We start from the raw sequence: 46860 nt of genomic DNA on the forward strand, positions 1-46860 counted from the left end.
TCGGGGCCTGTGGGGCGCTCGTTGCGCTATCCCTTGGGGATGAGCAGGAAGCGAGATGTGGTCGTGCAGCTGTTGGACAACGCGTTGAGGATCGAGGTCGAGCACGGCACGAAGGCGGCGTTCCCGGAAGGGTTCGCCGCTTTCGTGCGCGCTCACGGCCTGTCTCGGGCCACGGCCTACCGGCACCGAGAACGCGTCAAGCGCGAGGGTCGCTGGCAGGCCAGGTCCCGAGCGCCCAGGACCAGACCGAACGCCACCGCCCAGCCGGTCCACGATCGGGTGATCGCGTTGCGCAAGGAGCTGAGCCCGGACAACGGCGCCGACCCGATCCGGGCCGCGCTGCTGACCGAAGCGACCGAGCAGGACTGGGCTTCGCGGGGCCTGGTGGTGCCGGCCCGGTCGACGATCAACGCGATCTTGGACCGGGCCGGGCTGGTCACCAAGGAGCCCCGCAAACGGCCCAGGTCCTCCTACCGGCGGTTCGTGTACGCCCGGCCGCGGGACTGCTACCAGATCGACGGGACCACCATCACCGGGCTCCCGCTGGGGCGGGTGTGCGTGATCGAGGTCCTGGACGACTGCACCCGCACCCTGGTCGCCACCCGCGCCTGCTGGGCCGAGACCACCGCCGACGCGATCGCCGCGGTCAACACCGCGATAGCCGACTACGGCGCGCCGGCGATCGTGCTCTCGGACAACGGGACCGCGTTCGCCACCATCGGCCGACGCGGCGGCACCCAACGGTCCCGGTTCGCTCAGAACCTCGACCGGCACGGCGTGCGGCTGATCCACTCCAGCCCCTACCACCCCCAGACCTGCGGGAAGGTCGAACGCCACCACCAGACCTTCACCAAGTGGCTCACCGCCAGCGGACACCAACCCGAGACGATGGAACAGATGCAAGCCGTCTGCGACGAGTACCAGGCCCGGTACAACACGCGACGCTGGCACTCCGCGATCCGCGCCACCCCCGCCGCCGCCTGGGCCGCCGCCCCGTCCCTCGGCGGCCCGGCCAGCCTGCCCGCCCAGGCCGACGCCAGCATCTACGCCGTCCGCGTCGACCAGAGCGGCCGGGTCTGGATGCACGGCACCAGCATCACCCTCGGCCGGGCCCGCACCGGACAGACGATGACCGTCGTGATCGACGGGCTGCACGCCAACGTCCACGACCACGACGGTCACCACCTAGGCCACCTCACCCTCGACCGAGACCGACGCAACCAAGGCCAGCTGATCGCCTAACCTGTCTCACATCTATCGAGACATCGCGTCCCACATGTACCGAGACACGACATCCAAGAAAGTTGGACGAAACCCTCACGATCTGGGGATCTGGGGATGTGGGTGGGTGCGTGGGACGTGGGGAGGTCAGAGGAGGCGGGTCATCCAGCCGTGGGTGTCCTCGGCCCGGCCGTACTGGATGTCGAGGAGCTGGTTGCGGATCGACAGGGCGATCTTGTCGTCGGTGGCCTCGGTGCGGTGGTTGACCGAGCCGCCCTCCCAACGCAGCTCGCCGACAGGGGTGATGACGGCGGCCGTGCCGCAGGCGAAGACCTCGGCCAGCTCGCCGGACGCGGCGGCGTCCTTCCACTCCTGGATCGGGATGCGGCGCTCCTCGGGCGTGAGGCCCAGCTCACCGGCGATCTGCAGGATGGAGCTGCGCGTGACGCCCTCGAGGATCGAGCCGGTGAGCTCGGGGGTCACGAGGCGCCCGTCCTTGTAGACGAGGAAGAGGTTCATGCCACCCAGCTCCTCGATGTGCTCGTGCGTCGCCGAGTCGAGGAACACCGCCTGGTCGCAGCCGTTCTCGATGCCCTCGAGCTGGCCGGCGAGGCTGGAGGCGTAGTTGCCGCCGCACTTGGCGGCGCCGGTGCCGCCGGCGCCCGCGCGGGCGTAGTCGGTGGAGATCCACAGCGTGACGGGCTCCAGCCCGCCGGAGAAGTACGCACCGGCCGGGGAGGCGATCACGGCATACGTGACCTCCTTGGCCGGCCGCACGCCGAGGAAGGCCTCGGAGGCGAACATGAACGGCCGCAGGTAGAGCGAGGTCTCCCCGGCGCCGGCCGCGGGGACCCACGCGTCGTCGACGGCCACGAGGGCCTTGATCGACTCGAGGAAGTCCTCGGTGGGGAGCTCGGGCAGGGCGAGCCGGCGGGCACTGCGCTGCATGCGGGCGGCGTTGGCCTCCGGGCGGAAGCACCAGACCGAGCCGTCGGCGTGACGGAACGCCTTGAGCCCCTCGAACACCTCCTGCGCGTAGTGCAGGACGGCGGCGGCGGGGTCCAGCTGGAAGGGGCCGTAGGGGCGGATCGCGTCGCCGTGCCACCCGGCGTCGGCGGTCCACGTGGCGACGGCCATGTGGTCGGTGAAGGTCTTGCCGAAGCCGGGGTTGGCGAGGATCTGCTCGCGCTCGGCGTCGGGCACCGGGGTGGTGGTGCGCTCCAGCGGGAAGGACAGGGACGGCGTCGTCATGGGGTGCTCCTTGTCGCACGGGGTTTCGCCTCGAAGGCTACCGCGCCCTCCGGGGCCGGGATCGACCGCGGTTCGACACATCGGCCTGGCGTGCGAACCTGGGCGGACGTGACGACCTGAGGTAGGTCAGAGGCGGGCGGCGATGGCCTCGCCGACCTCCTGGGTGGACCGAGGGGTGGAGCGCTGGGCGGAGCCACGCTCCGTGAGGTCCGCCAGCACCGCGGCCTCGACGCGCTCGGCGGCCGGGACCAGGCCCACGTGCCGCAGCAGCAGCGCGACCGAGAGGATCGCGGCGGTGGGGTCGGCCTTGCCCTGGCCGGCGATGTCGGGCGCCGAGCCGTGCACGGGCTCGAACATCGAGGGGTTGGTGCGGGAGGGGTCGATGTTGCCGCTGGCCGCGAGCCCGATCCCGCCGGACACCGCCGCCGCGAGGTCGGTCAGGATGTCGCCGAAGAGGTTGTCCGTCACGATGACGTCGAAGCGCGCGGGGTCGGTGGTCAGGAAGATCGTGGCCGCGTCGACGTGCAGGTAGTCCACCGACACCTCGGGGAACTCCGGCGCCACCGCCTCGACGGTCCGGCGCCACAGGTGACCGGCGTGGACGAGCACGTTGTGCTTGTGCACGAGCGTGAGCTTCTTGCGGGGGCGGGCCTGCGCCCGGGCGAAGGCGTCGCGCACGACCCGCTCCACGCCGAAGGCCGTGTTGACGCTGACCTCGGTGGCGATCTCGTGCGGCGTGCCGACGCGCAGGGCGCCGCCGTTGCCGACGTACGGCCCCTCGGTCCCCTCGCGCACCACGACGAAGTCGAAACCGTCAGGAGCCACGCGGGCCAGGTCGAGCGGGCTCTGCGCCCCGGGATAGAGCGTCGAGGGTCGCAGGTTGACGCAGTGGTCCAGGGCGAAGCGCAGCGGCAGCAGCACGCCTCGCTCGAGCACGCCGGACGGCACGCTGGGGTCACCGATGGCGCCGAGCAGGATCGCGTCGTGGCCGCGCAGCGCGTCCAGGTCGGCGTCGGTGAGCGTCTCGCCGGTCGCGTGCCAGCGCTTCGCCCCCAGGTCGTAGTCGGTCGTGCGCACCTCGACCCCGTCGGCCTCGGTCACGGCCCGCAGCACGCGCAGTCCCTCGGCGACGACCTCGGGGCCGATGCCGTCACCCCCGACGACGGCGAGGTCGAGGCTGGTGGGCGCGGTCGCGGGCTGGCTCGTCATACGCCCGAGGCTAGGGATCCATCTCAGCCCGCAAAACGTCGTCTCACGATCTGACGACGGGCGACGGGGCGCGGGCCACCGTGGCGGTCGTCAGCGCGCGACCTCGCGGTGGGTCGGGTCGACCCGGCGGGTCCACCCGCGCGCGTCCAGGTGCTCCAGCAGGGGTATGACGACCCGACGCGTCGTGCCGAGGGCCTGTCGCGCGGCGCTGGTGGTGAACGGCTGCTCCAGGGCCGACAGCTCGCGCATCGCGAGGGCGGGTCCGCGGGGCAGCAGGACGATGTCGTCGACCAGCCGCACGAGGCGACCCGCGGCCTCCGCGGCGGCGAGCTCGCGAGCGCCGAGACCCCACAGGTCGAGCTGGCCGCGCTCCGGTGCGGCGAAGGGGTTGGCGGCGAGCTGCTGCTCGAGCGCCTGCAGCCCCGCCTCGGCGGCACCCAGGCTGGGGCGCACCCCGGGCCGGGAGACCTTGCCCTGCCCGACCTCCAGGCCGGCGTCGCGGGCGACGGGGGTCACCGTGGCCACGTCGGGCATCCCGGCGATGCGGCGCGCCTCCTCGAGGCGGAGCCAGGGATCCATGGGGACGTCCTGGATGCGCCGGTCCACGGCCATGAGCAGCTCGGACCGCCACTGCTGCCAGGCGGACTCGGCGACGAGCCACTCCCCGACGTGGCGCACGCCGGGGACGTCCGCGAGCAGGTCCTGGGGCCGGACGCCGAGGACGGCGAGGTCGCGCGGGCGCATGGCCCCGCGACGCTCCACCTCGCGGGCGACGTCGACCCTCGTCGGCCCCAGAGGACTCTGGGACCTCTGGGAGCCCTCTGATCCCAGGGAGCTCTGTGGTCCCAGGGAGCTCTGTGAGCCCAGCGAGCCCTGGCCGCCCGACGACCCCGCGCCGGCCGACGAGGTCGCCGGGTCCAGCATGTCGGAGGACGCCACCTCGGCGAGCGCGCCCGCGCGCCGGGCCGCGGCGCCCCGGCGCTGCAGCTCGGGCGGGTCGACGTCGAGGACGGTGGCGCCGGCCAGCACGGCCCGTCGCCCCGGGTCGCGCAGGATGAACCGGTCGCCTGCCTGCAGCGGGAGCGGCTCCGGGGTCCGCAGCCGGACGAACTGCTCGCCGAGGGGCCGGACCCGCGCCGTCCAGGAGCCCGAGCCGATGTGGACGGTCAGCTCGCCCGGCAGGTCGGCGGCCACGCAGCCGTGCAGGGCCGCATCGACCTCGCGGGTCCAGTGCCAGGCGTGGGGCGTCACGAGCACGTCGCCGCGGCCCACCTCGTCGGCCGGGGTGGAGCGCAGGTTGACCGCGACCCGGGCCCGCGCAGGGACGGCGTCGTAGTCCTGCCCGAGCGACTGCAGACCGCGCACCCGCACGGGGCGACGGCCGAGCTCGAGGGCGTCACCGACGCACAACGACCCCTCGCCCAGCGTGCCGGTGACCACCGTCCCCGCGCCGGGGATCGTGAACGACCGATCGATCCACAGCCGCACCCGGGCGCCGTGGTCGGGCTCGGGCAACCGCGCCACGAGTCGCCGCAGGGCGGAACGGAGCTCGTCGATGCCCTCGCCGGTCTCGGCGGACACCGCCAGCGCCTCGCACTCCCCCAGGCTGGACCGGGCCACGCGCTCGCGCGCCTGCGCGAGGGCCGGGGCGGGGTCGGCAAGATCGCTGCGGGTCACCACGAGGACCCCGTGGCGCAGCCCGAGGGCATCGACCGCCTCGAGGTGCTCCTCGCTCTGCTCGCGCCAGCCCTCGTCGGCCGCGACGACGACGAGCACGGCGGGAGCCGGTCCGAGGCCGGCGAGCATGTTGCCGATGAAGCGCTCGTGCCCGGGCACGTCGACGAACGCGACGCGCTCCCCCGAGTCGAGCGCCGTCCAGGCGAATCCGAGGTCGATCGTCATGCCCCGGCGTCGCTCCTCGGCCCAGCGGTCGGGCTCCATGCCCGTGAGGCGCCGCACGAGCCGGGACTTGCCGTGGTCGACGTGGCCGGCGGTGGCGACGATGTGCATCATGCGCCGCTCGCCCCCTCGGGCTCGGCCAGCTGCTCCCGCACCGCGAGCACCGCCTCCACCACGTCGTCGAGCCGGGCCTGCGGCAGGCAGCGCACGTCGAGCAGCGTGCGTCCGCCCTCGACCCGCGCGACCACGGCGGGTGAGCCGAGGCGCAGGCGCTCGGCATACAGCTCGGGCAGGGCCACCGCCCACCCGGGCAGGTCCAGCCCGGGTGCCGATCCCCCGCCGACCCGCCCCACGGAGGGGACGACCTCAGCTCCCAGGCGACGGCCGAGCCCCTCCGCTCGGTCGCGGAGCACGTCGGACGACGCGTGGACGGCCTCGTGGGTGGGGTTCGTCGCCGAGCCGAGGGTGGCGGCCAGCGCGGCCAGGGTGAGCTTGTCGGCCCGGAAGGCGCGCTGCAGCGGGTGGCGACGGACGCGTTCGACGACGTCTGCCGCCCCGAGGACGATGCCGGCCTGGGGGCCGCCGAGGAGCTTGTCGCCGCTGCAGGTCACCAGGGTGGCGCCGGCAGCGAGGGTGGTGGCGGCGTCGGGCTCGCCGGGCAGCACGGGGTCGGGCCGCAGGAGGCCGCTGCCGATGTCCACCACGAGCGGCAGCTCCCGCTCGCGGGACAGCCCGGCGAGCTCGGCCACCGTGGCCTCGCTGGTGAAGCCCTCGACCCGGAAGTTGCTGGGGTGCACCTTGAGGATCGCCGCCGTCCGCTCCGTCACCGCGTCGGCGTAGTCCGCGAGCCGCGTGCGGTTGGTGGTCCCCACCTCCCGCAGGCGCACGCCGGTCGACTCGATCAGGTCGGGCAGCCGGAAGCCGTCACCGATCTCGACCATCTCGCCCCGGCTGACGAGCACCTCGCGGCCCTGGGCGAGGGAGGTGAGCACGAGGCTCAGGGCGGCGGCGCCGTTGTTGACCACCAAGGCACCACCTGCGGCGGGCACCGCTCGGGCGAGGGCCTCCAGGGCGCGCCGGCCACGTCGGGCCCGCACCCCGGTCGCGAGGTCGAGCTCGACATCCGTGCACCCGGCGGAGGCGACGAGCGCCTCCACCGCCGCGGGGGTCAGCTGGGCCCGGCCGAGGTTGGTGTGCAGGACGACCCCGGTCGCGTTGAGGACCTCGGTATGCCGGCCGCGTCGCCGCAGCTCGTCGGCGACCGACGTCACGAGGAGCTCCGGCGGGAGGTCACCGCGTCGCACCTGCTCCTGACCCTCGCGGACCGCCTCGCGGACGCGATCCCGCCCGACGGTGGACTCCAGGTCGGCGAGGAGCGGATCGGCCAGCACCGCATCGGTCCTCGGAACCCGTCGGCGCGGGTCGGTGGTCGACATGGCTCGACCCTATGCCGCCCGCGCCTCCGGGTGGAATGCCGCTGGTGCCCCTCGGCGGAGGTGCTGGTGGCGACCAGCACGGTCCGGGCAGCCCCGGGCAGCTCGGTGCGGGGACGCCGACGACGGCCCGCCCGAACGGGTGATGGTCCGCCATATGGTGACGCTTGACTACTCTCCGCAATCAGAATTGACCGGGTCAGCAGGTCCGACAGCCCGGAGGGACGGATGGTCACGCGCACGTCACCCTCGTCCCAGCGCGGCGCCGCGCCCCGCCCGATCACCGCCGCGCTCCGCCCCCTCTCCTCGCGCGCTGACGCACGGCTCGTCACCCCCGTCGTGGCACTGCTGCTCTGCGCCGCGACGGTCGCCGGCTGCTCGTCGTCCGCCGGTCCGGCCACCTCGACCGGCGACACGCCCGCTACCGCCTCCGTCGTGCCTGCTCAGGCGGCCCGCGCCCCCGCCGGCCGCCAGCCCACCAGGGTGTCCCCGAGCGCCACGATCACGGCCCCCGCCGCTCCTCGGCCGCCGACCCTCCCGCGGCCGACCCCTCTGCACTCACCGCCCCGGCCGCCCGCGCTGCTGCCGGCCATCCCCGCCATCCCGGCCCGCCCAGCCGTGGCGGGATGGTCCTGCGACCAGGTCGTCCGCGCCGTCAACGGCACGGCCGCCCGGTGCGCCGACGCCGGCGACCCGTCGCTGCGGGCCCAGACCGTGGGCGACGGCGAGTCGACCGTCGGCCTGACGGACGAGCAGCAGGTCGTCCACGTGCAGCGGGGCCTGAGCAGCACCGACACCTACCTCGTCGCGATGCACGAGCGCGGCCACCAGGAGCTGCGTCAGCGGTGCGACACCTGGGCCTGCGGCGACGCGCTGGCCCGGGCGACCGGGGGCAGCCGAGGCGCGTGGAGCTCCGGGCCCTACTTCGCCCGCGTCGTCGAGGCCGGAGCCTCCGCCTGGGCTCGCTGCCACGGCGGCGACAACCCGCGCTACGGCTACCGGCTCAGCTGCGAGGACCTCGAGGCCGCCTTCGCGGCAGAGGCGCGAGCCCGGGAGGACCACCGTCGCGAGCAGGCCGAGTACGACGCCGCCTGGGCCCGCTACCGCGAGGCGTACGAGCAGTACCGACGTGACTATGACACCTACGCGGCACAGCCGTGACCTGAACGCACGTAGACCATTGCATGACATTCCGTCACCAATACTCACTCTTAGTGATTTTTGGGGCATAGTGGCGGCGTGATCAGACGCCCCCGCCCCCGCCGCCTCCTCACCGCCCTCGCCGCCCTGGCGACCGCCGCCGCGGTCGGGCCCGCCTCCCCCACCTCCCCCGTCGCGTCTGCAGCACCGCGACCGATCTACGCCCCCGGCACGTCCGTGAGCCAGCTGCAGTCCACGCAGGTGATGGTCGCCGACCGCACCAGCGGCACCAAGGGCACCTGGGCCCGCTACTCCTGGAACGGCTCTCGCTGGGTCCGCGTCAACGCCAACGCTGCGGCGGTCTTCGGCCGCGGCGGTGTCGTCCCGAGCGCGCAGCGCCGCCAGGGCACCAGCACGACCCCCGCCGGCACCTTCTCGCTGGTGCATGCGTTCGGCGTCGGCAACCCCGGCACCCGCATGCCCTATCGCCGGGTCACGCGCTGCAGCTGGTGGATCCAGCACCCCGGCCAGCGCGACTACAACCGCTGGCGCGAGTCCTGCTCGGTGCCCGCCTCCGTGGCGCGCTCGTCCGAGCGGCTGCAGTCCTACGTCGACAGCGGGCTCTACCGCCAGGCCGTCGTGATCCGCTACAACTACACGACGCCCAACCGGTCCGGAGCCCACTCCGGGGCCGGGATCTTCCTGCACTACGCGCGGTCCTACACCGGCGGCTGCGTCGGCATCGACAGCATGACCGAGCTCACCGCCACCGTGCGGTGGCTGGACCCGGCCCGCAAGCCGGTCATCGTCGTCAAGGCCTGACGGGGCTGACCCGAGAGCAGTCTGGCGGAGGCGGACGGGAATCGAACCCGCCTGCGACGGATACCGCCGCACACCGGTTTTGAAGACCGGGAGGACCACCAGGCACCTGTACGCCTCCGCCGCAGATCGTACCCGCCGACAGCGTGCCGCAGACGCGCCCCCGGAGGTAACGTCGAGGCATGGCACCGAGCAAGGACGATCGCAAGGACGACCCCGGCCCCAGCGTCAAGGACAAGGAGCTCTACGAGTCGCTCCGCGACGAGGGCAACAGCAAGGAGAAGTCGGCGCGCATCGCCAACGCGGCTGCGGCGCAGGGCCGCTCGAAGGTCGGCGAGCGCGGCGGCGAGCATGGCAGCTATGACGACTGGACCAAGGACGAGCTGCTGGACCGCGCCAAGGAGATCGGCATCGAGGGTCGGTCCTCCATGACCAAGGACGAGCTGATCGAGGCGCTCCGCAACCACTGAGCCGGGGGTCGTGGACTCGACCTAAGGTGTCCGTATGACGACCCCCTCCTCCATCCGGCTGACGCAGACCGCCCACGGGGGCGGCTGCGCCTGCAAGATCCCGCCCGGCGAGCTCGAGGAGATCGTCAGCGGTCTCGTGGGCGTGGACAGCCCGGACCTGCTGGTCGGCCTCGACGACGGCGACGATGCGGCGGTCGTCCGCATCGGCCCCGGGCAGGCCGTCGTCGTGACCACGGACTTCTTCACGCCCGTCGTCGACGACGCCTACGACTGGGGACGGATCGCCGCGGCCAACGCGCTGTCCGACGTCTATGCGATGGGCGGGCGCCCGATCGTGGCCGTCAACCTCGTCGGCTGGCCGCGCGAGGTGCTGCCCGCCGAGCTGCTGCGCGAGGTCCTGCGCGGCGGTCTCGACATCGCGCGCGAGGCGGCCTGCCCCGTCGGTGGTGGGCACTCGATCGACGACCCGGAGCCCAAGTACGGCCTCGCCGTCACCGGCCTGGTCGACCCCGACCGGCTGCTGCGCAACGACCGGGCCCGCGCCGGGCTGCCGATCAGCCTGACCAAGCCCCTCGGTGTCGGCGTCCTCAACAACCGCCACAAGTCCACCGGCGAGGTCTTTGCCCAGGCCATCGCGTCCATGACCGCCCTCAACGCCGACGCGGGACGCGCCGCCGTCGAGAGCGGCGCCGAGGCTGCCACGGACGTCACGGGATTCGGGCTGCTCGGCCACCTGCACAAGATGATGCGGGCCTCGGGGGTGTCGGCCGTGCTGGACGCCGCGGCCGTCCCCTACCTCGAGGGCGCGCGCGAGGCGCTGCGCGACGGCTACGTCAGCGGAGGGACGCGCCGCAACCTCGACTGGGTGCGCCCGCACCTGGAGGCGTCCGTCGACGAGGACGAGCTGCTGCTGCTCGCCGACGCCCAGACCAGCGGCGGCCTGCTGGTCGTGGGCGAGGTGCCGGGCGCCCCGGTGATCGGCGAGGTCGTGGCGGGCGGCGAGCACACCATCAGCGTGCGATGACCGAGGCGCTCGGCGTCGACGCCCGGCTCGCGCGCGCCCGCGAGGGGTGGACGCGGCTGACGCCGCTGGAGGCGTATGCCGCCCAGCGGGCCGGCGCGGTCCTCGTGGACACCCGCACCGCGGAGCAGCGGGCCGAGACCGTCGAGATCCCCGGCGCGCTCGCGATCGACCGGACCGTGCTGGAGTGGCGCCTCGACCCGACGTTCGCGTGGCGGATCCCCGAGGCGACCGGCTGGGACCTCACCTACGTGCTCCTGTGCCGACAGGGCTACAGCTCGAGCCTCGCCGCCCGGTCGCTGCGAGACCTGGGGCTGCGCAACGCGACCGACGTCGTGGGCGGCGTCGAGGCCTGGGTCGCCGCGGGGCTGCCCACCACGACCGAGCCGGGCGACGTGCGCCGCTGACGGACCGGGGACCGGGGACCGGGATGGGTCAGGCATGCCCTGTCGTCGAGCCATGTGGTGACCGAGCGGCCTCCGGCCGCGGGGCCTACCGGCGGCGGGGCCTACCGGCGGCGGGGCCTACCGGCGGCGGGGCGCCTTGGTGATCAACGGGATCGCCGCGCCCACGAGCGCGATCACGCCGAGCGTGGTGAAGGCCAGCGTGTAGTTCTTGTCGTCGCCGATGAGCGCCGTCGCGAGCAGCGGACCGGCCACGCCGCCGATGCTCCAGCCGAGGAGCATGAGGCCGTAGATGCCGCCGGCGTTCTTGACGCCGAAGAAGCGACCAGCCGTCGAGGGCATCGTGCCGAAGCCGCCGCCGTAGCAGGTGTAGATGATCGCCGCGAGCACGGCGAACATCGCTGCGTTGCCGACGTGCGGCAGCGCGATCAGCGCCAGACCCTGCAGGCCGAGGATGCCGACGAAGGCCGTCATCTTGCCGATCTTGTCGGACAGCGACGCCCACAGGATGCGGCCGACGCCGTTGAACAGCCCCATGATGCCGACGAGGGCGCCCGCACCCGCCGCGGAGTAGCCCGCGATGTCGGTGGCGCTGCCCGCAGCGACCGAGATCAAGGAGATGCCCGCGGTGACGCTGATGGTGAGGATCAGGGTGAGGAGGTACCACTGCGGCGTGCGCAGCGCCTCCTGCTGGGTGAAGTCGGCACCCGGGCTCGCCTGGGCCGTGGCCGGGCTCGTGCCAGAGGCGCCGGCCGAGCTCTTGGCGGGGGCTGCGCCGACCGTGTAGCCCTGCGGCGGGTTGCGGAACACCGAGGCGCCGAGGACGCCGGCGATCAGGTAGGCGATGCCGAGCCACAGGAAGGGCGACGTCGGGTGGGCCGGGTCCTTGGCGATGAGGGAGGTCGCGAGCGGTGCGGTGATGACCGCTCCGAAGCCGAAGCCGCCGACGGCGAGGCCCGTGATCAGGCCGGCCTTGTCGGGGAACCACTTCTGCAGCATGGCGATCGGGACGATGTAGGCCATGCCGAGACCGAAGCCGGACAGGACGCCGTAGCCGAGGACGAGCAGCCACAGCTGCCCCTCGTCGCGGGCGAACGAGCTGAGGATGATGCCGATCGAGTAGATGACGACGCCGGTCAGGGCCACGGTGCGCGGGCCCTTGCGGTCCTGGATGCGCCCACCGATGAAGGAGCCGACGAAGATCATGCCGATCGCGACCTCGAACGGGATCGCGGCCTGGGTCTTGGTCAGCTGCAGGAGCGACGAGTCCGACTGCAGGGCCTTGCCGAAGACGCTCCACGCGTAGACGGCACCGATGGCCATCTGCACGAGGACGCCGCCGAGCAGCAGGAGCCAGCGGTTGGGAGTGGCGGTGGGTGCGGAGGCCGCCTCCCGGGTGGTCGAGCTCATCGTGGGTTCCTGTCGGTCGAGCGGTGTCGTATGCCGTGCAGAGGGGTCACCCCAGGGTGCGCTCGCCGCGGTCGAGGCGGGCGCGCTGCGGGACGACGGTGTACTTGGGGTCCTTGGCCGAGGCGATCCCGGCGCGGAAGATGGCGAACCTGGTGCAGATCGACCCCGCCACCAGGGCGGCCCCGGCGACGACCGCGGCGGGCTTGCTGCGCCGCCCGGCGACGAGGGACACGGCGGCACCACCGAGGGTCAGCGCCTTGCTCGCGGTCCACCAACGGCCCGCCTCCCCCTCGTGCAGCAGCTCGGCGCTGATGCCCATCGAGTGCTCCATGACCTGGGCGGAGCCGAGCTCCCACAGGGCACCGCCGACCGCGAGACGCCCGGCGGGCCAGGCCTGCTCGTGGGGTGCGGCGATCATCGCCATACCGGCAGCGGACGCCGCCGCCGACCCGGCGAAGACCATCGGCAGCTCCTTGTAGGCGCTGTGCCAGGCCGGGGTCGCGGTGTTGCCGAGCAGCACCGCGGTGTAGGCCGCGAGGGGCGGGGAGAAGAAAGCCGCACCCAGGCCGGCCGGACGGCCGGCCCACCCGAGGAGCCGGGCGACAGGCTTGAGCGACTGGGGCAGGGCCTCCTCGACCGGGCGGGCGAGCTCGGCGACGGCGGCGACCCCGGCCAGCGGGCCGTAGCCCGCGAGGATCCACGAACCCACGCTCATCGGCGAGGTCAGCTTGACCACCCGCAGCATGTTGATGAACCGCTCGGGGCGGCCGAGGTCCGCGATCAGGAAGTAGGTCGCCAGCCCGATCGACCCCAGGGCGGTCCACCGGGCCTGGCGTCGCAGACCGGGCAGGTCCGCCAGGTCGGCGCCAGCCGCGAGCAGGGACGACCCGGCGGCCAGTCCGCCGACGAACAGGTAGGCCGGGATCTCGTCCGACCAGGGGGCGGGCTTGACGATGGGACGGCCGTAGTAGGAGGTGAACTCCGCCTCCGGGACCATGGACTCCTCGCCACGCCCGTTGCCGGCGAACCGGCGCACGCCGAACAACCCTGAACCGCGTCGCTTGCGGCCTCCGCCGCGACGGGGCTCGTCGGGCCACAGGCCCTCGCGCGTCTCTTGCTGGGCGGGGTTGGTCATCGACGGCCTCCGAGAAAGGACAGGGCGACCCCGACGAGCAGGGTCAGTCCCCCGACGCCGCCCTTGCGGAAGATGTCGGCGAGGTCCTTGGTCGTCACGACCGGGTCCGGCGGCAGGCCGTAGACCTCGGGCTCGTCGAGGAGCAGGAACATCGCGCCGGTGCCGCCGACGCCGTCGTGCGGGTCGTCGCCGTACATCCGCGCCGAGGTGTAGCCCTGCTCGTGCAGCGTCTCCACCCGCGCCCGGCCCCGCTCGCGCAGCTCCGCGACGTCACCGAACTGGATGGACTCGGTCGGGCAGGCCTGTGCGCACGCGGGCGTCTGGCCGGCCCCGATCCGGTCGTAGCACAGGGTGCACTTCTGAGCCACGCCGGCGTTGGTGACCTCACCCTTGCTGCCGGGGCGACGCTCGATCACGCCGAACGGGCAAGCAGCGACGCAGTAGCCGCAGCCGTTGCAGATCTCGTCCTGCACGACCACGGTCCCGAACTCCGTGCGGAACAACGAGCCCGTCGGGCAGACGTCCAGGCAGCCCGCGTGGGTGCAGTGCTTGCACACGTCCGAGCTCATCAGCCAGCGGAAGTCCGGCTTGCCGTCGGCGGCGGGTGCCGCGTCGAGCGCCGCGGGAAGCGCCTCGTCGTCCGGCCGCAGGCCCGGCATACCGAGGTCGACCGGTTGACGACCCAGCACGGTGTCGTCACCGCGCCCCGGCTGCTCGATGAACTTGACCTGGCGCCAGGTGCTGGCGCCGAGGCTCTTGGAGTTGTCGAAGGACGACCCGAGCAGGTCCAGACCGTCCTCGGGGAGCATGTTCCACTCCTTGCACGCGACCTCACAGGCCTTGCAGCCGATGCAGACCGACGTGTCGGTGAGGAAGCCCTTGCGGTCCGGAGCGTCCTGCCAGCCGGCGTCGGGCGCCGGGTCCAGCGGGCCGAACAGGGAGTTGGGCATCAGCGGTCACCGTCCTTGTCGTCGGGTCCGACCTCGGTGGCACCCTTGACGTCGGCGCCGCTGTCGTCATGCTCCTTGACCTTGGCCTCGCGCTCCTGCTCCACGTGGTCGACGTCCACCCCGGAGCGCAGCTCGTTGCCCGTCTCCTCGGTGACGCCGGAGCGCCGGCGGTAGGAATCGACCAGCTCCAGCAGCTCGGGACCGCGAGGACGTCGCCCGGGCCGGATGTCGCACGCGCCGACCTTGGACTCCTGGATCAGGACGTTGGGATCGAGCGTGACGCCCATGAGGTCGTTGGTGGAGTCGCCGGTGACGATCGCGCCCGTGCCGCCCGTCGCCCAGTGGTAGGGCAGGCCGATCTGGTGGAAGGTCCGGCCGTCGATGGTCAGGGCCTTCATGCGCGAGGTCACCAGGACGCGCGCCTCGATCGCCGACCGGGGCGACACGAGCGTCGCCCAGCCCAGGTGCTCGAGACCCCGCTCGGCCGCCAGCTCGGGCGACACCTCGCAGAACATCTCGGGCTGGAGCTCGGCCAGGTAGGGCAGCCAGCGGCTCATGCCACCCGCCGTGTGGTGCTCGGTGAGGCGGTAGGTCGTGAAGATGAACGGGTAGACCTCGGGGTGCTCCCGGGCCACCTCGTCCTCGGGCGGACGCCCGCGAGACGGGGCGGTCAGGTTGTCCGGCCGCTCGTAGACCTTGCGGGTCGGGCTCGCCTGCTGGCTGTAGAAGGGGTTGCGGACGCGGCCCTCCTGCGGCTCGTAGTGCGAGGGCAGCGGCCCGTCGAGCAGGCCCTTGGGGGCGAACAGCCAGCCCTTGCCGTCGGCCTGCATGATGAACGGGTCGTCGCCGGCGATCGCGGCCGGTCCCTTGGCGCCCTCGGGCGGGCGGTAGGCCGGGTCGCGGTCGGCCGGGAAGTCCGGCACGTCCGGGCCCGCCCAGCGACCCGCCTCGGCGTCCCACCACAGGTGCTTCTTGCGCTCCGACCACGGCTTGCCCTCGGGGTCGGCCGAGGCGCGGTTGTAGAGGATGCGCCGGTTGGCCGGCCAGCACCAGCCCCACTCGAGGGCGGTCTGGTCCTGCTCGAACCGCGGCTTGCGCCGGTTGGCCTGGTTGACGCCGTCCTTGAACACGCCGGTGTAGATCCAGCAGCCGCCCTCGGTGGAGCCGTCCGCCCTCATCGCCGTGAACAGCGGCAGGGGCTGGCCTGCCTTGTCCCCCGTGAGGTAGCGGCCGTTGATCTCCATCAGCACGGCCTCGCCGTCGACCTCGCCGTGCTCGTTGAGGGGGTAGTCCCACGTGAGGTCGAGCAGGGGGCGGTCGCGCTCGTCCCTGGACGCCGCGAGGCGCTCCCGGATGCGCACCCCGACGTCGTAGAAGAAGTCCAGCTCGCTCTGGGCGTCGGCCGGCGGCAGCACCGCCTGCTCGCGCCACTGCAGCATGCGCTGGGTCTGGGTAAAGGTGCCGGCCTTCTCAACGTGGGAGGCCGCCGGGAAGAAGAAGACCTCGGTCCCGATCGTCTCGGGGGACCGCTCCCCCGACTCGATCTCCGGCGAGCTCTGCCAGAAGGTCGCCGACTCGATCAGGCGCAGGTCGCGGACCACGAGCCACTTGAGGCTGGCCAGGCCGTCGCGCTGCAGCCGACCGTGCGCCGAGGCGACCGCGGGGTTCTGCCCGAGCAGGAAGTAGCCCTCGACCTTGCCGTCGATCATGTCCATGGTCGTGCGGTAGGTCCCGTGGTCGCCCGTCAGTCGCGGCAGATAGTCGAAGCACCAGTCGTTGGCGGCGGTCGCCTTGTCGCCCCACCACGCCTTGAGCAGGCTCACGGTGTAGCTGTCGGCCTCGGTCCAGAAGCCCTTCTGGTCGTCGGTCGAGATGGTGCCGAGGTAGTCCTCAAGGGAGTCGTGGACCCCGGCCTTGGGCATCGGGAGATAGCCGGGCAGCAGGTTGAACAACGTCGGTATGTCGGTCGACCCCTGTATCGAGGCGTGCCCGCGCAGCGCCATCACACCGCCGCCGGGACGGCCGACGTTGCCCAGCAGCAGCTGGATGATGCAGGCGGTCCGGATGTACTGCGCGCCCACCGAGTGCTGGGTCCAGCCGACCGCGTAGCAGAACGCCGTGGTGCGCTCGCGGCCCGAGTTGCGGGTCATCGCCTGGGCGACGAAGTCGAAGTCCTCCCGGGAGATGCCGCAGGTCTGCTCGACCACCTCGGGGGTGTAGCGGGCGTAGTGCCGCTTGAGCACCTGGAACACGCTGCGCGGGTCCTGCATGGACTCGTCGCGTCGGACCCGGTCGGCCCCGGGCAGCGAAGGGCCGCTGGCACCGTGCTCGTCACCGGCGGCCCGCTCCTGCTTGGACGCCTGCGACTCCTCGGTGCCGTCGTCGGTCGCGGCATACATCCAGCTGTCGTTGTCGTAGCTGGCCGTCTCGGGGTCGTAGCCCGAGAAGACACCGTCCAGCTCGTCGACGTCCTGGAAGTCCTCGCGGAGGATGACCGGCCCGTTGGTGTAGGCCCGGACGTACTCCTCGAAGTGCAGGTCGTTGGACAGGATGTAGTTGATGATCGCGCCGAGGAAGACGATGTCGCTGCCCGCGCGGATGCCGACGTGCCGGTGCGCCAGCGCGGAGGTGCGGCTGAACCGGGGGTCGACGTGGATCACCGTGGCACCGCGACGCTTGGCCTCCACGACGTACTGGAAGGCCACCGGGTGGGCCTCCGCCATGTTGGAGCCCTGGATCACGATGCAGTCGGAGTTGGCGAGGTCCTGCACGAAGTTCGTGGCGCCGCCACGACCGAACGAGGCTCCCAGACTGGGAACCGTGGCGCTGTGTCAAATACGAGCCTGGTTCTCGATCTGGATCGCGCCCATGGCCGTGAACAGCTTCTTGATGAGGTAGTTCTCCTCGTTGTCGAGGGTCGCTCCTCCGAGGGCGGCGATGCCCATGGTGCGCCGCAGGGGGCGCCCATCGTCGTCGTGGTCCTGCCAGGTGCGACGGCGCGTGTCAAGGATGCGGTCGACGACCATGTCCACGGCCTTGTCGCGCTCGATCGGCTCCCACTCCGTGGCGTAGGGGCGGCGGTAGAGCATCGTCGTCTGACGGTTCGGGGAGTTGACGAGCTGCTCGCTGGCCGAACCCTTGGGGCACAGCTTGCCCCGCGAGACCGGCGAGTCCGGGTTGCCCTCGATCTGGACGACCTTGCCGTCCTTGACGAAGACCTTCTGCGCACATCCGACGGCGCAGTACGGACACACGCTGTGGGCGACCGAGTCGGCCGTGACGGTGCGCGGCTGCAGCGCGGCGGTGCGGGCCGACTGCGCGGCCGATCCGCGTCCGAGCGGGTCGCCGCCGGTGACCTGCCGCACCACGGGCCACGACAGGAGGGTCTTCTTCACGTCCATGGGATCTCCTTCGACACGGTCACCCTACGTCGGAAACGGGCATCACGCAGTGGTGCCTTGGGGAGGGGTCGCTGGCATGCTGGGGCGATGCCCCGTGGACGCCGAATGTTCCTCGCCGTGACCCCGCCCGAGGAGGTGCTCGCCGACCTCGAGACCTTCCTCGAGCCCCGCCTGGACGCCGACCCCGACCTGCGGTGGGCGCGGCCCGAGCAGTGGCACCTGACGCTGGCCTTCCTGCCGACCGTGTCCCCCCTGTCGCTCGAGCGGCTCGAGGAGCGGCTGGACGAGCTGAGCCTGCAGACCGAGTCGTTCGACCTGCGGCTGACCGGCGGCGGGGCCTTCCCCGGCACGGCCGACGCGCGGGTCCTGTGGCTGGGTGTCGACGACCCGCTCGACGGCCTGGACCCCCTGGCCCGCCGCTGCCGCTCGGCCGCCAACGCCGCGGGGACACAGGTCGAGGGCGGACCCTTCCGCGCCCACCTCACGCTCGCCCGGCTCGGTCAGCCAAGGGATGTCCGCCGGTGGCTGCAGGTCCTCGACACGTATGCCGGGCCGACGTGGACCGTGGACACCGTCTCGCTGGTCGAGTCGCACCTCGGGCAGGGTCCCGGCGGACGCCCCCGCTACGTCGAGCACGGGACCTTTCCCTTCGCCTGATGCACGGCTCCGGTTCCGCGGGGGCCGCTCGTCCATCCAGGTCACGAGCCGGGGGTTTCGCCCGGGGTTACTCGTGAGTACGCTGCGCGCAGCAACCGTCGACGAAGGAGTCCCGCATGCGCGTCCGTCCAGCCCTGGCCCTGGCCCTCGCCCCGCTCGCCCTCACCGCCCTGTCGGTGGGACCGGGCGTCGCCGTCCCCGCGGCCGTCGCGGCCGAGAGCCCCTGCCCCTGGGTCGGCTCCACCGCCCCCTCCGCGGAGCGGGCCGCGAAGCTCCTCGCCGCGATGACCCTCGACGACAAGATCCAGATGGTGCACGGCACGGCGGCCCCGCTGGCGCCATACGGACCCGTCCAGGCCGGTCAGGTCGCGGCCAACGGCCGCCTGTGCATCCCCGCCCTGACCGCGACGGACGGTCCGGCGGGGATCGGCAACGCCGCGACCGGCGTGACCCAGCTGCCGGCGCCGATCGCGCTCTGGGCGACGTGGGACCGGGACCTGGCCCGGCGCTACGGAGCGGTGATCGGCGAGGAGGCTCGCGGCAAGGGCGCCAACCTGGCCCTCGGCCCGGGCATCGACATCGCCCGCGACCCGCGCGCCGGCCGGCACTTCGAGGACCTCGGCGAGGACCCGGAGCTGGTCTCCGAGCTGGCCGTCGCCGAGACCCACGGCATCCAGTCCCAGGGCGTGCTCGCGACCGCCAAGCACCTGGCGGCCTACACCCAGGAGACCTCCCGCAACACCGATGCCGGGGACGCCCGGGTCGACGAGCGCACCCTGCAGGAGCTGTACCTCGCGCCCTACGAGAAGCTCGTGGCGGCCGGCGTGGACTCGGTGATGTGCAGCTACAACAAGGTCAACGGGGTGCACGCCTGCAACGACACCTACACGATGACCCAGGTCCTCAAGGGGCAGATGGGCTTCCGCGGCTTCACGGTCAGCGACTGGTTCGGGATGCACGCGTCGGTCGCCTCCGCCAACGCCGGGCTCGACCTGCAGATGCCCGACGCGTGCTACTACGACACGCGGCTGCGCACCGCGCTCGCCGAGAAGCGGGTGGCCCCGCAGCGCCTCGACGGCATGGTCACCCGGATCGTCACGCCGATGTTCGAGCGCGGCGTGTTCGACCGACCGGCCACCGGGACGCCCGGGGCTCGGGTCACCACCACCGCCAACGCCCAGGTGGGCCGGGACGTGGCGGCCGCCGGCACGGTCCTGCTCAAGAACGACGGCCTGCTCCCCCTCGACCCCGCCACCACCCGGAGCATCGCGGTGATCGGCTCGGCCGCCGGCCGCAACGCCCTGGGATCCGGCGGCGGCAGCGCGCACGTGATCGCCGACCGGATCACGACGCCCCTGCAGGCGCTCTCGGCCGAGGCGGCGCGCACGGGTGCGTCGTTCACGTCATACACCGGAGCCTTGCCGAGCGTCGCGGCGGACAAGGCCCGTGGCGCCGACGTGGCCGTGGTCGTCGTCAGCAAGCTGATGACGGAGTCCAAGGACGAGTGGGACCTGCAGCTGTCGCTGACCGACCGGCTCGTGCTGGAGGCCGTCACCCGGGCCAATCCCAACACCGTGGTCGTCCTCGACACCGGCGCCCCCGTGGACGTCTCGCCCGCCCGCGGCGCCAAGGCCCTGCTCTCCGCGTGGTACCCCGGCCAGGACTACGGCACGGTGCTGGCCGACCTCCTCTACGGCCGGCGCAACCCCTCCGGGCGGCTGCCCGTCACCTTCCCCGCCTCGCAGGCGCAGCTCCCCGCGGCCGCCCGCGACCGGTTCCCGGGGGGCGACCACGCCGAGGGTCTCGCCGTCGGCTACCGCTGGTACGCCCAGCAGGGCCTCACCCCGGCCTTCGCCTTCGGCTCGGGCCTGTCCTACACGACCTTCTCCTACAGCGACCTCGTCGTCGGGGCCGAGCAGGCGGACGGCTCCTTCCCCGTCTCGCTGACGGTGCGCAACACCGGGTCGAGGGCCGGCTCGACCGTGCCACAGCTGTATGCCGACCAGCCCGCGGGCGTGGCCGCCACACCCCGCGCGCTGAAGGACTTCGCCAAGATCGAGCTGGCGCCCGGCGGGTCGCGGCGCGTGACGCTCACGGTGACGGCCCGCGACCTGTCCCACTGGGACACGTCGCAGGACCGGTGGGTCCGGGCCGCCGGGGACCACGCGCTGTGGGTCGGGGACAGCTCGCGCGACCTGCCTCTCCGGGGCACCGCACACGTGGCGGCGACGACCGCGACCAGTGCGGCCACTCCCCCGGCACCGGCCGGATCGACCGCCGGCAACGAGACGGCGGGCGAGTCCGTCAAGGACGCCTTCGTCTGCGGCGCAGGCGGATTCATGGCGGGCGGGGTCGGCCTGGCGTCGTACTTCGGGCTTCCCGCCCAGCAGCAGGCGGTGGTCGCCCCGACCGACACCACGTCCACCACTGCGACGGGCACGCAGGTGCCCTGAGCACCGTCGCACGCGCCAGGTCCACCAGGGCGGCCGTGGGCCTCGCAGCCCGTTCGGTGGTCCCCTGTGATGGAGTGGGCCGTATGACGATCCCCTGGCAGCCCCTGGCCGACCGCATCCTGTCGGCGCTGCGCGAGCAGCTCGGCGACGACCTGGTCGGCGCCTACGTCCACGGCTCCGCGGCGCTCGGCGGGTTCGTCCCGGGACACAGCGACCTGGACGTGCTCGCGGTCGTGAGCGACGTCGAGGGCGGCGCGACCGACGGGCGCGACTGGACGGCCGTCGGGGCCGCCGTCTCGGCCGTCGGTGACGAGCGGACGCCGTTGGAGCTCAGCGTCATCCGCCGCTCCCTGGCCGAGTCGCCGCACGACCCGTGGGAGTTCGCGCTGCACGTGACGGTCTCCGGTGGGGCGCACCGCGACTCGCGGGTCGTGCTCGACCGGGGCGACGGCGACCCCGACCTGCTCCTCCACCTCGCCGTGGTGCGTGCCGTCGGCATCGTCCTGCACGGCCCGGCCCCCGCCGAGCTGCTCGGCGAGGTCGACCCGGACGAGGTGCTGGCCCAGCTCGTCGACGAGCTGACCTGGGGCGTCGAGAACGCCGACGAGGCCTACGCCGTCCTCAACGCCTGCCGGGCGCTGAGGTTCGCCGAGACCGGCGAGCTGGTCAGCAAGCTCGCCGGCGGCGAGTGGCTGCTGGAGCGGCGCCCCGAGCACGAGGTCGTCGTGCGGCGGGCGCTCGACGCGCAGCGGGCCGGCACCCGGCTCGAGGGCACGACCATGGCCGGTCGCGCCCTCGTGCAGGACGTCCTCGACGACCTCCTCTGGGCCTGACCTACCTCAGGTAGTCACATCCGCCCGCCTTCGCACGCCAGGTCGATGTGATCGACCCGGGTTGATGTGACCGACCCGGGCTGATGTGACCAAGCCGGGCTGATGTGACCAAGCCGGGCGGATCTGGCGTCGCAGGCCCGGGAGGCGTCGGTGGCTCCTTGCAGAGGCCGTATGACGTCGTGGCGCACGTGGTCGCCTGCAGCAGGGATCCGACGCCGCAGCACGCCACCCGCGAGTGACGCCGGGCGGTTCGGCATACGACCGAGGGCGCCCCACCCGCGATGGGTGAAGCGCCCTCGGCAAGGCGGAGAACAGGCGGAGCGGAAATGAGCGGCTCCGGATCCCGCAGATCCGCAGATCCGCCTAGGTTCGACACATCCGCCTGGCGTGCGAAGGCGGGCGGATGTGACTACCTGAGGTAGGTCAGCGGGCGGCGGAGCCCTCGACGTAGTCCGAGTCGGTGTCCTTGACCCAGCTCATCAGACCGCGGAGCTTGCGCCCGGTGGCCTCGATCGGGTGCTGGGCGCCCTGCTCGCGGAGGCGCTTGAACTCCGGTGCGCCGGCGTCCTGGTCGTCGATGAAGCGCTTGGCGAAGGTGCCGTCCTGGATGTCCGCGAGGACGGCCTTCATGTTGTCCTTGACCTCCGGGGAGATGACGCGCGGCCCCGAGACGTAGTCGCCGAACTCCGCCGTGTCCGAGATGGACCAGCGCTGCTTGGCGATGCCGCCCTCGATCATCAGGTCGACGATGAGCTTGAGCTCGTGCAGGCACTCGAAGTACGCGACCTCGGGCTGGTAGCCCGCCTCGGTGAGCGTCTCGAAGCCGTACATGACCAGCTGCGAGGCGCCGCCGCAGAGCACGGCCTGCTCGCCGAACAGGTCGGTCTCGGTCTCCTCGGTGAAGGTCGTCTTGATGCCGCCGGCCCGCAGACCGCCGATCGCCTTGGCGTAGGACTTCGCGAGCTCCCAGGCCTGGCCGGAGGGGTCCTGCTCGACGGCGACGATCACGGGGACGCCGCGGCCGTCGGTGTACTCGCGGCGCACGAGGTGGCCGGGGCCCTTGGGGGCGACCATGAGCACGTCGGAGCCAGCCTCGGGCACGATGTAGTCGAAGCGGATGTTGAAGCCGTGGCCGAAGACCAGCGCCGTGCCCTCGTTGAGGTTGGGCTGGATCTCCTCGGCGTAGACGGTGCGCTGCACCTGGTCGGGCGTGAGGATGACGACGACGTCGGCCTCCTTGACGGCCTCGGCGACGGTGAGGACGCGCAGGCCCTCGGCCTCGGCCTTGGCGCGGCTCTTGGAGCCCTCGGCCAGGCCGACGCGCACGTCGACGCCCGAGTCGCGCAGGTTGAGCGCGTGGGCGTGACCCTGCGAGCCGTAGCCGATGACGGCGACCTTGCGCCCCTGGATCAGGGACAGGTCGGCGTCGTCGTCGTAGAACATCTCAGCAGCCATGGGCTGGTCTCCTTCGTGGGTGGTCGTGCGTCTATCTAACGGGGATGGGCCGTATGCCGAGACCGGGCGTCTCGGCATACGGCCGATGGACGGTCAGCCGCGGTTGCTGCGGTCGGTGATGGAGCGGGAGCCGCGGCCGATGGCGACGAGGCCGGACTGCACCAGCTCCTTGACGCCGAAGGGCTCCAGCGTGCGCAGCAGCGCCTCGAGCTTGAGGACGTTGCCGGTGGCCTCGACGACGATCGTGTCGGGCCCGACGTCGACGACCTTGGCGCGGAACATCTCGACGACCTCCATCACCTGGCCGCGGTGGGCCGCGTCGGCCCGGACCTTGACCAGGATGATGTGCCGCTGGACCGACTGGTCGGCCTGGAGCTCGACGACCTTGAGCACCTCGACGAGCTTGTTGAGCTGCTTGGTCACCTGCTCGAGCGGGAGCACGTCGACGTCGACGCGGATCGTCATGCGCGAGATCTCGGGGTGCTCGGTCTCGCCGACGGCGAGCGCCTCGATGTTGTAGCCGCGGCGCGAGAACAGCGCGGCGATGCGGGTGAGGACGCCGGGCTTGTTCTCCACGAGCACGGACAGGGTGTGCTTGCTCACTCGTCATCACTCCAATTCGGGGCCATGCCCTTGGCGATCTGGATCTCGTCGTTGCTCACGCCGGCGGGGACCATGGGCCACACCATCGCGTCGCGGCTCACCACGAAGTCGACCACGACGGGCCGGTCGTTGATCTCCATCGCGGCCTGGATCGTCTCGTCGATCTTGGCGGGGTCGTCGCACCGCAGCCCGACGCAGCCGTAGGCCTCGGCGAGCTTGACGAAGTCCGGGATCCGGATCTGGTCGTGAGAGGTGTGCAGGTCGGTGTTGGAGTAGCGCTCGTTGTAGAAGAGCGTCTGCCACTGGCGCACCATGCCGAGGCTCGAGTTGTTGATGATGGCAACCTTGATCGGGATGTCGTTGACGACGCAGGTGGCCAGCTCCTGGTTGGTCATCTGGAAGCACCCGTCGCCGTCGATCGCCCACACGACGCGGTCCGGGTCGCCGGCCTTGGCGCCCATGGCCGCAGGCACGGAGTAGCCCATCGTCCCGGCACCACCGGAGTTGAGCCACTGCCGCGGCCGCTCGTAGCGGATGAACTGCGAGCTCCACATCTGGTGCTGGCCGACGCCGGCGCAGTAGATCGCGTCGGGCCCGACGAGCTCGCCGAGCCGCTCGATGACGGCCTGCGGGGCGATCGTCGTCTCGTCGTCGTGGACGTAGCCGACGGGGTAGGTCGCCTTCCAGCCCGTGGCGGTGGCCACCCACTCGGCGTAGTCGGCGACGTCGCCCGCGGCCTGGTCGGCCTTGATGGTGTCGATGAGATCGCGGATGACCTCCTTGGCGTCGCCCACGATCGGCACGTCGGCGACGCGGTTCTTGCCGATCTCGGCGGGGTCGATGTCGGCGTGGATGACCGCCGCGCCCGGCGCGAAGGTCGACAGCTGGCCGGTAACCCGGTCGTCGAAGCGCGCGCCGAGGGTGATCAGCAGGTCGGCCTTCTGCAGGCCGGTGACCGCGGCCACCGAGCCGTGCATGCCGGGCATGCCCAGGTGCAGGGGGTGCGAGTCGGGGAAGGCGCCGCGGGCCATCAGCGTCGTGACGACGGGGATGCCGGTGAGCTCCACCAGGCGGCGCAGGTCCTCGTGCGCCTCGGCGCGGATCACGCCGCCCCCGACGTAGAAGATCGGCCGGCGCGAGGTGCGCATGAGGCGCGCGGCCTCGCGGATCTGCTTGTGGTGCGGCCGGGTCACCGGGTGGTAGCCCGGCAGCTCGAAGGTCGGCGGCCAGGAGAACGTGGTGCTCGCCTGGAGCGCGTCCTTGGTGATGTCGACGAGGACCGGACCGGGGCGGCCGGTGCTGGCGATGTGGAACGCCTCGGCCAGCGCCTGCGGGATCTTGGCCGGGTCGGTCACGAGGTAGTTGTGCTTGGTGATCGGCATCGAGATGCCGCGGATGTCGGCCTCCTGGAAGGCGTCGGTGCCGATCGAGGCGCTGCCGACCTGGCCCGTGATCGCGACCATCGGGACGGAGTCCATGTGGGCGTCCAGCAGCGGCGTCACGAGGTTGGTGGCACCCGGACCGCTGGTGGCCATGCACACGCCGACCTTGCCGGTGGCGGAGGCGTAGCCCTGGGCCGCGTGCCCCGCGCCCTGCTCGTGGCGCACCAGGACGTGGCGCACCGAGCTCGAGTCCATGAGCGGGTCGTAGGCCGGGAGGATCGCTCCGCCGGGAATGCCGAAGACGGTGTCTACCTCGAGCGCCTCCAGGGCGAGGACGAGGCTCTGCGCGCCCGTGACCTGGACCGGCGTCCGGTGCCGCACGCTGGCGGCGACGCTGGAGGGGTTGGGGGCGGGCGAGCCCGGCCGGGCGGGCGTGGCAGCGGTCGACGTGGTGTCGGTCACTGTGTCTCACCACTTTCGGATGACATCGTCGTCGGGTCGGCGGGTGCCGACCCTGTGCGGGCCCGGTCCGGCGATCGTGCGTGCCGGTCGGACGTGCTCATGAAAAAACCCCTGACCCGGGGAGCCGGGACGCAGGGGTGGCGCGCTGTCAGGAGATCGACGGCGCGCTAGGGAAGTACGAGGATTCGGGCCACGGGTCAACAGTCCCCCAGCGGAGGCCCCGCGTCAAAGGGGGCACGCGCCAATCTCGCGATGTGGGCAGCATGTCCCACGTCACGGACGTTGGCGGGGTGGCCTGGTCAGGGGCGCCCCCGCAGACTGGTCGTATGCCGAAGCCCCGCCGCCTCGCCCTGCCGCTGCTCTCCGGGCTGACCGCCGGCCTGCTCGCCGTCACGGCGTGCACCGGCTCGCCGCCGTCACCGTCGTCGACGCCCTCGTCAGCGTCCTCCCCGGCACCGTCGTCGCCAGCGACCTCCAGCACGTCGACGGCCCCAGCCTCGCCGGCGACGCCAGGCTCGGCGACGTCGGGCGCCACCACGCCCACCGCCACCAGCCCCGTCGAGGTGGCGACCGGGCTCGACGTGCCGTGGGGGCTGGCCTTCCTGCCCGACGGCTCCGCGCTGGTCACGCTCCGGGACGAGGGGCGGGTGCTGCGGGTCCGCGAGGGCGCCCAGCCGGTCGAGGTGGGCCGCATCGACGGGGTCGAGGCCAACGGCGAGGGCGGCCTGCTCGGGATCGCCGTCTCGCGCGAGTTCGCCACGGACCGGCGGGTCTTCGTCTATCACACCACCGGCGAGGACAACCGGGTGGCCAGGCTCCGGCTGGAGGGCGACCGTCTGGTGCCGGAACGCGTCATCCTGTCGGGCATCCCCTCGGGCGGGATCCACAACGGCGGCCGGATCAAGGTCGGCCCGGACGGGATGCTGTGGGTGCCGACCGGGGACGCCTCCGAGCGTGACCAGGCTCCGGACCCGTCCTCGCTCGGGGGCAAGATCCTGCGGGTCACCGCTGATGGCGCCCCCGCTCCCGGCAACCCGGACCCCTCGTCCCCGGTGTGGTCACGCGGACACCGCAACGTGCAGGGACTGGCCTGGGACGGTGAGCAGCGGCTGTGGGCCACGGAGTTCGGGCAGAACACCTGGGACGAGCTCAACCTGATCGAGAAGGGGCGGGACTACGGCTGGCCGACGGTGGAGGGCCGTCGACAAGACACCGCGGGGGGCGGCGACGCGCGGTACACCGACCCGCTGGTGGTCTGGAGCACCGACCAGGCCTCCCCCAGCGGGCTCGCCATCGGCGCCGACGGCGCGGCCTACGTCGCCGCTCTCCGGGGCGAGCGGCTGTGGCGAGTCCCCTTGCAGGGCAGCACGACCGGTGAGCCTCAGGCGCTCCTGCAGGGGACCTACGGCCGGCTGCGGACGGTCGAGCGTGGCCCCGACGGGCGGCTGTGGATCATCACCAGCAACACCTTCCGCGGGGACGAGCGGGACGGCGACGACCGCATCGTGATCCTCCCCGCGTCGACGGGGCGCTGACCCCCTCCTCCACGGGGCGCTGACCACCTGCGCGCGACGCGAGCCACGACGGCCCCGTCAGCCGGATCCCTCCGCGACGGGGCCCGTCAGCCGGAGCCCACCGCGACGGGGCCTGTCAGCCGGATCCCTCCGCGGCGAGCGCCTCGTCGACCGGACGGATCCTGGTGCGCAGCAGGGATGTCGCCAGGGTCGAGTCCAGACGCACGCAGGCCGGTCCGGGCGCGTCGCCGCGGGGCTGCGCCGGCAGCGACGCCGGGTCCAGCCCCTCGTGGCGCGCGACCACGAGACCGAGCTCGTGGCGGCTCAGCGCCTGCGGCCCGGCGACGTGCAGCAGGCCCGGCGCCGCGTCGGTCCTGACAGCCAGCTCCACCAGGGCGGCGGACAGGTCGAGGACGTGGACGGGACAACGGATCTCGTCCTCCCGGAGCGCCCCCTGCCCCGCCGCGACGGCGTGCACCAGGGCGTGGTGCTTGCTGCCGGCGCCGACGACCAGAGAGGTGCGGACGACCACCGCGTCGTCGAGCGCGGCGGCCACGGCGGCCTCGCAGGCGGCCTTCGCCGCGGCATACGGCGTGGTGGGGGCGGGCGGGACGGTCTCGTCCGACCAGGCCTCGCGGCTCGGCAGGACGAGGTCGCTGGACAGGGCGACCAGGCGCGCCCCGACCCGGCTGCAGGCGCGGACGACGTGGACCGTGCCGAGGGTCGTCGTGGCCCAGTCCTGCTGGTCGTATGCCGTGTGCACGACCGCGTCGGGGCGGACGGTCTCGAGGCAGCGGCGGACCTCGGCGCCGTCCCTCACGTCGAGCCGGACGCCGCCGGGGCCGTCGCCGCCCGGACCGTCGCCGCCCGGGTTGCGGGAGGCGGCGACCACGTCGTGGCCTGCGGCCCGCGCCACCCGCACGACGTGGCGGCCGACCCACCCCGTGCCGCCGGTCACGAGCAGCCGCACGTCGATCAGTCCTGGCGGACGACCACGTCGACGAGGTCGGCGGTGGCCGCCCCCACGCCGAGCCAGTCCCCCTCGACCTCGAAGCGGCACAGCGTGGTGGTCGGGAACCCGCGGTCGAGGGCCTCGGCCATGTCCCGCGGGCCGTCCTCGGAGGCGATGGTGTTGGCGAGGGCGGGGATGCCCGGGGCGTGCCCGAGCACGAGCACGGTTCGGGCCTCGTCGGGCAGGTGCGTCAACAGGGCGAGCAGCTCGTCGAGGCCGGCGTCGTAGACCTCGTCCGACAGGTCCACCGACGCCGCCTGCGCGCCTCCCTCGGTCGCCGCCTCCCAGGTCTGGCGCGTGCGCGTCGCGCTCGAGACGACCGCGAGGTCCAGCGCACCGACGTGCTCGGCGAGCCAGCGTCCCGCTGCGCTCGAGTCGTCGCGACCCCGGCTCGTGAGGGTGCGGGCGTGGTCGGAGCCCCCGCCGTGGGTGGCCTCGGAGTGACGCATCAGCAGCAGGGTGCGGGAGGTGTCCGTCATACGGCCATGATCACGCATCGGCGACGTCGCGGGGCGACCGGCCGACCGGCTGGCGCGGCGCGGACAGCAGCGGCTCGACCGAGCGCCGGGGCACGACGGCCGGCTCCTCGGGCGTGATCGTGACCTCCTCGCCGTAGAGGACGACGTCGAGGGAGTCGACGCCCGCCACGCTGACCGTGACCTCGTCGCCCGCGTGCACCTCGATGCGGGCGTCGCGCCACAGGAACCTGAAGCGATAGCCACGCAGCCCGTCGGGCAGCCGCGGGGACAGCTGGACGAGCGGGCCGTCCTCGCGCAGGCCGCCGAGACCCGCGGTGAGCGCCAGCCAGGCCCCGGCCAGGGAGGCCAGGTGCAGGCCCTGCTCGGTGTTGCCCTGCAGGTCGTGCAGGTCCACCTGGGCGGCCTCGCGCAGGTAGTCCAGACCCAGCCCGAGGTGGCCCGCCTGGATGCACACCACCGACTGGATCCCCGCCGAGAGGGAGGAGTCGCGGACCGTGCGGGCCTCGTAGTAGTCGAGGTCGCGGGCGATCTGCTCGTCGGTGAAGTCGTCCCCGCACCACCACAGGGCGTGGACGAGGTCGGCCTGCTTGACCACCTGGTGGCGATAGATCTGGACGTAGGGCGCGTGCTCCTGCACGGGATAGCGGTCGCCCCAGGACTCGAAGTCCCACTCGTCGTACTCCGTGAAGCTCTCGCACTGCGGGTGGACCCCGAGGTGCTCGTCGTAGAGGACGTGGACGGCCTCGGCCGCCCGGGACCAGTCCGCGAGCTCGTCGCTGCTGACGCCCAGCTCGCGCGCCCGGTCGGGATGACGTCCGCACGAGGCGACCGCAGCCCGCAGGTTGCGAGCCGCCATGAGGTTGGTGAAGACGTTGTCGTCGACGGCAGCGGTGTACTCGTCCGGGCCGGTGAGCCCGTAGAGGTGCCAGTGCCCCTGACGGTCGGTGTGCCCCAACGAGATCCAGAGCCGGGCCGTCTCGACCAGCACCTCGACGCCGTGGGCCCGCTCGAACTGCAGCTCGCCCCAGACGTGGCGGTAGAGGTCGAAGGCGCGGGCGATGTCGGCGTTGACGTGCATCGCCGCGGTCCCGGCCGGCCAGTAGCCCGAGGCCTCGTGCCCGTCGATCGTGCGCCACGGGAAGGACGCGCCCCGCAGCCCGAGCTGCTCCGCGCGCTCGCGGGCGGCGCCGATCGTCGAGGACCGCCAGCGGAGGAGGTTGTGGGCCGCGCGCGGGGCGATCATCGTCAGCGTCGGCACGACGAATCCCTCGATGTCCCAGAACGTGTGGCCGCTGTAGCCGCCACCGGTCAGCCCCTTGGCGCCGATCGGGGCGTCCTCGATCAGCGCGCTGGACTGGTAGACCTGGAAGAGGGCGTAGCGCAGGGCCTGCTGCAGCTCGTCGTCACCGTCGATCTCCAGGTGCACGTCGTCCCAGAACGCGTCGAGGTGCTCCCGGTTGCCCGCGACCAGCTGCTCCCACCCGAGGTCGTGCCCGACCGCCAGGTGGGCGCGGACGTGGTCACCGAGCACGCCGTCGGGGCGGTCCCCGTCGCGCACGTAGGCCAGCAGCTTGAGCATCGTCAGGCGCTCCCCCGCCTCGAGCTCGACGACCGTGGTGGTGCGGACGTGGTCCTCGTCGACGACGACCCGCGGGTGCACCCGCTCGACCCGGCCGTCCGCGCGCGTGACCGTCACCACGTGGTCGCAGCCGGACCCGACCTGCACTCCGCTGCGGATGGTCTCGTGGACGAGGACACCACCGTCCCCGCACTCGGTGCGGCGCAGGCCGCGATAGGGCTTGCGCAGCGCCGCGGCGACCTGCGGGTCGTCGTTGTCGATGATCGGCTCGGTGTCGTTGGCGGCGAGGTCGGACTGCACGACCAGGCGCACCGGCCCCTCGACCGCCTCGACCTCGTAGCGCACGGCCGCCAGCGAGCGCTCCACCAGCGACGTCAGCCGCCCTGTCGTGACCCGGACGCGCTCGCCCTCGGGTGCGCTCCAGTCCAGCTCGCGCACGAGGGTGCCGCTGCGCATGTCCAGCACCCGGCGGTGCTCGTGGACCGTGCCGGCCGTGATGTCCAGGGGTGCGTCGCCGACGAGCAGCCGGACCCGCATGCCGTCGGGGACGTTGATCAGGGCCTGGCCCTGGTCGGGGTCGCCGTACCCCTTCTCGGGGTAGGACAGGGGGAAGGTCTCGTGGACGCCGCTGACGAAGACCCCGGTCTCGAACGCCGGGTCGCCCTCCTCCAGCGCACCGCGCAGGCCGATGACGCCGTTGGAGACGGTCAGCAGCGCCTCGGTCAGCCCCAGGCGCTGCGGGTCGACGTCCTCCTCGACGAGGCACCACGGATCGATGGCGAACGGGCTGGCCGGCATGGGGGGCTCCTGCTGGGGGCTGAGGGGCGTGGGCTGAGGGGGCGAGCAGTGGGGTGCGGGTCGACCGGAGGTGGGTGGGTCCGGTCCTGGCTACAGCGTGCCGGACCCACCCGGAGTTCCGGGGGCTTGCCCCCGTCTCGCACCCGACCGGGTCAGAGCACCAGGTCCGGCTTGATCCTGGCCGGGGTCCAGATGCGGGCCCGGTGCGCCGCCCAGCCCGCGGCCACCAGGGCGACCCCGAGGTATGCCGCCAGCACGGCGACGTCGAGGGCGACGAAGGCCATGCGGCCGCCATACATCAGGTGGCGCAGCCCGTCGATGGCGTAGGTCATGGGCAGGACGTGGTGCAGCGCCTGCAGGGGCCCGGGCAGGGTCTGCCAGGGGAAGGTCCCGCCCGCCGAGACGAGCTGCACGACCAGGAGCACGAGCCCGACGAACTTGCCGACCGCGCCGAACCGGGCGGTGAGCGCGTGCAGGATCGCGGCATACGTGATGGAGACGAAGGCCATGAACCCGATGGCCCACACGGGGTGCTCGACGTGGAAGCCCAGCCCCTCGAGGACCAGCCAGAAGAGCAGGAAGGACTGGCCCGCGGCGAGCAGCGCCGGCGTCATCCAGCCGCTCACCGCGACCCGCCAGGCCGGCTGCTGCGCGGCGAGAGCGCGGTTGGACAGGGCCTTGACCAGCAGGAACAGGACGTAGGCGCCGATCCAGAGGGCGAGGCTCACGAAGAACGGGGCGAGCCCGGCGCCATAGTTCGCGGCCTCGGCGGGGTTGCTCGCCTGGACGGCGAGCGGGTTGCCGACCGTCTGCGCGGCGGCCTCGCGCTGCTGCTGGGTGTAGGCGGGCACCTGCTTGACGCCCGCGGCCAGCTGGTCGTGCAGCGTCTGGGCGCCCTGCTGGGCCTTGGTCGCGCCGTCGCGGAGCTGCCCGGCGCCGGTGGCCAGCTGCTGAGCCCCCTCGACGGCCTTGGTCTCGCCCGTGGCCAGGGTGTGGGCGCCGGTGGCGAGGGTGCCGAGGCCGGAGCTCAGGCGCGTGGCGCCGTCGTCCAGCTTGGTGCTGCCCGCATGGGCCGCGGCGATCCCGTCGTGCAGCTGGGCGGAGCCGGCGGCGAGCGTGTCGGCACCGTCGGCGACCCGGCCGGCGCCGGTGGCCGCCTTGGTGGCTCCGGCCGACAGGGTGGTGGCACCCGTGGCGAGCCTGCCCGTCCCGGCCTGCAGCTCGCCCAGCTTGGCGGCGAGGGTGGCGCTGCCCGACGTGAGCTGGTCGGCACCGGCCGCGACCTGCTGGGACCCCTCGGCGAGGGTCGTGAGCTTGCCGGACGCGCTGGTCACGGTGGCCGAGGCTTCGTCGAGAGCCGAGTCGAGGGCCGCCAGGTCGCGGTCAGCGGTCGTGAGGCGGGTCTGCAGGGCGTCGTGGATGCGCTGCAGGCGCGCCCGGGCCGGATCGTCCTGAGGGAGAGCGTCGATCGCGGAGCCGAGGTCCTGCACCTGCTGGGTCAGTCCGTCGACCTGCTGCTGGACCTCGCCCTGGTGCTCCTTGCGGGCGCGGTCGATCTGCGCGGCCCCGTCCTTGGCGAGCCTGCCCGCCTCGGCGACCTTGGCGTTGCCGTCGGCGACCTGGTGGGCGCCGGCCGCGACCTTGGCCGCACCGGTGTGCAGAGTGTCCGCGCCGGCCTTGAGCTGCCCCGCTCCCGTGGAGGCAGCGGTGGCGCCGGACGCGAGCTGGCTCGCACCCTTGGCCAGCGCGGCGTTGCCGTCGGCGACCTGACGAGCGCCGGACGCCAGCTGGGCGGTCTGGCCGGGCAGGTCAGCGGTCTTGCTGTCCAGCGTCGCCAGCCCGTCGTCCAGCCGCCCGGCCCCGTCGGCGAGCGTGGCCGCCCCGGACCGGGCCGAGTCCGCCCCGGTGGCCAGGCGGTTCGCGCCGTCGCGGAGCTGGACGGCGCCGTCACGCAGCGAGCCGGCACCGGTGGACAACCGTCCTGCGCCGTCACCCAGCTGCCCCGCCCCGGTGGCGAGCTGTCCGGCCCCGTCGACGGCCTGCTGCATCTTGCCGTGGATCGTGCCGAACCCGTCCAGCAGCTGTGCCGCCGCCGTGGAGCTGACCTGAGAGGCGACCGACTTCGTGACCTCGGCGACCACGTTGTTGGAGATCGTGCGGGCCAGGTAACCGTTGGTGTCGTTGGTGTACTGCTCCAGGTGGGCCTGCCGCGGCGAGGTGGAGCCCGCCGACGCCAGGTCGGCCGAGAACCCCGCCGGGATGATCAGCGCGAAGTCGTAGTGCTCCTCGTCGACGCCCTTGACGGCGTCGGCCCGGGAGACGCGGTGCCAGTCGAAGGTCTTGCCGTCGACGAGGGTCTTGGCGACCTGGTCGCCCACCGCCATGCGCTCGCCCGAGGCCAGCGTGGTCCCGGCGTCCTCCACCACGACGGCGGCGGGGATGTCGCGCAGGTTGGCATAGGGGTCCCGGTTGGCATAGAGGTACAGACCGGCATACAGGGTCGGTATGACGAGCATGGCGGCGAGCGCGAGGCGCAGCAGCGGCCCGCTGGTCAGGCGTCGCAGCTCGGCCATGGCCAGGCGATGGACTCTCATGCGGACACTCCCAGCTCGTAGGTGGTCTCGAGGCCGAGGAGACGGACGCTCGAGTGCGTCGCCAGCACCACGACGACCAGGCCCTGGTCGGCGAGGACCTGGGCGGTGCCGTGCCACGCGTGCGGAGACCCGCCCCACCGGTCCGGGCCGGTCAGCACGACGGCGGTGACGTCCTCGCGCTGCGCGGAGATCTCGGCCAGCCAGCGGACGTGCTCGGCGGGCTCGAGGGACTCCCACCGCTGCGAGGAGCGCTCCTCGGCGCCACGCTCGCGCAGGAAGGCGCGGATGTCGGCGCGCCGGGAGGGGAGGCCGGCGAGGGCCAGCTCCTCCCCCACGACGACCTCGACGGGCAGGCCGGGCTCGGGCTCGGTCACGCCGGGGACGTCGACGAGGGCGACTCGGCGGCGCCGGACGTGCGGCTCCGGGTCGCCGTTGCACGTGATGCTCCCGTCGTCGAGACGGACGCGGCCTCCGAGGGCCAGGGCGAGGGTGGTGGCGGCCGGCCCCGGGTCACCGGCGACGAGCGTCACCTCTCCCTTGCGGGCGGCCAGCGAGGTGGGCAGGAGCAGCGGGCCGTGGGGCCCGTCGACGGCTGCTGCGCGGGCGATGAGCGCCATGACGCGTTGCTCCTTGGTGCCCGGGATCGACCGGGCTCGGGTGATCCTCCTGGGAGGACTGTCGGTACATCTTCTAATACAGGATCGTATCCTGATTCATTCCCGTATTCAATTCATGGGTGTATCGTGATGCCATGACCACTCGGAGTGACACCGCACCGCGATCCGCCCGTCGCGAGGCCACGCGCCAGCGGATCCTCGCCGCGGCGTCGCAGGCCTTCGCCGAGCGTGGGTTCCACGGCACGAGCGTCGAGGACGTCTGCGAGCGCGCGGGATTCACGCGCGGAGCGTTCTACTCCAACTTCGCCTCGCGCGACGAGCTGGTCGTCGAGCTCGTCGCCCAGCGGACCGCGCGTCTGCGCGACCGCGTCCGCGAGCTGTCCGAGCAGGACGACCTGTCCCCGCGAGAGCTGCTGCACGGGGTGCTGACCCTGTGGTCCGACCAGCCCGGCGAGCGCCAGCAGTGGCTGCTGCTGCAGACCGAGTTCATGCTGCACGCGATCCGGGACCCCGAGGCGGGGGCGGCCTGGCGCGAGGTCGTGGCGCGGGGCCACGAGGAGACGGCGGCCACGCTGGAGGTCTACCTGCGCCGGCACGGCATACGCCTGCCGATCAGCAGCCTCGAGCTGGCGCGCCTGCTCTTCGCGACCTTCCAGGGCGGGGCCTTGCAGCACCTGCTGGACCCGACGCAGGTCGGAGCGGACGACCTCGAGAACCACCTGCTGGCGGTGCTGGAGGGCGCGCTGACGGAGACAGGTTCCGAGACCGAGACCGAGACCGAGAACGAGACCGACCGGCCCGTCTGACCCTGTCTGAGTCGTCAGACCCGCAGGTCGGCGTGCTCCGGGTGCTTGTCGAGATAGGCCGCCACGAACGAGCACAGCGGCCGCACCCGCAGGCCGCGCTCGCGCACGTCCTCGAGCAGCCCCCTGACCAGCGCCGAGCCCAGTCCTCTCCCGCCGAAGGCGGGGTCCACCTCCGTGTGCGGCACGACGACCACGCCACCGCCGGCGCCGTCACCCTCGAGGTGGGCGTCGGCGAAGCCCGCCAGCTCGCCGTCGACCCGCACCTCGTAGCGGTGCAGGCTGTCGTTGCGGGTCACCGAGATCTGCTCAGCCATGGTCCGATCCTCTCACCGCTCGGTCGCCGCGACCTCCACGACGTTGTCGAGCGGCTCGTCCGACGCGATGTGCTCGAGCTGGCGACGGACGAGATCGCTCGCGCGGCGCCAGAACCCGTGCGCCAACCCGCCGACGTGCGGCGCGATCAGGACGCCCGGGGTGGACCACAGGGGGTGCCCGTCGGGCAACGGCTCGGGGTCGACCACGTCCAGGGCGGCGCGCACGTGCCCGGTCCGCGTCGCCTCGACGAGGGCGTCCGTGTCGACGATCCGACCGCGCGCGACGTTGACGAGGAGCGCGCCCTCCCTCATCGAGGCGAGGAAGTCGGCGTCGACCAGCCGGTCGGTGCGGTCCGTGTGCGGGACGATGAGGATGATCACGTCCTGCTCCGGCACGAGGTCGGGGAGCTCGTCGATCCCGTGGACCTGCTCGACCAGGTCGTCGCCCTCGCGGGCCCGGCTCGCGACCACGGTGATCACGGGCTCGAACGGCTGCAGCCGGCGCACGATGGCCTGCCCGATGTCGCCGTAGCCGACCACGAGGACGCGCTGGTCGGCCAGCCCGGGCTCGAAGTGCTTGTCCTGCCAGTGCTGCTCGCGATGTCCCTCGAGCATCCAGGGGACGCCGCGCTGCGCGGCGAGCGTGAGCGTCAGGGCCAGCTCGGAGGTGCCGGCAGCGTGGACGCCGCGGGCGTTGAGCAGCGTCGCCCCGTCGGGGACGAAGGGGATGGCGTGCTCGTAGCCCGCCGACAGCAGCTGGAAGGCGCGCAGCCGCGGCAGCTCGGCGAGACGCTCGAAGCCGTCGGCGGACAGGGTGTAGGGCGCGACGACGAGCTCCACCTCGTCGGCCCGCGGGCAAGGACCCGTGAGGTCCCACGGGATCATCTCGATGCCGGGCACGGGGCCCACGCGGTCGATCCAGTCCTGGTCGGCAAGGGTCACGAGGGTCATGCCCTCACCGTATGTCGTGCCGCCCCAGGCTCGCTCACCCGCCCGAGACGGCGGACAGGACGATGACGGTGGCCCCGTCACGCAGCGTGGTGCGCGTGCCCGCGTCGCGCTTGACGTCGTGGCCGTCGACGAAGGCGTTGACGTGCTGGCGCAGCTCACCCGTCTCGTCGCGGATCTTGCTCTCCACCAGGGGAAGTGGCGCGGGTGAGGAACGCAGCGCGTCGAGGGCGGCGGCGAGGTCGGCCCCGTCGGTGAGCTCGAGCGCCACCTCGGGCGGGGCGCCCACCATGGCCTGCAGCGGTGCCGGGAGGCGGATCAGGACGCGCACGGCTCAGTCCTCCACGGTGGCCGCACGCACGCAGAGCACGTCCGGCAGCTGGGTCGCCACCAGCGCGAATCCCTCACCCTCGTCGGCGGATCCGTAGACGTCGCCGTTGCGCGTCCCGACATACAGGCCCATCGGCGAGCCCTTGTCGGTGCCGGCCGCGTCCCGCAGGACGCAGGTGAAGGTCGGGTCGGGCAGGCCCGCGCTCTGCTCGCGCCAGGTGCGGCCGCCGTCGTCGGTGCGCTGCAGCTGGAGGCGTCGCTCGGGCGGGAAGCGCACCCCGTCGGACTCGACGGGGACGAGCCACGCCCGCCCCGCGTGCCCCGGCTGGGTCAGGACGGCGAAGCCGAAGTTGGTGGGCAGGCCCTCCTCGATCGAGGTCCAGGAGCGACCGTCGTCGTTGGAGCGGTAGACGCCCAGGTGGTTCTGGGCGTAGAGGACCTCGGGGTCGGCCCCGTCGCGGGCGACCTTGTGGACGCACTGGTTGAACTCCGGGTAGGGATCGGGGCCGTAGGAGTCCTTGATGCCGACGTTGGCGGCCGACCAGGTGTCGCCGCCGTCCTCGGTGCGATAGACGCCGCCCGTGCTCATCGCGACGACCATGCGGTCCGCGTCGGTGGGGTGCGGCAGGACGGTGTGGATCGCGCCGCCGCCGAAGCCCTCGCCCCAGTGCGGCCGGTGCGGGTGCTCCCACAGGCCACGGACGAGCTCGAAGGTGCGGCCCGCGTCGCTGCTGCGCCACAGCGCCTGCGGCTCGGTGCCCGCCCACACGACGTCCTCGTCGAGGGGGTCGGCCACGAGCTGCCACACCCGCTTGAGCGCGACGCCCGTGTCCTCGGGGAACCGGATGGCGTCCGGCGACTCCGGCTCGAAGGTCCGGCCGAGGTCGTGGGAGACCCCGACATACGGCCCCCAGTGCCAGGAGTGGCTGCCGACCAGCAGGGTGGTCCGGCCCGCCCGCTGGTCGAAGGCGACGGACGGGACCTCCTGCATCGGCAGGAGGGGGCCCTGGACGTCCCAGGTGCGTCGGTCGTCGCCCCCCGCGCTGGTGGCGACGAAGAGGCCCTTGCGGGTGCCGATGGCGACGACGGTTCGTGTCATGACGCCATGTTCACACCGTTCACATCGATGCGCAAGAGGCAGCCGGCCCGCCCCGCGCGCAGACCGTGCCTGTCGTAGGTTGGCGGTGAACCGATCGAACCCCAACCTCGAGGAGTCCCCATGCCCGCCGTCGACGAGATCCTGCGCACCCTGCCCGTGGCCGACCTCGCCCGTCAGCTCGACGCCCGGCCCGAGGAGGTGCAGCACGCCGCGGCGGCGGTACTGCCCGCCCTGCTCGGCGGCCTGCAGGCCAACGCGACCGACCCCGCCGGCGCCCGGTCCATCTCCGAGGCCCTCGGCCAGCACGACCCCCAGCTCGTCGACGGCCGCGTCGACCTCGGCGCCGTCGACACCCGCGACGGCGAGGCGATCGCCGCCCACATCTTCGGCGGCAACCAGGAGCGGGTCGCCCAGCAGCTCGGGGGCCTGCAGGGCGTCGGCGGGCCGCTCGTCCAGCGGCTCATCCCGATCCTCGCCCCGATCGTCATGTCCTGGCTCGCCAAGCAGGTCCTCGGCCAGGCGGGGGCGGGCGGCAGCCTCGGCCAGGCGCAGGGCGGCCCCGTGGGCGGCACCGTCCTCGACGACATCCTCGGGTCGGTGCTGGGTTCCGCGGCGGGCCAGACCGGGACCAGCCCCCGCGACGACGTCGACCGCCGCGAGGCGCAGGGCTTCGACACGGGCACGATCATCCGCGACGTGCTGGGTGGCCTGCTCGGCGGCGGACGTCGCTGAGGAGGCGGGCACCATGACGGACGACGACACCACCGGGGCCATCGCTCCGGCCACGGCAGCAGCCCGTGAGGTCCTGTCCGACCTCCCCCGCACCATGCGGTGGCAGGAGGACCTCTACCAGGACCTGCACCGCCACCCCGAGCTGTCCCTGAAGGAGACCCGCACCAACCGGATCATCGCCGACCGGCTGGCCCACTGGGGCTACGACGTCCTCGAGGTCGGGGGCGGCGTCGTGGGGGTGCTGCGCAACGGTGACGGTCCGTGCGTGCTGTTCCGCGCCGACACGGACGCCCTGCCCGTCCAGGAGGACACGGGGCTCCCCTACTCCTCCACCGTCGACGGCGTGATGCACGCCTGCGGCCACGACCTGCACATCACCTGGGCGCTCGGTGCCGCGCAGCTCCTCGCCACCCACCAGGGCGCCTGGTCAGGCACCTACGTGGCGCTCTTCCAGCCGGCGGAGGAGACCGCCGAGGGAGCCCAAGCCATGGTCGACGCCGGGCTCGTGGACCGCGTGCCCCGACCGGACGTCGCCCTCGGCCAGCACGTCATGCCGGCCCGCGCCGGCCTCGTCAGCTCGGCCTCGGGTCCGCGGCTGTCGGCCGCTGACTCGCTGCGGGTCACCGTCCACGGCACGGGGTCGCACGGGTCGATGCCGCACCTCGGGGTCGACCCGGTGGTCGTCGCGGCGGCCATCGTCCTGCGCCTGCAGACGGTGGTGTCGCGGGAGATCGCGCCGGCGGACTTCGGTGTGGTGACCGTGGGTTCGCTCCAGGCCGGCGCCAAGAGCAATGTCATCCCCGATCGCGCCGTGCTGCTCCTCAACGTCCGCAGCTACGACGAGGCGGTGCGGGAGCGCATCCTGGCCGCCGTGGAGCGGATCGTCCGCGGCGAGTGCGACGCGGGCGGCTGCCCCCGCCCCCCGACCATCAAGTACTACGACCAGTTCCCGCTCACGACCAACGACGTCGCCGTGACGGACGTGGTGAGCGCGGCCTTCGCGGGGCACTTCGGCCAGGATCGCGTCGCCGAGCTCGCCCCGCTGACCGGCAGCGAGGACTTCAGCATCGTGCCGGACGCGTTCGGGATCCCCTACACCTTCTGGACGATCGGCGGCTTCCCGGCGGACGCTCCTCCGATCCCCAACCACAACCCCCGGTTCGCCCCGGTGCTGCACCCCACCCTGGAGACCGGCACCGAGGCCGCCGTCACGGCGGTCCTCGCCCACCTCTCGACCGGCTGCTGAGCCGCATGCCCAGTCGACAGCCCCTCGACGACGTCGCCCGCCGCGCACCCACCGAGGCGCACGGCAACGACCGGCTGCTCGCGGGCCTGGTCCTCGCCGTCCTGACCTTCTGGTTGTTCGCCGGGTCCGCCGGGTCGGTCGCGCCGGCCATCATGCGCGACATCAACGGCCCGTATGCCGACGCCGCCCGCCGCACCTGGACCGACCCCCTGCTCGGCAACGACGCCATGAACCTCGCCGTAGCCCTCACGGCGCTCTTCTCCGGCATGTTCATCGTCGTGCTCGGCGGGGTGGCCGACCGGGTGGGCCGGTTCCGGGTGCTGCTGATCGGTCTGGTCCTCAGCGTCGTCGGGTCGGCCTGCCTGATCCTCGCCGCCGGCGCGCTCGCCGCACCGCTCGTGCTCGTGGGGCGTGCGGTGCAGGGCCTGTCCGCCGCGTGCGTCCTGCCCACGACGCTGGGTCTGGTGCGCGCGTGCTGGGAAGGGGCCGCCCGCCAGCGCGCGGTGTCGATGTGGTCGATCGCGTCGTTCGGCGGTTCCGGGCTCGCGTCCCTCGTGGGCGGGTTCACGGTCACCTACGTCGGGTGGCGCTGGATCTACGCCGTCTCGATCCTCGTCGCCGTGGCCGCAGCCCTGCTGCTGCGGGGCCAGGGCGAGTCCAAGGTCGTCTCCTCCACCCCCTTCCACCTGGACGTGCCGGGCATCGCGACCTTCGCCGCGTCGATGCTCTCGCTGATGGTCGTGACGACCTTCGGGGCCAAGATCGGCTGGACGTCCCCGATCACGCTGGCCCTGGCCGCCGTCGCGATCGCCGGCCTGGTCCTCACCGTGGTGATCGAGGGCCGGGTCCGGCAGCCCTTCGTGGGCCTGCGGCTCTTTCGCAACCGCATGTTCTCCGGAGCCACGCTGGCCAACTTCCTGCTCAACACGTCCATCGGCATGCTCATCGTCACCCAGCAGCTCCTCCAGGTCGCCGGCGGCATGAAACCCCTGGACGCGGGCCTGCTGACGCTCGGCTGCGCCGTCACCGTCATCGCGTTCATGCGCGTCGGCGAACGCCTGCTGCGACGTTACGGCGCCAAGAAGCCGATGCTGTGGGGCACCGGGCTGCCCGTGCTGGCCGGCTGCGCCTTCCTGCCCACCAACCTGCTGCTCTCGCAGTACCGCCTGACGGCGATCCTGGGCTACACGCTGATGGGGCTGGGGCTGGCCTGCTTCGGCACGCCCGCGACCGACGCCGCCCTCTCCAACCTGCCGGTCGAGCAGAGCGGGGCCGGGGCCGGGATCTACAAGATGGCGTCGTCCCTGGGCTCGGCCATCGGCACCGCCACCTCGCTGGCCCTGTTCACCGCCGGGTCCAGCTCGCCCCCACGGGTGATCGGCTCGGTCCTCGTGCCGCTCGGTCGCCAGGACAACGTCGGCCTGCGCCAGGGCGCGGACGTCGCCCTGCTGTTCAACATCAGCCTGCTGCTGCTGTCGGCCGTGGTCATCTGGGTGGTCGTGCCCTCCCACGACCGCTCCACCCAGACGTCCTAGCCGTATGACGACGCGGTGGCCGCCCTCGTGTGAGGGCGGCCACGGCGTCATACGGCAGGAGCAGGCAGATCAGCCTGACGTGGTCACATCAGCCGGCCTTGGTCACACCGGCCTGGCGTGCGAAGCCCGGCCGATGTGACGACCTGGGGTAGGTCACTGGCACTTGGCCATGATCAGCTCGCGGACCTTGCCGGCGTCGGCCTGGCCCTTCATGGCCTTCATGACCTGACCGATCAGGGCACCGGCGGCCTGGACCTTGCCGTCCTTGATCTTGGCGACGATGTCGGCGTTGCGGCCGAGCACCTCGTCCACGGCCGCCTCGAGCGCCGAGTCGTCCTGCACCAGCTCGAGACCGCGGGCGTCGGCCACCTCGCGGGGCGAGCCCTCGCCGGCCAGGACGCCGTCCATGACCTGACGGGCCATCGAGTCGTTGAGCCGACCGTCCCGGACCATCCCGTCCAGCTCGGCGACGTGCTCGGGCGTGACGCCCATGTCGGCGAGGTCGCGGACCTCGTCGTTGGCGCGGCGGGACACCTCGCCCATCCACCACTTGCGGGCGGCGGCGGGCGTGGCACCGGCGGCGACGGAGGCCTCGATCAGCTCGACGGCGCCGGCGTTGACGACGTCGCGCATCTCCAGGTCGGAGTAGCCCCACTCCCCCTGCAGCCGCTTGCGGCGCTGCCCGGGAGGCTCGGGCAGGGTGGCCCGCAGCTCCTCGACCCACTCGCGGCTCGGGGCGACGGGCACCAGGTCCGGCTCGGGGAAGTAGCGGTAGTCCTCGGCGTCGGACTTCTCGCGCCCGGACGTCGTGACGCCGGTGTCCTCGTGCCAGTGCCGGGTCTCCTGCAGGATCGACCCGCCGTCCGTGAGGATCGCGCCGTGCCGCGTCATCTCGTAGCGGACGGCCCGCTCGACCGAGCGCAGCGAGTTGACGTTCTTGGTCTCGGTGCGGGTGCCGAGCTGGGTCGAGCCCTTGGGCATGAGGGACACGTTGGCGTCGCAGCGCATCGAGCCCTGCTCCATGCGGGCGTCGCTGACGTCGAGCGCACGCATCAGGTCACGGATCGCCGAGACATAGGCCTTGGCGACCTCCGGCATACGCTCCCCGGCCCCGAGGACCGGCCTGGTGACGATCTCGATCAGGGGGATCCCCGCGCGGTTGTAGTCCAGCAGCGAGTAGTCGGCGCCGTGGATGCGACCGGTCGCGCCGCCCATGTGCAGCGACTTGCCGGTGTCCTCCTCCATGTGCGCCCGCTCGATCTCGACCCGCCAGGTCGTGCCGTCCTCGAGCTCCACGTCCAGGTAGCCGTCGAACGCGATGGGCTCGTCGTACTGCGAGGTCTGGAAGTTCTTGGGCATGTCCGGGTAGAAGTAGTTCTTGCGCGCGAACCGGCACCACTCGGCGATCTGGCAGTTGAGCGCCAGGCCGATGCGGATCGCGGACTCGACCCCCCTGGCGTTGACCACCGGCAGGGCTCCGGGCAGGCCGAGGCAGACCGGGCACACCTGGGTGTTGGGCTCGGCGCCGAACTCCGTGGCGCAGGAGCAGAACATCTTGGTCGCGGTGCTGAGCTCGACGTGGACCTCGAGGCCCATCACGGGGTCGAAGCGCTCGAGCACCTCGTCGTAGTCGAGAACGGGCTCGACGTGCGTGGTGGCCATGGGTCAGCCGTCCTTTCGCGTCTGGTCGGTGGTGCCGTTGGCCGGCGTGCCGGTGGCCGGCGTCGCGGCGCCCAGCTCGGGCGCGTTGGCGAGCAGCGGCTCGCCCCAGGCCTTCTCCAGCTCGCGCTCGACGTAGGCCGCCACGCGGTACAGCCGGTCGTCGGCCATGGCCGGGGCGAGGACCTGCAGCCCCACGGGCAGGTCGTCCTCCGGCGCGAGCCCCACAGGCACCGACATGCCGGGGATGCCCGCGAGGTTGGCGGGGATGGTGGCGACGTCGTTGAGGTACATCGCCATCGGGTCGTCGAGCTTGTCCCCCAGGCGGAAGGCCGTGGTGGGCATCGTCGGGGAGATCAGCACGTCGCACTGCTCGAAGGCCGCCTCGAAGTCGCGCGCGATGAGCGTGCGGACCTTCTGCGCCTGGCCGTAGTAGGCCTCGTAGTAGCCGCTGGACAGGGCGTAGGTGCCGAGGATGATGCGGCGCTTGACCTCGTCGCCGAAGCCCGCCTCGCGGGACGCCGCCATGACCTGCTCGGCGCTCGGCGCCTCGACCCCGGTCGGCGTGACGCGCAGGCCGTAGCGCATGGCGTCGAACTTGGCCAGGTTGGAGGACGCCTCGCTCGGGAGGATGAGGTAGTAGGCGCCGAGGGCGTAGTCGAAGTGCGGGCAGGAGACCTCGACGATCTCGGCGCCACCGGCGCGGAGCAGCTCGACGGTCTCGTCGAAGCGCTGCTGGACCCCGGCCTGGTAGCCCTCGCCGGTGAGCTCGCGGACGATGCCGATCCGCAGGCCGGACACGTCGCCGCTGCGGGCGGCCTCGACCACCGGGGGCACCGGCTGGTCGATGGACGTCGAGTCGCGGGGGTCGTGCCCGCCCATGAGCTCGTGCAGCAGGGCGGTGTCGAGGACGGTGCGGGCGCAGGGCCCCGCCTGGTCGAGGGACGAGGCGAGGGCGACGAGGCCGTAGCGGGACACCCCGCCGTAGGTCGGCTTGGCGCCGACGGTGCCGGTCAGGGACGCGGGCTGGCGGATCGAGCCGCCGGTGTCGGTGCCGGTCGCCAGCGGCGCCTGGAAGGACGCGACGACGGCGCTGGAGCCGCCGCCGGAGCCGCCGGGGGTGCGCTCGAGGTCCCACGGGTTGTGCGAGGGGCCGTAGGCCGAGTGCTCGGTGGACGACCCCATCGCGAACTCGTCCATGTTGGTCTTGCCGAGGATCGGCATGCGGGCGGCCTTGATCTTGGTGACGACCGTGGCGTCGTAGGGCGGGATCCAGCCCTCGAGCACCTTGGAGCCGCACGTGGTCGGCAGGCCCGTCGTGGTCATGACGTCCTTGACGGCGATCGGCACACCCGCGAGCGGGTGCAGCTGCTCGCCGGCGGCGCGGGCCTCGTCCACCTCGCGCGCGGTGGCGAGGGCGCCGTCGGCGTCGACGTGCAGGTAGGACCGGACGGCCCCGTCGACGGCGGCGATGCGGTCGAGGTGGGCCTGCGTCAGCTCGACGGAGGTGAAGTCTCGCGCCGCGAGACCCTCAGCCATCTGGGCAGCGGTGAGTCGGGTGAGGTCGGTGGTCGGCATACGGATCAGTCCTCGCTCAGGATGCGCGGCACCTGGAACCGGTCGAGCTCCTGCGCCGGCGCACCGGACAGGGCCTGCTCGCGGGTCAGGCCGGGGCGGACCTCGTCGGGCCGGGTCACGTTGGTCAGAGGCATCGGGTGCGACATCGGCGGGATGTCGTCGGCGGCAACCTCGCCGACCTGGGCCACCGAGTCGAGGATGACGGCCAGCTCCCCGGCCATCGTGTCGAGCTCGGCGTCCGTCATCTCGATGCGCGCGAGATTGGCCAGGTGCGCGACCTGGTCGCGGGACAGGGAAGACATGCTCGCCAGTCTAGTGGCGCGCGCCCGGGCCCCTGGCCCACGCTCAGCCCTCCGCCGCCGCCTCCTCGCGGCGGACCTGACGCACCGTCTCGTCGAACTCGACGCGGATCTCCTCGTCGTGGTGGTGGGTCAGCAGGCTGACCACGACGGCGACGAGGAGGTTGCCGATGAAGCCCGGCAGGATCTCGTAGTAGTCGAAGATCCCCCCGCTCTTGGCGGCCCACAGCCACACGAGCAGGGCCCCGACCACCATGCCGGCGAGGGCGCCCTTGGCCGTGAGCTTGCGCCAGAACAGCGCGAGCAGGACCGTCGGGCCGAACGCCGCGCCGAAGCCCGCCCACGCGAACGCCACGAGCTTGAGGATCGGCGACGTGGTCGACCACGCCAGGGCTGCGGCGATGAGCGAGATGGTGAGGACACCCAGGCGGCCGAGCAGCACGTATGACGCGTCCGACCCCTCGCGGCGCCCGATCACCTTGTAGAGGTCCTCCACGAGCGCCGACGACGTGACGAGCAGCTGGGAGGAGACGGTGCTCATGATCGCGGCCAGGACGGCGGCGAGCATGAACCCGGCGATGATGGGGTGGAACAGGATCTGTCCCATGGCGATGTAGACGGTCTCGGGGTTGGAGATCTTGTGGGCGGGGTTCTGCTGGAAGTAGGCCACGCCGACGAGGGCGGTGGCGATGGCGCCGAGGCAGGACAGCATCATCCAGCCCACGCCGATGCGCCGACCCTGCTTGGTCTCCTCGACCGAGCGGATGGCCATGAACCGCACTATGATGTGCGGTTGACCGAAGTAGCCGAGGCCCCAGGCCAGCGAGCTGACGACGCCGACCGTGGTCGCGCCGGTGACCATGGACAGCGCGTCGGGGTTGACCGCCCGGATCGAGCGCGCCGCCTCCGCCGGGCCGCCCACGGCGAACAGGCCGATGATCGGGACGGCGATGAGGGCGCAGAACATCATCAGGCCCTGCACGAAGTCGGTGTAGCTCACCGCGAGGAAGCCGCCGAACAGTGTGTAGGCCACGGTCACGGCCGTGATGAACAGCATCCCGACGTGGTACTCCATGCCGAAGGACTGCTTCATGAAGACCCCGCTGGCGACCATGCCGGACGAGACGTAGAAGGTGAAGAAGACCAGGATGATGACGCCGGAGACGATCCGGAGCATCCGGGACTTGTCGCGCAGGCGGTTCTCGAGGAAGCTCGGGATGGTGATCGAGTCGCTGGCCACCTTGGTGTAGGCCCGCAGGCGGGGGGCCACGAACTTCCAGTTGAGCCAGGCGCCCACGGTCAGGCCGACGGCGATCCAGGCCTCGACCAGCCCGGTGGCGTAGATCGCGCCGGGCAGACCCATGAGCAGCCAGCCCGACATGTCGGCGGCGCCGGCGGACAGGGCGGTCACGGCGGGACCGAGACCACGGCCGCCGAGCATGTAGTCCCCCAGACCCACGGTGCGCCGGTAGGCCCAGTAGCCGATGTAGATCATGCCGATCAGGTAGATCACCATCGAGATGATCTGCCAGGTCTGGTCACTCATGTCGTGACTTCCGTTCGCCCTCGGGGCGCCCGCTGGTGGCAGGTGCCGTTGCGCATGAGTATGCCGCCGATCGGGTGACGACTCGGACGCCGCACAGGCGGCGTGGCCGGATCGTGACGCTGACCTCAGCCGTGCTCCCGGCGCTCTCGGCGCGGGTGGCTGCCGACGGGTCCCCAGATGGAGGGGATCAGGGGTGGGGCCGTGGTGGTGTGCTGACTGCCGTCGGGGTAGCGGTAGGTGATCGCTGGCGGCGGGTCCCAGCCGGTGTCGTCTGGCCGGTGCTGGAGGCCGTGTGCGGTGTGGCCGGCCGCTTCGTGGGCGTAGTTGTGGGCCTCGCACACCCCGACGCCGTTGCTCGCGCTGGTGGGCCCGCCGTCCCGCCACGCCTGGACGTGGTCGACGTGACGGATGGGCGAGTCGCAGCCCGGGGCCCGGCAGGTCCCGTCGCGCCACACGATCAACCGGCGCAACGCGCCGTCGAAGGTGCGACCTCGCGCGTCCAGGGCGACCAGCTGCCCGGTGTCGGGGTGGGTGTACAAGCGGCGCAGGAACACGTCCGCCGCCCGC

General features: G+C 72.6%; 38 protein-coding genes, 1 tRNA gene and 1 pseudogene. 14 read left to right on the forward strand and 26 right to left on the reverse strand.

Going from position 1 to position 46860, the window contains the following annotated elements:
- Positions 1-39: 39 nt before the first annotated feature.
- Entirely contained in the window at positions 40-1242 is a 1203-nt protein-coding gene (locus tag K313_RS0114445) for a DDE-type integrase/transposase/recombinase (RefSeq protein WP_034253395.1), read from the forward strand.
- A gap of 126 nt (positions 1243-1368) precedes the next feature.
- Here the strand turns inward: K313_RS0114445 and K313_RS0114450 are convergent, their stop codons facing one another.
- The 4 genes from K313_RS0114450 to selA all read right to left on the reverse strand — a co-directional run bounded on the left by K313_RS0114450 (position 1369) and on the right by selA (position 7016).
- Positions 1369-2472 carry a branched-chain amino acid aminotransferase gene (locus tag K313_RS0114450; protein ID WP_029212201.1) on the reverse strand — a complete coding sequence of 368 codons (1104 nt, stop codon included), beginning with the start codon at positions 2470-2472 and terminating at the stop codon, positions 1369-1371.
- A gap of 126 nt (positions 2473-2598) precedes the next feature.
- Positions 2599-3681, reverse strand: coding sequence for a 3-isopropylmalate dehydrogenase (locus tag K313_RS0114455; protein ID WP_029212202.1), 1083 nt, complete (start codon positions 3679-3681; stop codon positions 2599-2601).
- A gap of 90 nt (positions 3682-3771) precedes the next feature.
- On the reverse strand, positions 3772-5694 hold the full coding sequence (gene selB / locus K313_RS24575) for a selenocysteine-specific translation elongation factor (protein ID WP_084412872.1): 1923 nt from the start codon (positions 5692-5694) through the stop codon (positions 3772-3774).
- A complete protein-coding gene (selA, locus tag K313_RS0114465) occupies positions 5691-7016 on the reverse strand; it encodes an L-seryl-tRNA(Sec) selenium transferase (RefSeq protein WP_029212204.1) in 1326 nt (441 codons plus the stop codon). Before selA ends, selB begins: the two co-directional genes overlap by 4 nt.
- Positions 7017-7241: 225 nt before the next feature.
- Between selA and K313_RS0114470 the strand changes: the two genes are divergently transcribed.
- Together K313_RS0114470 and K313_RS0114475 are read left to right on the forward strand one after the other, a co-directional pair.
- The gene (locus tag K313_RS0114470; RefSeq protein ID WP_029212205.1) at positions 7242-8174 is read left to right on the forward strand and encodes a hypothetical protein; all 933 of its coding nucleotides are present in this window, start codon (positions 7242-7244) and stop codon (positions 8172-8174) included.
- 78 nt (positions 8175-8252) lie between these two features.
- On the forward strand, positions 8253-8975 hold the full coding sequence (locus K313_RS0114475) for a hypothetical protein (RefSeq protein WP_029212206.1): 723 nt from the start codon (positions 8253-8255) through the stop codon (positions 8973-8975).
- 22 nt (positions 8976-8997) lie between these two features.
- On the opposite strand, the gene K313_RS0114480 is transcribed toward K313_RS0114475, so the two are convergent.
- A tRNA-Sec gene (locus tag K313_RS0114480) sits at positions 8998-9093 on the reverse strand.
- Positions 9094-9154: 61 nt separating this feature from the next.
- Between K313_RS0114480 and K313_RS0114485 the strand changes: the two genes are divergently transcribed.
- The 3 genes from K313_RS0114485 to K313_RS0114495 are packed head-to-tail and all read left to right on the forward strand — an operon-like array spanning position 9155 to position 10870.
- Positions 9155-9442 (forward strand): DUF7218 family protein, encoded by a 288-nt coding sequence (locus K313_RS0114485; RefSeq protein ID WP_029212207.1) that lies wholly within the window; start codon positions 9155-9157, stop codon positions 9440-9442.
- A gap of 34 nt (positions 9443-9476) precedes the next feature.
- Entirely contained in the window at positions 9477-10466 is a 990-nt protein-coding gene (gene selD, locus K313_RS0114490; protein ID WP_029212208.1) for a selenide, water dikinase SelD, read from the forward strand.
- Positions 10463-10870: a rhodanese-like domain-containing protein gene (locus K313_RS0114495; RefSeq protein ID WP_029212209.1), complete on the forward strand. Its 408-nt coding sequence runs from the start codon at positions 10463-10465 to the stop codon at positions 10868-10870. The genes selD and K313_RS0114495 overlap by 4 nt, the downstream gene beginning before the upstream one ends.
- 117 nt (positions 10871-10987) lie before the next feature.
- Here K313_RS0114495 and K313_RS0114500 read toward each other — a convergent pair whose 3' ends face one another.
- The 4 genes from K313_RS0114500 to fdh are packed head-to-tail and all read right to left on the reverse strand — an operon-like array spanning position 10988 to position 17763.
- Positions 10988-12277 (reverse strand): L-lactate MFS transporter, encoded by a 1290-nt coding sequence (locus K313_RS0114500; RefSeq protein WP_029212210.1) that lies wholly within the window; start codon positions 12275-12277, stop codon positions 10988-10990.
- A 46-nt stretch (positions 12278-12323) separates the two neighbouring features.
- Complete coding sequence (nrfD, locus tag K313_RS0114505; RefSeq protein ID WP_029212211.1) at positions 12324-13412, reverse strand: NrfD/PsrC family molybdoenzyme membrane anchor subunit; 1089 nt, start codon at positions 13410-13412, stop codon at positions 12324-12326.
- Positions 13409-14362 carry a 4Fe-4S dicluster domain-containing protein gene (locus tag K313_RS0114510; protein ID WP_019287835.1) on the reverse strand — a complete coding sequence of 318 codons (954 nt, stop codon included), beginning with the start codon at positions 14360-14362 and terminating at the stop codon, positions 13409-13411. The genes nrfD and K313_RS0114510 overlap by 4 nt, the downstream gene beginning before the upstream one ends.
- On the reverse strand, positions 14362-17763 hold the full coding sequence (fdh, locus tag K313_RS0114515) for a formate dehydrogenase (RefSeq protein WP_156911411.1): 3402 nt from the start codon (positions 17761-17763) through the stop codon (positions 14362-14364). The genes K313_RS0114510 and fdh overlap by 1 nt, the downstream gene beginning before the upstream one ends.
- Positions 17764-17850: 87 nt before the next feature.
- Between fdh and thpR the strand changes: the two genes are divergently transcribed.
- From thpR to K313_RS0114535, 3 genes are all read left to right on the forward strand, one after another.
- Positions 17851-18420, forward strand: a complete 570-nt coding sequence (thpR, locus tag K313_RS0114525) for an RNA 2',3'-cyclic phosphodiesterase (RefSeq protein WP_034253398.1) — start codon at positions 17851-17853, stop codon at positions 18418-18420.
- Positions 18421-18536: 116 nt separating this feature from the next.
- Positions 18537-20873, forward strand: coding sequence for a beta-glucosidase family protein (locus tag K313_RS0114530; protein ID WP_029212215.1), 2337 nt, complete (start codon positions 18537-18539; stop codon positions 20871-20873).
- 83 nt (positions 20874-20956) lie between these two features.
- Positions 20957-21706: an aminoglycoside adenylyltransferase domain-containing protein gene (locus K313_RS0114535; RefSeq protein WP_029212216.1), complete on the forward strand. Its 750-nt coding sequence runs from the start codon at positions 20957-20959 to the stop codon at positions 21704-21706.
- 423 nt (positions 21707-22129) lie between these two features.
- On the opposite strand, the gene ilvC is transcribed toward K313_RS0114535, so the two are convergent.
- From ilvC to K313_RS0114550, 3 genes are read right to left on the reverse strand one after another with little or no spacing between them, the layout of a single operon-like run.
- Positions 22130-23239 carry a ketol-acid reductoisomerase gene (ilvC, locus tag K313_RS0114540; protein ID WP_084412876.1) on the reverse strand — a complete coding sequence of 370 codons (1110 nt, stop codon included), beginning with the start codon at positions 23237-23239 and terminating at the stop codon, positions 22130-22132.
- Between the two features lie 15 nt (positions 23240-23254).
- Positions 23255-23764 carry an acetolactate synthase small subunit gene (gene ilvN / locus K313_RS0114545; protein ID WP_019287842.1) on the reverse strand — a complete coding sequence of 170 codons (510 nt, stop codon included), beginning with the start codon at positions 23762-23764 and terminating at the stop codon, positions 23255-23257.
- Positions 23761-25608 (reverse strand): acetolactate synthase large subunit, encoded by a 1848-nt coding sequence (locus K313_RS0114550; protein WP_029212218.1) that lies wholly within the window; start codon positions 25606-25608, stop codon positions 23761-23763. Before K313_RS0114550 ends, ilvN begins: the two co-directional genes overlap by 4 nt.
- Before the next feature lie 326 nt (positions 25609-25934).
- On the opposite strand from K313_RS0114550, the gene K313_RS0114555 reads away from it, so the two are divergent.
- Positions 25935-27143: a PQQ-dependent sugar dehydrogenase gene (locus K313_RS0114555; protein WP_029212219.1), complete on the forward strand. Its 1209-nt coding sequence runs from the start codon at positions 25935-25937 to the stop codon at positions 27141-27143.
- Between the two features lie 115 nt (positions 27144-27258).
- On the opposite strand, the gene K313_RS0114560 is transcribed toward K313_RS0114555, so the two are convergent.
- The 5 genes from K313_RS0114560 to K313_RS0114580 form a co-directional block, all read right to left on the reverse strand.
- Complete coding sequence (locus K313_RS0114560) at positions 27259-28092, reverse strand: sugar nucleotide-binding protein (protein WP_029212220.1); 834 nt, start codon at positions 28090-28092, stop codon at positions 27259-27261.
- A gap of 5 nt (positions 28093-28097) precedes the next feature.
- Positions 28098-28613: a SixA phosphatase family protein gene (locus K313_RS0114565; protein ID WP_029212221.1), complete on the reverse strand. Its 516-nt coding sequence runs from the start codon at positions 28611-28613 to the stop codon at positions 28098-28100.
- A gap of 10 nt (positions 28614-28623) precedes the next feature.
- Entirely contained in the window at positions 28624-30990 is a 2367-nt protein-coding gene (locus tag K313_RS0114570; RefSeq protein ID WP_029212222.1) for a glycoside hydrolase family 65 protein, read from the reverse strand.
- Between the two features lie 152 nt (positions 30991-31142).
- Positions 31143-33584, reverse strand: a complete 2442-nt coding sequence (locus K313_RS0114575; protein ID WP_029212223.1) for a YhgE/Pip domain-containing protein — start codon at positions 33582-33584, stop codon at positions 31143-31145.
- Positions 33581-34201, reverse strand: a complete 621-nt coding sequence (locus K313_RS0114580; protein ID WP_029212224.1) for an ATP-binding cassette domain-containing protein — start codon at positions 34199-34201, stop codon at positions 33581-33583. Before K313_RS0114580 ends, K313_RS0114575 begins: the two co-directional genes overlap by 4 nt.
- 134 nt (positions 34202-34335) lie before the next feature.
- Between K313_RS0114580 and K313_RS0114585 the strand changes: the two genes are divergently transcribed.
- A complete protein-coding gene (locus K313_RS0114585) occupies positions 34336-35007 on the forward strand; it encodes a TetR/AcrR family transcriptional regulator (RefSeq protein ID WP_029212225.1) in 672 nt (223 codons plus the stop codon).
- A gap of 14 nt (positions 35008-35021) precedes the next feature.
- On the opposite strand, the gene K313_RS0114590 is transcribed toward K313_RS0114585, so the two are convergent.
- Genes K313_RS0114590 through K313_RS0114605 form a run of 4 tightly spaced genes read right to left on the reverse strand, consistent with a single transcriptional unit; the run spans position 35022 to position 37698 of the window.
- Complete coding sequence (locus K313_RS0114590; RefSeq protein WP_029212226.1) at positions 35022-35321, reverse strand: GNAT family N-acetyltransferase; 300 nt, start codon at positions 35319-35321, stop codon at positions 35022-35024.
- 12 nt (positions 35322-35333) lie between these two features.
- Positions 35334-36272 (reverse strand): 2-hydroxyacid dehydrogenase, encoded by a 939-nt coding sequence (locus K313_RS0114595; RefSeq protein ID WP_029212227.1) that lies wholly within the window; start codon positions 36270-36272, stop codon positions 35334-35336.
- A 34-nt stretch (positions 36273-36306) separates the two neighbouring features.
- The gene (locus tag K313_RS0114600; RefSeq protein ID WP_029212228.1) at positions 36307-36600 is read right to left on the reverse strand and encodes a MoaD/ThiS family protein; all 294 of its coding nucleotides are present in this window, start codon (positions 36598-36600) and stop codon (positions 36307-36309) included.
- Positions 36601-36603: 3 nt separating this feature from the next.
- Positions 36604-37698, reverse strand: a complete 1095-nt coding sequence (locus K313_RS0114605; protein ID WP_029212229.1) for a WD40/YVTN/BNR-like repeat-containing protein — start codon at positions 37696-37698, stop codon at positions 36604-36606.
- Between the two features lie 120 nt (positions 37699-37818).
- Between K313_RS0114605 and K313_RS0114610 the strand changes: the two genes are divergently transcribed.
- From K313_RS0114610 to K313_RS0114620, 3 genes are read left to right on the forward strand one after another with little or no spacing between them, the layout of a single operon-like run.
- A complete protein-coding gene (locus K313_RS0114610; protein ID WP_019287856.1) occupies positions 37819-38430 on the forward strand; it encodes a DUF937 domain-containing protein in 612 nt (203 codons plus the stop codon).
- A gap of 13 nt (positions 38431-38443) precedes the next feature.
- Complete coding sequence (locus K313_RS0114615; RefSeq protein WP_084412878.1) at positions 38444-39676, forward strand: amidohydrolase; 1233 nt, start codon at positions 38444-38446, stop codon at positions 39674-39676.
- Between the two features lie 5 nt (positions 39677-39681).
- Positions 39682-41211 (forward strand): MFS transporter, encoded by a 1530-nt coding sequence (locus K313_RS0114620; RefSeq protein WP_029212231.1) that lies wholly within the window; start codon positions 39682-39684, stop codon positions 41209-41211.
- Between the two features lie 153 nt (positions 41212-41364).
- On the opposite strand, the gene gatB is transcribed toward K313_RS0114620, so the two are convergent.
- The 5 genes and pseudogenes from gatB to K313_RS23980 form a co-directional block, all read right to left on the reverse strand.
- Complete coding sequence (gene gatB / locus K313_RS0114625) at positions 41365-42873, reverse strand: Asp-tRNA(Asn)/Glu-tRNA(Gln) amidotransferase subunit GatB (RefSeq protein ID WP_029212232.1); 1509 nt, start codon at positions 42871-42873, stop codon at positions 41365-41367.
- A 3-nt stretch (positions 42874-42876) separates the two neighbouring features.
- A complete protein-coding gene (gatA, locus tag K313_RS0114630; RefSeq protein WP_029212233.1) occupies positions 42877-44448 on the reverse strand; it encodes an Asp-tRNA(Asn)/Glu-tRNA(Gln) amidotransferase subunit GatA in 1572 nt (523 codons plus the stop codon).
- Positions 44449-44453: 5 nt separating this feature from the next.
- Positions 44454-44750: an Asp-tRNA(Asn)/Glu-tRNA(Gln) amidotransferase subunit GatC gene (gatC, locus tag K313_RS0114635; protein WP_029212234.1), complete on the reverse strand. Its 297-nt coding sequence runs from the start codon at positions 44748-44750 to the stop codon at positions 44454-44456.
- 43 nt (positions 44751-44793) lie between these two features.
- A complete protein-coding gene (gene putP / locus K313_RS0114640; RefSeq protein WP_029212235.1) occupies positions 44794-46293 on the reverse strand; it encodes a sodium/proline symporter PutP in 1500 nt (499 codons plus the stop codon).
- Positions 46294-46418: 125 nt separating this feature from the next.
- Positions 46419-46860 (reverse strand): annotated as a pseudogene (locus K313_RS23980) (HNH endonuclease); the annotation flags it as partial.

It is taken from the genome of Arsenicicoccus bolidensis DSM 15745 (assembly GCF_000426385.1).
Lineage (GTDB): Bacteria > Actinomycetota > Actinomycetes > Actinomycetales > Dermatophilaceae > Arsenicicoccus > Arsenicicoccus bolidensis.

What these genes read in the sequence shown, in the direction of transcription:
- K313_RS0114510 (WP_019287835.1), bottom strand. Translation starts at nt 14,362, where the DNA reads ATGCCCAACTCCCTGTTCGGCCCGCTGGACCCGGCGCCCGACGCCGGC.
- K313_RS0114470 (WP_029212205.1), top strand. Translation starts at nt 7,242, where the DNA reads ATGGTCACGCGCACGTCACCCTCGTCCCAGCGCGGCGCCGCGCCCCGC.
- K313_RS0114585 (WP_029212225.1), top strand. Translation starts at nt 34,336, where the DNA reads ATGACCACTCGGAGTGACACCGCACCGCGATCCGCCCGTCGCGAGGCC.
- K313_RS0114455 (WP_029212202.1), bottom strand. Translation starts at nt 3,681, where the DNA reads ATGACGAGCCAGCCCGCGACCGCGCCCACCAGCCTCGACCTCGCCGTC.
- putP (WP_029212235.1), bottom strand. Translation starts at nt 46,293, where the DNA reads ATGAGTGACCAGACCTGGCAGATCATCTCGATGGTGATCTACCTGATC.
- K313_RS0114535 (WP_029212216.1), top strand. Translation starts at nt 20,957, where the DNA reads ATGACGATCCCCTGGCAGCCCCTGGCCGACCGCATCCTGTCGGCGCTG.
- selA (WP_029212204.1), bottom strand. Translation starts at nt 7,016, where the DNA reads ATGTCGACCACCGACCCGCGCCGACGGGTTCCGAGGACCGATGCGGTG.
- gatB (WP_029212232.1), bottom strand. Translation starts at nt 42,873, where the DNA reads ATGGCCACCACGCACGTCGAGCCCGTTCTCGACTACGACGAGGTGCTC.
- gatC (WP_029212234.1), bottom strand. Translation starts at nt 44,750, where the DNA reads ATGTCTTCCCTGTCCCGCGACCAGGTCGCGCACCTGGCCAATCTCGCG.
- K313_RS0114500 (WP_029212210.1), bottom strand. Translation starts at nt 12,277, where the DNA reads ATGAGCTCGACCACCCGGGAGGCGGCCTCCGCACCCACCGCCACTCCC.
- K313_RS0114605 (WP_029212229.1), bottom strand. Translation starts at nt 37,698, where the DNA reads ATGACACGAACCGTCGTCGCCATCGGCACCCGCAAGGGCCTCTTCGTC.
- K313_RS0114595 (WP_029212227.1), bottom strand. Translation starts at nt 36,272, where the DNA reads ATGACCCTCGTGACCCTTGCCGACCAGGACTGGATCGACCGCGTGGGC.
- nrfD (WP_029212211.1), bottom strand. Translation starts at nt 13,412, where the DNA reads ATGACCAACCCCGCCCAGCAAGAGACGCGCGAGGGCCTGTGGCCCGAC.
- K313_RS0114580 (WP_029212224.1), bottom strand. Translation starts at nt 34,201, where the DNA reads ATGGCGCTCATCGCCCGCGCAGCAGCCGTCGACGGGCCCCACGGCCCG.
- K313_RS0114530 (WP_029212215.1), top strand. Translation starts at nt 18,537, where the DNA reads ATGCGCGTCCGTCCAGCCCTGGCCCTGGCCCTCGCCCCGCTCGCCCTC.
- K313_RS0114620 (WP_029212231.1), top strand. Translation starts at nt 39,682, where the DNA reads ATGCCCAGTCGACAGCCCCTCGACGACGTCGCCCGCCGCGCACCCACC.
- K313_RS0114495 (WP_029212209.1), top strand. Translation starts at nt 10,463, where the DNA reads ATGACCGAGGCGCTCGGCGTCGACGCCCGGCTCGCGCGCGCCCGCGAG.
- K313_RS0114590 (WP_029212226.1), bottom strand. Translation starts at nt 35,321, where the DNA reads ATGGCTGAGCAGATCTCGGTGACCCGCAACGACAGCCTGCACCGCTAC.
- K313_RS0114485 (WP_029212207.1), top strand. Translation starts at nt 9,155, where the DNA reads ATGGCACCGAGCAAGGACGATCGCAAGGACGACCCCGGCCCCAGCGTC.
- ilvC (WP_084412876.1), bottom strand. Translation starts at nt 23,239, where the DNA reads ATGCCGAGACGCCCGGTCTCGGCATACGGCCCATCCCCGTTAGATAGA.
- K313_RS0114575 (WP_029212223.1), bottom strand. Translation starts at nt 33,584, where the DNA reads ATGAGAGTCCATCGCCTGGCCATGGCCGAGCTGCGACGCCTGACCAGC.
- gatA (WP_029212233.1), bottom strand. Translation starts at nt 44,448, where the DNA reads ATGCCGACCACCGACCTCACCCGACTCACCGCTGCCCAGATGGCTGAG.
- K313_RS0114570 (WP_029212222.1), bottom strand. Translation starts at nt 30,990, where the DNA reads ATGCCGGCCAGCCCGTTCGCCATCGATCCGTGGTGCCTCGTCGAGGAG.
- selD (WP_029212208.1), top strand. Translation starts at nt 9,477, where the DNA reads ATGACGACCCCCTCCTCCATCCGGCTGACGCAGACCGCCCACGGGGGC.
- K313_RS0114555 (WP_029212219.1), top strand. Translation starts at nt 25,935, where the DNA reads ATGCCGAAGCCCCGCCGCCTCGCCCTGCCGCTGCTCTCCGGGCTGACC.
- K313_RS0114565 (WP_029212221.1), bottom strand. Translation starts at nt 28,613, where the DNA reads ATGACGGACACCTCCCGCACCCTGCTGCTGATGCGTCACTCCGAGGCC.
- thpR (WP_034253398.1), top strand. Translation starts at nt 17,851, where the DNA reads ATGCCCCGTGGACGCCGAATGTTCCTCGCCGTGACCCCGCCCGAGGAG.
- K313_RS0114445 (WP_034253395.1), top strand. Translation starts at nt 40, where the DNA reads ATGAGCAGGAAGCGAGATGTGGTCGTGCAGCTGTTGGACAACGCGTTG.
- K313_RS0114615 (WP_084412878.1), top strand. Translation starts at nt 38,444, where the DNA reads ATGACGGACGACGACACCACCGGGGCCATCGCTCCGGCCACGGCAGCA.
- K313_RS0114450 (WP_029212201.1), bottom strand. Translation starts at nt 2,472, where the DNA reads ATGACGACGCCGTCCCTGTCCTTCCCGCTGGAGCGCACCACCACCCCG.
- K313_RS0114610 (WP_019287856.1), top strand. Translation starts at nt 37,819, where the DNA reads ATGCCCGCCGTCGACGAGATCCTGCGCACCCTGCCCGTGGCCGACCTC.
- selB (WP_084412872.1), bottom strand. Translation starts at nt 5,694, where the DNA reads ATGATGCACATCGTCGCCACCGCCGGCCACGTCGACCACGGCAAGTCC.